At 64.6% G+C, this 57,671-nt stretch carries 48 protein-coding genes and 3 pseudogenes (2 of these 51 running past the window's edge); 18 read left to right on the top strand and 33 right to left on the bottom strand.

Annotated elements, in window-relative coordinates; genetic code table 11:
* From E4K64_RS14625 to E4K64_RS14610, 4 genes are all read left to right on the top strand, one after another.
* A protein-coding gene (locus E4K64_RS14625; RefSeq protein ID WP_235884672.1) for a sensor histidine kinase family protein crosses the window boundary here: on the top strand, positions 1–750 show its 3' portion. It extends 63 nt beyond the left edge of the window; only the last 750 of its 813 coding nucleotides appear in the window; its start codon lies off the left edge, out of view; its stop codon occupies positions 748–750.
* Between the two features lie 28 nt (positions 751–778).
* Positions 779–1,258 (top strand): hypothetical protein, encoded by a 480-nt coding sequence (locus E4K64_RS14620; protein WP_135164149.1) that lies wholly within the window; start codon positions 779–781, stop codon positions 1,256–1,258.
* A 417-nt stretch (positions 1,259–1,675) separates the two neighbouring features.
* Positions 1,676–2,122, top strand: coding sequence for an ATP-binding protein (locus E4K64_RS14615; protein WP_135164148.1), 447 nt, complete (start codon positions 1,676–1,678; stop codon positions 2,120–2,122).
* 16 nt (positions 2,123–2,138) lie between these two features.
* Entirely contained in the window at positions 2,139–2,480 is a 342-nt protein-coding gene (locus E4K64_RS14610) for an aminotransferase class I/II-fold pyridoxal phosphate-dependent enzyme (protein ID WP_135164147.1), read from the top strand.
* A gap of 160 nt (positions 2,481–2,640) precedes the next feature.
* Here E4K64_RS14610 and E4K64_RS14605 read toward each other — a convergent pair whose 3' ends face one another.
* Positions 2,641–3,546: a helix-turn-helix domain-containing protein gene (locus E4K64_RS14605; RefSeq protein ID WP_135164146.1), complete on the bottom strand. Its 906-nt coding sequence runs from the start codon at positions 3,544–3,546 to the stop codon at positions 2,641–2,643.
* Positions 3,547–3,730: 184 nt separating this feature from the next.
* Between E4K64_RS14605 and E4K64_RS14600 the strand changes: the two genes are divergently transcribed.
* The gene (locus tag E4K64_RS14600) at positions 3,731–4,249 is read left to right on the top strand and encodes a hypothetical protein (RefSeq protein ID WP_135164145.1); all 519 of its coding nucleotides are present in this window, start codon (positions 3,731–3,733) and stop codon (positions 4,247–4,249) included.
* Positions 4,250–4,370: 121 nt separating this feature from the next.
* Here E4K64_RS14600 and E4K64_RS14595 read toward each other — a convergent pair whose 3' ends face one another.
* The 3 genes and pseudogenes from E4K64_RS14595 to E4K64_RS14585 form a co-directional block, all read right to left on the bottom strand.
* A complete protein-coding gene (locus E4K64_RS14595) occupies positions 4,371–5,852 on the bottom strand; it encodes an NCS1 family nucleobase:cation symporter-1 (RefSeq protein WP_135164144.1) in 1,482 nt (493 codons plus the stop codon).
* Between the two features lie 329 nt (positions 5,853–6,181).
* Positions 6,182–6,916 (bottom strand): TetR/AcrR family transcriptional regulator, encoded by a 735-nt coding sequence (locus E4K64_RS14590; RefSeq protein ID WP_135164143.1) that lies wholly within the window; start codon positions 6,914–6,916, stop codon positions 6,182–6,184.
* Between the two features lie 158 nt (positions 6,917–7,074).
* Positions 7,075–7,494, bottom strand: a pseudogene (locus E4K64_RS14585) (AMP-binding enzyme); the annotation flags it as partial.
* Positions 7,495–7,684: 190 nt separating this feature from the next.
* Between E4K64_RS14585 and E4K64_RS41110 the strand changes: the two are divergent.
* Complete coding sequence (locus E4K64_RS41110) at positions 7,685–8,008, top strand: hypothetical protein (protein WP_235884671.1); 324 nt, start codon at positions 7,685–7,687, stop codon at positions 8,006–8,008.
* Here the strand turns inward: E4K64_RS41110 and E4K64_RS41890 are convergent.
* Positions 8,009–8,107, bottom strand: a pseudogene (locus tag E4K64_RS41890) (hypothetical protein); the annotation flags it as partial.
* Positions 8,108–8,483: 376 nt separating this feature from the next.
* On the opposite strand from E4K64_RS41890, the gene E4K64_RS14575 reads away from it, so the two are divergent.
* Both E4K64_RS14575 and E4K64_RS14570 read left to right on the top strand, forming a co-directional pair.
* Positions 8,484–9,944 carry a sensor histidine kinase gene (locus tag E4K64_RS14575; protein WP_135164142.1) on the top strand — a complete coding sequence of 487 codons (1,461 nt, stop codon included), beginning with the start codon at positions 8,484–8,486 and terminating at the stop codon, positions 9,942–9,944.
* Complete coding sequence (locus E4K64_RS14570; RefSeq protein WP_135164141.1) at positions 9,941–12,925, top strand: bifunctional [glutamine synthetase] adenylyltransferase/[glutamine synthetase]-adenylyl-L-tyrosine phosphorylase; 2,985 nt, start codon at positions 9,941–9,943, stop codon at positions 12,923–12,925. Before E4K64_RS14575 ends, E4K64_RS14570 begins: the two co-directional genes overlap by 4 nt.
* Here the strand turns inward: E4K64_RS14570 and E4K64_RS14565 are convergent.
* The 5 genes from E4K64_RS14565 to E4K64_RS14545 are packed head-to-tail and all read right to left on the bottom strand — an operon-like array spanning position 12,885 to position 18,862.
* On the bottom strand, positions 12,885–13,115 hold the full coding sequence (locus E4K64_RS14565) for a formate dehydrogenase subunit delta (RefSeq protein WP_164718440.1): 231 nt from the start codon (positions 13,113–13,115) through the stop codon (positions 12,885–12,887). The genes E4K64_RS14570 and E4K64_RS14565 overlap by 41 nt on opposite strands.
* Positions 13,105–13,932, bottom strand: coding sequence for a formate dehydrogenase accessory sulfurtransferase FdhD (fdhD, locus tag E4K64_RS14560; RefSeq protein WP_135164140.1), 828 nt, complete (start codon positions 13,930–13,932; stop codon positions 13,105–13,107). The genes E4K64_RS14565 and fdhD overlap by 11 nt, the downstream gene beginning before the upstream one ends.
* A 4-nt stretch (positions 13,933–13,936) precedes the next feature.
* Positions 13,937–16,822 (bottom strand): formate dehydrogenase subunit alpha, encoded by a 2,886-nt coding sequence (fdhF, locus tag E4K64_RS14555; RefSeq protein ID WP_135164139.1) that lies wholly within the window; start codon positions 16,820–16,822, stop codon positions 13,937–13,939.
* Positions 16,823–16,832: 10 nt separating this feature from the next.
* Entirely contained in the window at positions 16,833–18,389 is a 1,557-nt protein-coding gene (locus E4K64_RS14550; protein WP_135164138.1) for a formate dehydrogenase beta subunit, read from the bottom strand.
* Positions 18,386–18,862 carry a formate dehydrogenase subunit gamma gene (locus E4K64_RS14545; RefSeq protein WP_135164137.1) on the bottom strand — a complete coding sequence of 159 codons (477 nt, stop codon included), beginning with the start codon at positions 18,860–18,862 and terminating at the stop codon, positions 18,386–18,388. Before E4K64_RS14545 ends, E4K64_RS14550 begins: the two co-directional genes overlap by 4 nt.
* 225 nt (positions 18,863–19,087) lie before the next feature.
* Here E4K64_RS14545 and E4K64_RS14540 point away from each other — a divergent pair, with 225 nt between their 5' ends.
* Positions 19,088–19,981, top strand: a complete 894-nt coding sequence (locus tag E4K64_RS14540) for a LysR family transcriptional regulator (RefSeq protein ID WP_135164136.1) — start codon at positions 19,088–19,090, stop codon at positions 19,979–19,981.
* A gap of 171 nt (positions 19,982–20,152) precedes the next feature.
* Here the strand turns inward: E4K64_RS14540 and E4K64_RS14535 are convergent, their stop codons facing one another.
* The 17 genes and pseudogenes from E4K64_RS14535 to E4K64_RS40305 form a co-directional block, all read right to left on the bottom strand.
* A complete protein-coding gene (locus E4K64_RS14535; protein WP_135164135.1) occupies positions 20,153–22,483 on the bottom strand; it encodes a PAS domain-containing sensor histidine kinase in 2,331 nt (776 codons plus the stop codon).
* Positions 22,484–22,709: 226 nt separating this feature from the next.
* Positions 22,710–24,083, bottom strand: a complete 1,374-nt coding sequence (locus tag E4K64_RS14530) for a cation-efflux pump (protein WP_135164134.1) — start codon at positions 24,081–24,083, stop codon at positions 22,710–22,712.
* A gap of 344 nt (positions 24,084–24,427) precedes the next feature.
* Positions 24,428–24,535, bottom strand: a pseudogene (locus E4K64_RS14525) (zinc-binding dehydrogenase); the annotation flags it as partial.
* A 119-nt stretch (positions 24,536–24,654) separates the two neighbouring features.
* Positions 24,655–25,623 (bottom strand): zinc-binding dehydrogenase, encoded by a 969-nt coding sequence (locus E4K64_RS14520; RefSeq protein ID WP_135164133.1) that lies wholly within the window; start codon positions 25,621–25,623, stop codon positions 24,655–24,657.
* Between the two features lie 25 nt (positions 25,624–25,648).
* Positions 25,649–26,644 carry an NAD(P)H-dependent flavin oxidoreductase gene (locus tag E4K64_RS14515; protein ID WP_135164132.1) on the bottom strand — a complete coding sequence of 332 codons (996 nt, stop codon included), beginning with the start codon at positions 26,642–26,644 and terminating at the stop codon, positions 25,649–25,651.
* A 305-nt stretch (positions 26,645–26,949) separates the two neighbouring features.
* Entirely contained in the window at positions 26,950–27,600 is a 651-nt protein-coding gene (locus E4K64_RS14510; protein ID WP_135164131.1) for a hypothetical protein, read from the bottom strand.
* A 58-nt stretch (positions 27,601–27,658) separates the two neighbouring features.
* Entirely contained in the window at positions 27,659–27,856 is a 198-nt protein-coding gene (locus tag E4K64_RS14505; protein WP_430642498.1) for a hypothetical protein, read from the bottom strand.
* 189 nt (positions 27,857–28,045) lie between these two features.
* Positions 28,046–29,452 (bottom strand): hypothetical protein, encoded by a 1,407-nt coding sequence (locus E4K64_RS14500; RefSeq protein WP_167772006.1) that lies wholly within the window; start codon positions 29,450–29,452, stop codon positions 28,046–28,048.
* Between the two features lie 481 nt (positions 29,453–29,933).
* Complete coding sequence (locus E4K64_RS14495) at positions 29,934–30,707, bottom strand: fumarylacetoacetate hydrolase family protein (RefSeq protein WP_135164128.1); 774 nt, start codon at positions 30,705–30,707, stop codon at positions 29,934–29,936.
* Positions 30,707–31,726, bottom strand: coding sequence for a 2-dehydropantoate 2-reductase (locus E4K64_RS14490; RefSeq protein WP_135164127.1), 1,020 nt, complete (start codon positions 31,724–31,726; stop codon positions 30,707–30,709). Before E4K64_RS14490 ends, E4K64_RS14495 begins: the two co-directional genes overlap by 1 nt.
* A 105-nt stretch (positions 31,727–31,831) precedes the next feature.
* Positions 31,832–32,260, bottom strand: coding sequence for a CBS domain-containing protein (locus E4K64_RS14485; RefSeq protein ID WP_126256080.1), 429 nt, complete (start codon positions 32,258–32,260; stop codon positions 31,832–31,834).
* A 175-nt stretch (positions 32,261–32,435) separates the two neighbouring features.
* Positions 32,436–33,758, bottom strand: coding sequence for an oxalate/formate MFS antiporter (oxlT, locus tag E4K64_RS14480; RefSeq protein WP_135164126.1), 1,323 nt, complete (start codon positions 33,756–33,758; stop codon positions 32,436–32,438).
* Between the two features lie 251 nt (positions 33,759–34,009).
* Positions 34,010–35,299, bottom strand: a complete 1,290-nt coding sequence (gene oxlT / locus E4K64_RS14475; RefSeq protein ID WP_135164125.1) for an oxalate/formate MFS antiporter — start codon at positions 35,297–35,299, stop codon at positions 34,010–34,012.
* Positions 35,300–35,702: 403 nt separating this feature from the next.
* A complete protein-coding gene (locus E4K64_RS14470) occupies positions 35,703–37,202 on the bottom strand; it encodes a tripartite tricarboxylate transporter permease (protein ID WP_135164124.1) in 1,500 nt (499 codons plus the stop codon).
* A gap of 43 nt (positions 37,203–37,245) precedes the next feature.
* Positions 37,246–37,743 carry a tripartite tricarboxylate transporter TctB family protein gene (locus E4K64_RS14465; protein ID WP_135164123.1) on the bottom strand — a complete coding sequence of 166 codons (498 nt, stop codon included), beginning with the start codon at positions 37,741–37,743 and terminating at the stop codon, positions 37,246–37,248.
* Between the two features lie 85 nt (positions 37,744–37,828).
* Positions 37,829–38,791, bottom strand: coding sequence for a Bug family tripartite tricarboxylate transporter substrate binding protein (locus E4K64_RS14460; protein WP_430642503.1), 963 nt, complete (start codon positions 38,789–38,791; stop codon positions 37,829–37,831).
* A 485-nt stretch (positions 38,792–39,276) separates the two neighbouring features.
* Positions 39,277–39,414 carry a hypothetical protein gene (locus E4K64_RS40305; RefSeq protein ID WP_167772005.1) on the bottom strand — a complete coding sequence of 46 codons (138 nt, stop codon included), beginning with the start codon at positions 39,412–39,414 and terminating at the stop codon, positions 39,277–39,279.
* Positions 39,415–39,770: 356 nt separating this feature from the next.
* On the opposite strand from E4K64_RS40305, the gene E4K64_RS14455 reads away from it, so the two are divergent.
* Positions 39,771–41,096, top strand: a complete 1,326-nt coding sequence (locus tag E4K64_RS14455; RefSeq protein WP_135164121.1) for an Hsp70 family protein — start codon at positions 39,771–39,773, stop codon at positions 41,094–41,096.
* Positions 41,097–41,137: 41 nt separating this feature from the next.
* Here the strand turns inward: E4K64_RS14455 and E4K64_RS14450 are convergent, their stop codons facing one another.
* From E4K64_RS14450 to E4K64_RS14440, 3 genes are all read right to left on the bottom strand, one after another.
* A complete protein-coding gene (locus tag E4K64_RS14450) occupies positions 41,138–41,791 on the bottom strand; it encodes a c-type cytochrome (protein WP_235884670.1) in 654 nt (217 codons plus the stop codon).
* 76 nt (positions 41,792–41,867) lie between these two features.
* Positions 41,868–42,311, bottom strand: coding sequence for an SRPBCC family protein (locus E4K64_RS14445; RefSeq protein WP_135164120.1), 444 nt, complete (start codon positions 42,309–42,311; stop codon positions 41,868–41,870).
* A gap of 129 nt (positions 42,312–42,440) precedes the next feature.
* Complete coding sequence (locus E4K64_RS14440) at positions 42,441–43,130, bottom strand: hypothetical protein (RefSeq protein ID WP_135164119.1); 690 nt, start codon at positions 43,128–43,130, stop codon at positions 42,441–42,443.
* Positions 43,131–43,480: 350 nt separating this feature from the next.
* On the opposite strand from E4K64_RS14440, the gene E4K64_RS14435 reads away from it, so the two are divergent.
* Positions 43,481–44,449, top strand: a complete 969-nt coding sequence (locus tag E4K64_RS14435) for an alpha/beta hydrolase family protein (protein WP_235884669.1) — start codon at positions 43,481–43,483, stop codon at positions 44,447–44,449.
* 257 nt (positions 44,450–44,706) lie between these two features.
* Here the strand turns inward: E4K64_RS14435 and frc are convergent, their stop codons facing one another.
* The 3 genes from frc to E4K64_RS14420 form a co-directional block, all read right to left on the bottom strand.
* Positions 44,707–45,984, bottom strand: a complete 1,278-nt coding sequence (gene frc / locus E4K64_RS14430) for a formyl-CoA transferase (protein ID WP_135164118.1) — start codon at positions 45,982–45,984, stop codon at positions 44,707–44,709.
* 155 nt (positions 45,985–46,139) lie between these two features.
* On the bottom strand, positions 46,140–47,873 hold the full coding sequence (gene oxc / locus E4K64_RS14425; protein ID WP_135164117.1) for an oxalyl-CoA decarboxylase: 1,734 nt from the start codon (positions 47,871–47,873) through the stop codon (positions 46,140–46,142).
* A 65-nt stretch (positions 47,874–47,938) separates the two neighbouring features.
* Positions 47,939–48,631: a GntR family transcriptional regulator gene (locus tag E4K64_RS14420; RefSeq protein ID WP_167772017.1), complete on the bottom strand. Its 693-nt coding sequence runs from the start codon at positions 48,629–48,631 to the stop codon at positions 47,939–47,941.
* A gap of 351 nt (positions 48,632–48,982) precedes the next feature.
* On the opposite strand from E4K64_RS14420, the gene E4K64_RS14415 reads away from it, so the two are divergent.
* From E4K64_RS14415 to E4K64_RS14385, 7 genes are all read left to right on the top strand, one after another.
* Positions 48,983–51,112: an acetate--CoA ligase family protein gene (locus E4K64_RS14415; RefSeq protein WP_135164115.1), complete on the top strand. Its 2,130-nt coding sequence runs from the start codon at positions 48,983–48,985 to the stop codon at positions 51,110–51,112.
* 163 nt (positions 51,113–51,275) lie between these two features.
* Positions 51,276–52,118 carry an IclR family transcriptional regulator gene (locus E4K64_RS14410; RefSeq protein ID WP_167772016.1) on the top strand — a complete coding sequence of 281 codons (843 nt, stop codon included), beginning with the start codon at positions 51,276–51,278 and terminating at the stop codon, positions 52,116–52,118.
* Between the two features lie 108 nt (positions 52,119–52,226).
* Positions 52,227–53,192 (top strand): Bug family tripartite tricarboxylate transporter substrate binding protein, encoded by a 966-nt coding sequence (locus tag E4K64_RS14405; RefSeq protein WP_135164113.1) that lies wholly within the window; start codon positions 52,227–52,229, stop codon positions 53,190–53,192.
* On the top strand, positions 53,189–53,674 hold the full coding sequence (locus E4K64_RS14400) for a tripartite tricarboxylate transporter TctB family protein (RefSeq protein WP_135164112.1): 486 nt from the start codon (positions 53,189–53,191) through the stop codon (positions 53,672–53,674). Before E4K64_RS14405 ends, E4K64_RS14400 begins: the two co-directional genes overlap by 4 nt.
* A complete protein-coding gene (locus E4K64_RS14395) occupies positions 53,674–55,173 on the top strand; it encodes a tripartite tricarboxylate transporter permease (protein ID WP_135164111.1) in 1,500 nt (499 codons plus the stop codon). The genes E4K64_RS14400 and E4K64_RS14395 overlap by 1 nt, the downstream gene beginning before the upstream one ends.
* Positions 55,174–55,326: 153 nt before the next feature.
* A complete protein-coding gene (locus tag E4K64_RS14390; RefSeq protein ID WP_135164110.1) occupies positions 55,327–56,130 on the top strand; it encodes an NYN domain-containing protein in 804 nt (267 codons plus the stop codon).
* A gap of 83 nt (positions 56,131–56,213) precedes the next feature.
* Positions 56,214–57,671: the 5' portion of an adenine deaminase C-terminal domain-containing protein gene (locus E4K64_RS14385; protein WP_135164109.1), read on the top strand. It continues 345 nt past the right edge of the window; only the first 1,458 of its 1,803 coding nucleotides appear in the window; it begins with the start codon at positions 56,214–56,216; its stop codon lies off the right edge, out of view.

Here is a 57,671-nt window from a genome sequence, read left to right as displayed (position 1 = left end):
GTTGGGAACGGGCTTACCGCCGCCATCAATATCGTCTCGGCCGCGGCCGTGCGCGCCGAAGCGGCGGAGACGAAAGCCGCCTTGAGCGACGTCGTCGAGCTGCTGCATGGGCAAGCCGACGTCCATCGCGCCTTGATCGTGCCTGAGAGCCAAACCCTCATCGATGCTGCAGTTTACATCCGCAAGATGGGCGCTGCGCTTCGCCGATCCATGCTGGATCAGATGAACATTCGCCTGGGATTCGCCACCGAGTCGATCCCTCTGGAAGCGGAACGCTGCTGGCGGGCAGGACTGATCGTGCACGATCTCATTGGAAGCGCGGCAAGGAATGCATGCTTCGACGGACGCGCTGGGGAGATCAAGGTCAAACTGTCCCGTATCGGGGCACTGGTGAATTGCGTCGTTTTGGACAACGGGTCGAGTTCGACACGCGTTGCGGCCGGGCGCGAGCTGCGCATCAGCAACGATCTGGCCATGGGGCTCTTGGGCCGGGTCGAAATCGGTATCGGAACGGAGTTCACATCGGTCGTGCTGTCGTTTCGGATGACGGAGCGGGAGCAACAGGCGAACTGGAAAATGGCGGTGCGTCGCATGAGGTCTCCACGGCGGTCCAGAAGGAGCCCTTCCGTCGTGGTCTCTCGCGGGGGAACGACGGCCTCGGCTCACGTCGATTGTGCTGCCGCAAGCAGGCCCACTCCAGATCCCACCCAAGCGCAGCCGGCCAAGGACCCGCCGGTGTCGCCCCACTAGATTCAACCGGAACGCAAAGGAGTACACCATGTCTCGCAACACACTCGTCATGCTCTCATTCGGTGCGGTGCTGGTGTCGATCGCGCTGGCGCCGACTGCATCGCTCGCGCAATTTCCGCCGCCTCCGCCCATGGCGGCTATGGGCCCGCCTCCCGTTCCAGCCGGAGGCGCTCCCGGGCTTGGTGGACCTCCTCCGATCGGGGCGGGCGGTGGCATGCGTGCCGGCGCCCCTGGGCCGGGTCCCCGCCTCGGCGCGGCCGCTGGCCCGCGCGGCAATTTCGCGGCCGTTGGAGCCAGCCGGCGCGCACTGGTAACCGGGCGCGTGTCGTCGGGCGGCTATGGCCGTTGGGGTGGCAGATCGTATCACGGCTATCGGGCAGCGTACGTTGCCGGAGCTTACGCCGCCGGAGCCTATGCGGGACATGGCTATGGCCGCTCTCGCTACGGCTATTCCGACGACTGCTATTACGTCTACGGGCGCCACAGGCGAGTCCTGGTCTGCGATTAGCCGTTGCATGATCGGGGCGTCCCGAGCACTTGCGGCGAGACGGATCGATCGTCCTGCTGCTTCAGCAAACTTCCGAGCGCTCGACCGCTGGCCGCGCTCATTCGACCCATGGGCAAGCGATCATGTGGCGAGCGCAGCGAAGCGCTCGCCTGCGTGCCGCCCGTCGCGCACTTTCGGAACGGTGTGAAAGCACACGTCATGGCATTGGCAACACGCCGCTACCACCATCGCTGCACCCGTGGCATTTGCTTGAGCTGAATGCGCCTAAGCCAAGGTTTAGCAGCGCATACCGGGGACGAGTGTATTCTTGGGTCACCGCGGCAGATGATGCAGTGACTGCTGCCGAAGGACGATTTCTGCCGCAGTAGCGATCAAGAAACACGCGCGATGCGTGCCTGACGCGAGGCTTGGTACGAAATGACGCCAAACAGCCACGACCTGATCGATGCGGCCAAACGCCTGCGCAAACTCGGTGTCCCAGTCGAACTCTCGGGATTGGGCAGAGTCAAGGTGCGCGTGTTCCTTGCCAGCGGCTGCCTTCTGATGCAGTCCGATCGTTGTTCGCGATTGGAGCTCATTGTCAGCGAGCTCGTGTCGAATGCGGCTCGCTACGCCCGGTTCGATGAACAAGCCAATATAGAGATCGAGCTGATGCACGAGGCGGATTTCCTTCACTGCACGGTCTCGGACAACGGTGCCGAACCGGCGAGGCCCATTCGGGGCCTCGAGATCGCCCATCGCCTTGCAAAAGATCTCTGCGGCCGGATCAGCCACTGGTTTGACGATGAACGGACGTCATTGGTGCTGAGCATTCCGCTCACCGAGCGCGAACTGCAGGCGAACACATCCCCCGCCGGCGGTTAGCTTCGGACATGGAGCCTTGCCGAGCCGCTGCAAAGGAAGGCGTCGCTTTTCCGACATCGGCATTTCGGCACTCAATGCGACGCCAGGTTTTCGCTGCTCCGAACCGGAATACGCCTTTTACGTCTTCGTCAACGTCGCTGGCTTACTTGGTTGTCGGACGCCGGCGGGTAAGCTTATCGAGAACGACCTCGATGTCGCCACCTATCTTCTCAACGAAGCGGGTGTCGGCGTCGTTCACGGGGCCGCATTCGGTATGTCGCCATACGTGCGCATTGCCTACGCAGTTGACACAGATGTTTTGCGTGCCGCTTGTGACCGCATCCGCAAAACGTGTGAAACACTCGTGAGACCGAGCTGAGGCTCGCCGAACACTCGACCCATCAACGGGCGTAGCCCGCGCCGCTTGCCCAACGATGCCAATGAAGAAGACGACCGCGTTGCTCGATCGCCTGACACACCATAAGAGATCGCGTGCGCTCAATGAAGTTATATGCTGAGTTGATGAGTATGGACCCTAGCTAGTCCTTCCGGATCAGTCGCCAGCGACCCGGTGTGGTGCCAACAGCCGCCGAGAATACTCTGGTGAAGTGACTTTGATCGGAGAAGCCGCATTTGATCGCAATTTCCGTCAGCGACGATGTTGAGTTTATCAGCAGAGCCTTGCTTTGCTCGATACGTTGACTCATCAACCACCGATGGGGCGGCGTACCCGTGCTTACTCTGAAAGCGCGAGCGAAGTGGGCGGCTGACACGCCACATTCGCTGGCGATCCGTGCCAATGCAATTTCCCCATTGAGATTCTGACGCATCAATGCCTTTGCCGTCCGAAGCTGCCATGGCGCCAACCCACTGCGGTAAGAGCGATTGCGAGGTTGGCTGACTGCGTATTTCCTGAGGAAATGAATATTTAGCGCCATCGCGACGTGGCCCACGAACAGCTCATTGGCCTCATGTGGTCTTTCGAGCATCGGCAGAAGGCAACCGCCCAAATGAGCCAGGATGGGATCGAGGGAGTTCGTACCCCCGACGACGTCATATTCAACGCGACCAACACCAAGTTCGTTTGCCAGCTCGCTTAGGGCGTTGTGCGGCAGGTACAGATAGAGAAAATCGAACGGCTCATAGAAGTGAACGATCGTTTCACATCGCAGATCGTAGATGCTCGTCTCGTCCTTCAAGGCGCCCTTTGGCACGTGACGACCGTCCAGCCACGTCTCGGCTCTCTGATTCCGCAGCCGAAGGCAAAGCGCGAAAGCCTCGTCTGGAGGTGACGGCAACGTTGGATCTCCGACCGGTCCGGAATACGCCATTCGCGCTGCGGCGAACGTTCCTTTCTGTAGCGACTTGACGACGCCGGAGCTCGGCTCCTGGATCATTGGAAATAGCTTCGCAAGCCGATCGCCGAAAAGGCCGTCACCGGCCATGATTTGCTCCCCATGAGCGGCCGAAAGCGATCGGCCCGGTCTGCGTTCGGTTTTGATGCCCCGCGCGATTTCCTTGCAGGCTCGTTTTGATCAATCGTGGCTGAGAATGTTCAAGCGCCACCGCTTGAGTGACCCTAGATTTTGGCAACACTTCAATTTTCACGTCGGTTCTCCGGAGCATTTGATGTATTTCACGACGATCAAACCGCAGGTCATGTCGGAGTCGGCGCAGGCCAATCTTGCTTTACTGGAAGATCTCGTCCGCGCCGCCCGCTCTCGCTTCGCTGCGCTTGTGGAAAAACTCACCGAATTGCGAGCGGCCCCCTCGCCCAGGGCGTCGAGCGAGCAGCGTTCCCACGGAGACGGTCCGGGAAGCTCTGCACGCGGTCTTGCTGGCGCGATCGAGGATCTGATCGCGATCGCCGCCGTGATGGATCGCATGGCTGGCGAGCTCTTGCTGGAATGGAAGCAATTGTGGGCGTCCGTCGGATTTGTCTCCGGTAACGTCCACAAGATCACCTTTGGCCGGTGGCGATTGCTCGGCAGCCGGAAGCGGAATGATTTGTTCGCCGTCGCGGTCGACGAGAGGCTCAGGCGGATGCCGCGCCTGGTGATCTCGCTGCTGGAGGTTGCCACCATTCTGGAGGAAGCGATCGTAGACCTACACCCAAGCAAGAGCGGGGAGGGGGCTGGTAACCGGTAGCGACATCTCCAACGATCACTGTGACGTCGCATCGAGCTTGCATGCGCATTCGACCGAACGCGCATGCCCAGAATGTTGCGGGCGTGCTGCCAATATGGCGGTCGACCCGCAACTCCGGATGTCATTCGCCCGCTCCGACAATGACGGAGACTGGCCTTTTCTCCTTTGAGAGGGCCCGGTAGATCAATCCGCCGACGCTGGCGCCGATGAGCCATCCCCAGTCGCCGACATTGAAGATAAGTCCATAGGCGCCGAGCAGGGACAATCCGATGGACAGCGTGCCCGATAGTCCCAGAGCGATCAGCGCTCTATGATTCCAGCCCCCTTCGTAGTTGAACGCGCCGGTTGATGACATCGTGTAGAGGTCCTCGACCGTCACGATCTGCTTTTTGACGAGATAGTAGTCGGCGATCATGATGCCGAACATCGGTCCGAGCGTCGAGCCGAAGATGCTGACGAACAGCGTGATAGCCGAGGGGCTCGCGACGAATAGCCAGGGGCAGACCAGCACCGACAGGATCGACGTGATAAGGCCGCCCATCCTGAAATCTATACGCTCGGGATTTAGGTTTGAGATGTCGTAGGCCGGCGAGACGAAGTTGGCGACGATGTTGATGCCCATGGTTGCCACGATGAACGTGATTGAGCCGACGATGACGATAATCGGGCTGCCGATCTTCTCGACGATCAGGACGGGATCCATGATCGCCTCCCCGAACACCTTCAGCGTGCCGGCCGTCACGATCACCGTGATAATCGAAAATACCAGGAAATTGACGGGCAGGCCGAGCAGATTCCCCATCCTCATGGCGTCCTCGTCCTTGGCGAACCGGGCGAAGTCGCCGAAGTTGAGCAGGAGCGCCGAGAAGTAGGCGACGATCAGCATCGCGGCATTGGCCATCACTCCGATCGTTGCCGCGTTGGAAGCCGGCGGCGAGCTGAGCTGAAGCGACAGGCTCGAAAAGCCGGTTTGCCACAGCATCCAAATCGCGAGGGCGAACATAACGACGTAAACCACCGGCCCGCAGAAGTCGATAAAGCGGCGGATGCGCTCCATGCCACTCAGGAAGATGACGAGCTGGAACAGCCACATGAAGAGAAAGCTGAACCAGGCGAGCGTGGACAGGCCAATTATGCTGTTGTGTGTGAGATCGGCGGCGGAGGGCACCAAGGTGACGATCAGGACCTGAACCGCCTTAGAGGCGAAGTAGGTCTGGACACCGTACCAGACGATGCCGACCACGCCGCGCACCGTGGCGGCAAGATTGGCTCCCATCACCCCGAACGACACGCGCGCCATGACCGGGAAGGGGATGCCGTAGCGCTGGGATGGGCGACCGATGAGGTTCATCAGGAAATAGACTGCCGTGATGCCCACCGTCATCGAGATGAGAACTTGCCATCCGGTCAAGCCGAGAAAAAACAGGCTTGCTGCGAATGTGTAGCCGCCGACTGAGTGGACGTCCGACATCCACATCGCAAACAGGCTAAATATACCCCAGGTCCGTCCCTCCCGTGCTGTCGGCGCAAGGTCATGGTTATAGAGCTTCGGATGGGCACCGGTGATGATCAGCGTGGGAACGTCGCCGCTCTTGGATGACATGTCCTCTACCTCGAATGTTGTTGGCGCAGGAGCAAGGCGTGCGTTGGAAACCGCGGCCCCGCCGTTGATGTCCCGCCCCACGCGGGACGATCGGATCGAAGCAAGCGACATGCCATCGTTATAACGATCGATAAAATAATTTTACGATCGATAAAATTCTTTTACAAACACGAATTTGCGATTTGACGAGTGATGATGTTACTGGTGAGACTTTTGTGCCACAACCAAGGGCTGAACAAGGAATAAGCCGATCGCCCGTGCCAGATATGAAGCAGGCCCAGGCCAGATGAAGCCGTTTCGCGCCCAAAAATGGGCGTCCAAACAAGGGGCTAAGTGCCGCGCTTGGTGTTCGACCGCTTTGCGGGGGGCGCCTGGTCCGCCGACCTGTCGTAACCCTGAAGGCCGAGTCCGCTGAGGACGAGCTGGACGATTGTTGCCTTCGCCGCGTCGTAGTCAGCTTCCTCGAGCTGTCTCTTGCGCTTCATGATGATCATCTGGCTCGAAAAATCAGCATAGGCCTGGGTCATCGCCCAGATGCAGAAGAAAAGATCAACGGCGCTGATCGGGCGGATGGCCCCAGTCGCGGCCCAATGGTCCAGCGTCTTGACTTTGTCGAGCAGCAACGGGGTCGAGACCTTCTCGATAAAGCTGCCGATGAATTGCGCGCCGCTGATGATCTCGTTGGCATAGATGCGCGACAAATGAGGGTGGTCTCGCGAGAAATCGATTTTTCTGTGAATGTAGCGAACTAGGATGGTCTCGACGTCGGAAGTCATGTCGAGACTGTCGATGTCTCGTGCCCACATGTTCATCGCGCGTTCGAGCACCGCGCGATACAGATCTTCCTTATCTTCGAAATAGTAGTAGATGTGCGGCTTTGCGATCGAGGCCTTCTTGGCAATCAGTGCCGTCGTGGCTCCCCGGAAGCCAAAATGCCCAAAGACGAATTCCGCCGCGTCGAGGATTTTTCCTTCGATGTCGGGGCCAGGCGCCGCCTTGCGCCCGCCTTTGGGCGCGCGGCGGATGCGAAAAAGCTTGAGCTTGTCGGCGGGCGTCGCAGCCATAGTGTCCCGGTGGGAAGCTTGCCTTCACGCGGGAAGGCTGAGCGGGATGGTCCGCCGGGTTGATATCGGCGATTCCGACCGGAAAGTGCCCTGCTTGACCGGCTTTATCAAGCAATTTGGACGGGTAAAAGCTCTCCAATGCGTAGGGAGCAATCAGCTCAGGCCGCGATCGCCTTCGCCGATCCGACCTCGTTGCGGAGCAGGAATTTCTGGATTTTGCCGGTCGAGGTCTTCGGGATCGGTCCGAACACGACGGCCTTGGGCGTCTTGAAGCCGCTCATATGTGTACGGTAGAAGGCGATGATCTCGGCCTCGGTCGCGCTTGCGCCGTCCTTCAACTCGACGAAGGCGCAAGGGACTTCGCCCCATTTCGGATCGGGTTTTGCGACCACCGCGGCGAACAGCACGCCGGGATGCTTGTAGAGGATGTCCTCGACCTCGACGGAGGAGATGTTCTCGCCGCCGGAAATGATGATGTCCTTGGAGCGGTCCTTGATGATGACGTAGCCGTGCTCGTCGAGCACGCCGAGATCACCGGTGTGAAACCAGCCGCCTTCGAACGCTTCCTTGGTCGCCTTTAGATAAAAGCACTGGCGCTATAGAGCGCCTAAGCCCTTGTCTGCACATCCAAGATTTGGCGCTCTCCGTATCTTCGCTGGCGCCAGGTTCGACCCAAGGCAATGGCGAGCTTGGGCAATTGCGTCTGCGTCTTGGCGAGCGCTTGTCGGCTTTACATATCGGCGTCTTCTCCAAATTTGGATGCGGGCCATGCGAGAGATCGACGACGAGTTCGAGGTGAATCTTGGACGGATCGGCAACCGCAGAGCCAGGAAAGCGACCAGCTATCTTCGACGTGTCCGGCAAGAGGTAGCCAAGACCGGCGCCGGTGCGCGGACGGCCTCCTTGTTCAGCGGCGGGCGCATCGGCCGCGGCCACGCGCAAGGTGCGGTGTCGGCCGGGCGCGGACGAAGCTCTGGCCAGCGCCGTGTCGTGGTCAAGGCCCGGATCGTGCGGGTCAAGTCCGGCGACCTCGATGCCCTCGCGCTTCAATGCAACCTTGTATTCGCGTGCCTTCTCGCGCGCGCTGCTTAGGGTCAGAACGTCACCCCCTGCGCTGTCGCGGTCGCCAACCCCGGCGAACTCCATCTGCGCCCGTTTGCCCTCGGGGGCGGTGAAACGGAAGGCCCACACCCGATCACCGCTCCTGCGCACGACCAGATAGAGCCCCCAGTGTCCGCATGAACGCCAGCTTGCAGGGATTTAACTTGGTTCGAATTGAGCGCCACTTTAACGTTCCCCTTTCGCTTACCACTTACCGGCACGGATGCTTTGCCCGCCATGGTCAGTCGTTCCACGAGGAACCAGTCAGATGTGACCGTCACGGATACTTTCAAAGGGGCGGATGTGCCGCCTTACCACTTCTTTACCAAGACCGGCCGGTGTTCGGCGATTTTAGGCGAAGACAGACGATAGGTTATGAACCCAAGGTACTGTAAATAAAGCAGAATACGAAGGGTGACGATGCTCGGTGATAGCAGACGCGGCTCTGAAATTGGATACATGATCCGTGACGGCATTCGGTAAACTCGTCCGCACCACGGCATTCCGGCTCACGCTGGTCTATCTGCTGCTGTTCGCGATGTTCGCAGCCTCGCTGCTGGCCTATTTCGCCTGGAATACGCGGCGGCTGATCACCGAGGAGATCACGCAGACGGTCAATGCCGAGACCTCGGAGATCTCCGAGCTCTACGGCCGCAGGGGCCTGCGCGGCCTCGTGCTGGCGATCGAATACCGGGCGCTGCGGCCGGGCGCCAACCTCTATCTCGTGACCACGCCGACCGGGCAGGCGATCGCCGGCAATGTCGGCTCGCTGGCGCCCGGCGTGATGGCGACGCGCGGCTGGTCGGAGACCGCCTACCGGCGCCTCGAGGACGCCGACGACCGCGACCATCGCGCGCTAGTGCGCGTCACCGAACTGGAGAACGGCTTTCGCCTCCTGATCGGCCGCGACCTCGCCGAGCGGCGGCGGCTGTTCGGCATCGTCGCCAAGGCCGCGCAATGGTCGATCCTGATCGTCGTCGTGCTCGGTCTCGGCGGCGGCGTCTTCGTTGCGCGCCGCGTGCTCCGACGCATCGACGCCATGACGGGGACCGCGCAGCGCATCATGTCGGGCGATCTCAGCGAGCGCCTGCCGGTCGGACGCAGCGGCGACGAGCTCGATCGTCTTGCCGAGAATCTTAACGCCATGCTGGAACGGATCGAGGCGCTGATGGCGGGGCTGAAGGAGGTCTCCGACAACATCGCCCATGATCTCAAGACGCCGCTGACGCGGCTGCGCAACCGCGCCGAGGAGGCGCTGGCCAAATCCGGCTGCGAAGCCGATTACCGGGCGGCGCTGGAGCGGACCATCGAGGAATCCGACGGCCTGATCCGCACCTTCAACGCGCTGTTGATGATCGCGCGCGCCGAGTCCGGGCAGGCGCGCGGCAACATGGATGATTTCGACGCGGCCGAGGTCGCGGGCGGCATCCACGAGCTCTACGAGCCGCTCGCCGAGGACGACGGCATGACCTTGAAGGTCAAGGCCGAGCCAACGCCGATTCACGCCAACCGCGAATTGGTCAGCCAGGCGCTCGCCAATCTGGTCGAGAACGCGATCAAATACGGCAAGCCGGTGGCGCAGACCGGCGGAACCGTGGTCAGCATGGAGGCCCGGCCGATTCTGATCGAGGCCAGGCGCGACGGCGACCAGGTGCTGCTCAGCGTCACCGATCGCGGTCCCGGCATCCCCGAGGCCGACCGCAAGCATGCCGTCGAACGATTCGTGCGCCTGGAAGCGAGCCGCACGCTGCCGGGCTCCGGCCTCGGCCTCAGCCTCGCTTCCGCGGTTGCCACATTGCACGGCGGTGAGTTGAGGTTGGGCGACGCCCAGCCCGGCCTCGTCGCCACGCTGATGCTCCCCGCGCGCGCGGGCGCCGGCGACAGGGTTGCTCCGCCAATACCGGATGTGCCACAGAAGGTGGCATGAACCATTCCGCGCCGGGAAACGCGGACAAGCATGGTGAGAGGCTGGCCGCGCGCTTCGCGGAAGCTCCCCATATTGCCGCTTCCACAACCGACGAGCGTCGTCTTGAAAGCTGGCTGAGCGAGCTTGAGCCGGCCCAATCGGCCCGTCTCGAAGCGCTGCTGGCGCATCCCTTCGCGAAGGACATCCTGGCCGGTATCGCGGAATTCTCGCCCTATCTGTTCGATCTGGTGCGCGCCGACGCCTTGCGCCTGATCCGGCTGCTCGAATGCGATCCGGATTCGCATCTGGCGGAACTCATCGCGGAGGCGAGGGCTGCGGTGCTCGCGGCGGCGGACGAGGCCGAGGTGATGCGGCTGCTTCGCCGCATGAAAGCAGAGACCGCGCTGCTGACCGCCTTGTGCGACATCGGCGGGGTCTGGCCGGTGATGCGGGTGACGGCGGCGCTGACCGATGTCGCGGTGTCCTCGGTGCAGGCGGCGCTGCAATACCTGCTGCGGCAGGAAGCCGCACGCGGCAAGCTCGCGCCGCCCAATCCAGAGGCACCCGAAGAGGGCTGCGGGCTGATCGTGCTCGCCATGGGCAAGATGGGCGCGGACGAGCTGAACTATTCCAGCGACATCGATCTCATCGTGTTCTTCGATCCCGATGCGACGACGCTGGCGGCGGACATCGAGCCGCAGCCGTTCTTCGTCCGGCTCACGCAGGGCATGGCGCGCATCCTCCAGCAGCGCACCTATGACGGCTACGTCTTCCGCGTCGATCTGCGCCTGCGGCCCGATCCGTCCTCGACGCAGGTGGCGATCTCGCGCGACGCTGCGCTGAGCTATTACGAGCGCGAAGGGCGCACCTGGGAGCGCGCCGCGATGATCAAGGCGCGTGCCTGCGCCGGCGACGCCCGGGCAGGCGAGACGCTGTTGGCCGAGATCGCGCCGTTCGTCTGGCGCAAGCATCTCGACTTCGCCGCGCTCGCCGACGTCCACGACATGAAGCGGCAGATGCAGACCTATCGCGGCCAGAGCGAGGTCGCGGTGGAGGGGCACAACGTCAAGGTCGGCCGCGGCGGCATCCGCGAGATCGAGTTTTTTGCGCAGACCCAGCAATTGATCGCCGGCGGCCGCCATCCGGAATTGCGGGTGCGGCCGACGCTCAAGGCGCTCGACATTCTCGCCTCCAGCAACTGGATCACACCAGCCGCGCGCGACGAGCTGACCATTGCGTACGAATTCCTGCGCCGGGTCGAGCATCGCCTCCAGATGATCGCCGACGAGCAGACCCACGCGCTGCCCGAAGACAAGGAAGCGGTCGAGCGTTTTGCGCGCTTCTTCGGCTATCCGGACCGCGAAGCCTTTGCGGGCGACCTTTTGCGGCAGCTCAAGATCGTGCAGGGGCACTACGAAAAGCTGTTCGAGGGCGACGATCCGACCGGCACGGCCAGGCTGCCGGCGCTCGATTACAGTGCGGGCCCTGACGATCCGCGCCTGCTCCAGCACCTCGTGACGCTGGGCTTCAAGAAGCCTGCCGCCGTGGCGCAGACCGTGCGCGACTGGGTCACCGGCGACTATCGCGTGTTCCGCAATGAGGCGACGCGGAACGCCTTCGTCGAATTCGTACCCGCCCTGATCGACGGACTTGCCCATGCCGAGGAGCCGGACCGCGCCGTCGTCGCGTTCGATCAATTCCTGGGGGCCTTGCAGCGCGGCGGCCGGCTGTTCACGCTGCTCGGCCAGAACCGCGAGCTCGTCGCGCTCGTCGCGCTGGTGCTGGGCGCGGCGCCCCGGCTCGGCGAGATGCTGGCGCGGCAGCCGCAGCTGATGGACGGCCTGATCGATCCGCGCTTCTTCGGCGCCATGCCGGACCGGCAGGAATTGTCGGGACGGCTAGCGGCGACCGTGCAGGATGCCGGCTCGTACGAAGAGTTCCTGGATCGCCTGCGCCTGTTCGGGCAGGAGAGCCTGTTCCTGATCGGCACGCGGATCCTGTCCGGCACCGTCTCGGCGCAGCAGGCCAGCACGGCCTTCGCCGACGTCGCCGAAGGCATCGTCCACACCGTGCATGGCCTCGTCGCCGACCGCTTCGCCGCCCAGCACGGCCGGATCAAGGGGCAGGAGACCGCGATCATCGCGATGGGACGGCTCGGCAGCCGCGAGATGACGGCCTCGTCCGATCTCGACCTTATCCTGCTCTACGATTTCGACAGCGACCATCCGGACTCCGACGGGCCGAAATCGCTTCAGGGCGCGCATTATTTTGCCCGCCTGACCCAGCGCCTGATCAGCGCGTTCACGACGCGCACCAATTACGGCGTGCTCTACGAGATCGACATGCGGCTGCGTCCCTCGGGGCGTGCCGGCCCGGTGGCCTCGAGCCTCGTCTCGTTCGCGGATTACCAGGCCAACGAGGCCTGGACCTGGGAGCATATGGCGCTGACGCGCGCCCGCGTGGTGTCGGCTTCGCCCGAATTCCGGCGACGGATCGAGCGCGTCATCCGCGACGTCCTGACCCGCCGCCGCGATCCCGCCATCACCGCCAACGACGTCGCCGACATGCGGCGCGCCATCGCCCAGGAGAAGGGCGAGGCCGATTGCTGGGATCTCAAGCATGCCGCCGGCGGCATGGTCGACATCGACTTCATCGCGCAATATCTCCAGCTCGTGCATGCGCACGACAAGCCGGAGATCCTGGACGTCGGCACCTTGCAGGTGCTGGAAAACGCGTGCAGGCTCGGCGTCCTGCCGCAATCGGAGACCGAGATATTGCGCGCAGCCGCGCGGCTCTACCACGATCTGACTCAGATCCTGCGGCTGTGCGTCAGCGACCGCTTCAAGCCCGAAACCGCCGGCAACGATCTGCAGCGTGTGATGGCGCGCGCCGGCGATGCGCCGGATTTCTCGTCGCTCGAGGCGCGCGTAAAGGAGACGCAGGGCGAGGTGCGGCGCGTGTTCAGGGCGCTGCTGGAAGGGACGCAGCCTGCAACGAGGTGAGCGCCTCGCGGACGTCAGGCTCGAGGCCCGCGCCGCCGGCGTCAAGATGGGCGAAGATCGCGCGCTTCATCCTGGGATCCCAGAATTTCTTGATGTGCTCGGCAATCCCCGGCACAGCCTTGCCGTGGCCCTGGCTGCGGAAGAACGTGCCGATCTGGTTGGCCATGTAGATCAGGCGGTCAGGCGACATCGGCAACCTCCGTGGCATGGCGAGCGGCGATCCGGCTGCCATGCGTGAATATCTCGAATCCGTCCTGCCGGGCGATCGCGATCAGCGTGATGCCGGCGGCTTCCGCCGAGCGCACCGCGAGGGCGGTCGGTGCGGAGACCGCGATCAGCACCGGTGCGCCGATCGCGGCGGCCTTCTGCACCATCTCGACCGAGACCCGGCTCGTGAGCAGCACCAGGCCGCCGCGAGGATCGGTGCGGCTGCGCGCCAGGGCGCCGGCGAGCTTGTCCAGCGCGTTGTGGCGGCCGACATCCTCGCGCAGCGCGACGATGTTGCCGGCAGGGGACCAGAACGCGGCGGCGTGAACGGCGCGGGTCTGCAGGTTGATCGACTGCAAGGGCGCGATGGCCTGCATCGCCGCCATGATCTGTTCCGGCGTGAAGCTCGGCCCCCGCGACACCACTGCCGGGGGCCGTATGGCTTCGGCGATGGACTCGATCCCGCAGATGCCGCAGCCGGTGGGCCCGGCGACATGGCGCCGGCGCTCGCTGATGCGTGCGGCATCATCCGGCGCCAGCCACATCCTGAGCTCGATGCCGTCGTCAAGGCGAACGATGTCGAGCGACTTGATGTCGTCAACCGACTTGATGATGCCTTCGCTCACACTGAAGCCGACCGCAAAATCTTCCAGGTTCTGCGGCGTTCCCATCATGACGGCGTAGGTGCCGCCATTATAGGTCAGCGCCAACGGCGTCTCCTCCGGAATGAAACGCGTTCCTTCGGACGCCACGCCGTTGCGCCAGATTCCGCGATCGATCGCCTGAACCGCGACGTGCATGCCGTTACTCCGCGGCTTCGGCCGGCACGATGCGGCGGGATTGCCGCGCCTGCGCGTCATAGGCCTTCTGCCAGTCCGAGGGGCCGTTCGAGGGCGAGACCTGCACCGCCGTGACCTTGTATTCGGGACAATTGGTCGCCCAGTCCGAATAGTCCGTGGTGATGACGTTGGCCTGCGTGTCCGGATGGTGGAACGTGGTGTAGACGACGCCGGGCGCCACGCGATCGGTGATCTCCGCGCGCAGCGTGGTCTCGCCGGCGCGGCTCTTCAGCCGCACCCAGTCGCCGTCGCGCACGCCGCGCTGTTCGGCATCGTGCGGATGGATCTCGAGGCGATCCTCGGCATGCCAGACCACGTTGTCGGTGCGCCGCGTCTGCGCGCCGACATTGTACTGGCTGAGGATGCGGCCGGTCGTGAGCAGCAGGGGATAGCGCGGGCCGGTGCGCTCGTCGGTCGCGACATATTCGGTCACGACGAACTTGCCCTTGCCGCGGACGAAGCCGTCGATATGCATCACCGGCGTGCCCTCGGGCGCCTTCTCGTTGCAGGGCCACTGCACCGAGCCGAGCTCATCCAACTTGGCGTAGGAGACGCCGGCAAAGGTCGGCGTCAGCGCCGCGATCTCGTCCATGATTTCGGACGGGTGGCCGTACTTCATCTCGAAGCCCATCGCCTTGGCAAGGCCGATCGTGACCTCCCAGTCGGCCATGCCGTTCTTCGGCGTCATCACCTTACGCACGCGCTGGATGCGGCGCTCGGCGTTGGTGAAGGTGCCGTCCTTCTCGAGGAAGCTCGAGCCGGGCAGGAAGACATGGGCGTAGTTCGCGGTCTCGTTCAGGAAGAGGTCGTGAACGATGACGCATTCCATCGCCGACAGCGCCGCCACCACGTGGCTGGTGTTGGGATCGGACTGCAGGATGTCCTCGCCCTGCACGTAGATGCCCATGAAGGTGCCTTCGACCGCGGCGTCGAACATGTTGGGAATGCGCAAGCCCGGCTCGGGGTTGAGCTTGACGTTCCACAGCGCCTCGAACTGGTCGCGCACGGCATCGCCGGAGATGTGACGGTACCCGGGCAGCTCGTGCGGGAACGAGCCCATGTCGCAGGAGCCCTGCACGTTGTTCTGCCCGCGCAACGGGTTCACCCCGACGCCGGGGCGGCCGATATTTCCTGTGGCCATCGCGAGGTTGGCGATCGCGATCACCGTGGTCGAGCCCTGGCTGTGCTCGGTGACGCCGAGCCCGTAATAGATCGCGCCATTGCCGCCGGTGGCGTAGGTGCGGGCGGCCTCGCGCAAATCCTTCGGATCGACGCCGGTGAGGATGGCGGTGGCTTCCGGGCTGTTCTTGGGCTGCGCGACGAAGGCCGCCCATTCCTCAAACTCGCTCCAGTCGCAACGCTCGCGCACGAAGGCCTCGTTGACGAGGCCTTCGGTGACGATGACATGCGCCAGCGCGGTCATGACCGCGACGTTGGTGCCGGGCATCAGGGGCAAATGCAGCGCCTTCACATGCGGCGATTCCACCATCTCGGTGCGGCGCGGATCGATCACGATCAGCCTGGCGCCCTGGCGCAGCCGCTTCTTCAGCCGCGAGGCGAACACCGGGTGGGCGGAGGCGGGGTTGGCGCCGATGACCAGGACGACGTCGGTGTGCTCGACCGAGTCGAAATCCTGCGTGCCGGCGGAGGTGCCGAAGGTGGTGGCAAGGCCGTAGCCGGTCGGGGAGTGGCAGACGCGGGCGCAGGTGTCGACGTTGTTGTTGCCGAAGCCGGCGCGGATCAGCTTCTGCACCAGATAGGTCTCTTCATTGGTGCAGCGGGACGAGGTGATGCCGCCGATGGCGTCGCGGCCGTACTTTTTCTGGATGCCGCGCATCCTGGCGGCGGCGAACGAGAATGCCTCGTCCCAGGACACTTCGCGCCAGGGATCCTCGATCCGCTCGCGGATCATCGGCTTGAGGATGCGTTCCTTGTGGTTGGTGTAGCCCCAGGCGAAGCGGCCCTTGACGCAGGAATGGCCGCGATTGGCCTTGCCGTCCTTGTACGGCACCATGCGCACGACTTCCTCGCCGCGCATCTCGGTCTTGAAGGCGCAGCCGACGCCGCAATAGGCGCAGGTGGTGACGACCGAGTGCTCGGGCTGGCCGATCTCGATCACGGACTTCTCGGTCAGCGTCGCGGTCGGGCAGGCCTGCACGCAGGCGCCGCACGACACGCATTCCGAGCCCAGGAAGCTCTCGCTCATGCCCGGCGAGACGCGGCTGTCGAAGCCGCGGCCGGAGATGGTCAGCGCGAAGGTGCCTTGCACCTCCTCGCAGGCGCGGACGCAGCGCGAGCAGACGATGCACTTGGAGGGATCGTAAGTGAAGTACGGGTTGGACTCGTCCTTCGGCATCCAATTGTCGTTGCTGCAGCCGTCCGTCTTGCCAGGACTCTTGGCGAAAACATGATTCTCGCCCTCATAGCCGTAGCGCACGTCGCGCAGGCCCACGGCGCCGGCCATGTCCTGCAATTCGCAATCGCCATTGGCGCCGCAGGTGAGGCAGTCGAGCGGATGGTCGGAGATGTAGAGCTCCATCACGCCCTTGCGCAGTTTCTTCAGCCGCTCGGTCTGGGTGTGCACGACGAGGCCGTTCATCACAGGCGTGGTGCAGGACGCCGGCGTTCCGGCGCGGCCCTCGATCTCGACGAGGCAGAGCCGGCAGGAGCCGAACGCATCGACCATGTCGGTGGCGCAGAGCTTCGGGATCTGGTGGCCCGCGTCCATCGCGGCGCGCATGATCGAGGTGCCCTCGGGCACCGTGACCTCATTGCCGTCGATGGTCAGCGTCACCATCGTTTCCGATTTGGAAGCCGGCGTGCCGTAGTCGATTTCTTCGATCAAAGACATCGTCGCTCTCCTATTCCGCGGCTTGAAGCGTGGTCGGGGCGGGGGCGAAATCCTCCCGGAAATGCTTCAATGCACTGAGCACGGGGTAGGGCGTGAAGCCGCCGAGTGCGCAGAGCGAGCCGAATTTCATGGTGTTGCAGAGGTCTTCCACGAGCGCGATGTTTTCGCTGACGCGCTCGCCGTTGATGATCTTCTCGATGGTCTCGACGCCGCGTGTCGAACCGATCCGGCACGGCGTGCACTTGCCGCAGGATTCGATCGCGCAGAACTCCATGGCGAAGCGGGCCTGCCTGCGCATATCGACGCTGTCGTCGAACACGACGATGCCGCCATGGCCGATCAGGCCGTCACGCGCGGCAAAGGCCTCGTAGTCGAACGGCGTGTCGAACAGGGCACGGGGGAAATAGGCGCCGAGGGGCCCGCCGACCTGCACGGCGCGAACCGGGCGGCCGGTCAACGTGCCGCCGCCGATATCGTCGACGAGCTCGCCGAGCGTCACGCCGAACGCCGTCTCGAACAGCCCGCCGTGACGGATATTGCCGGCGAGCTGGATCGGCATCGTGCCGCGCGAACGGCCCATGCCGAAATCCGCATAGGCCTTGGCGCCTTCGGCGAGCACGAAGGGGACGGCCGCGAACGACAGCACGTTGTTGATGACGGTCGGCTTGCCGAACAGGCCGTAATGCGCCGGCAGCGGCGGCTTGGCACGCACGATGCCGCGCCGGCCTTCGAGGCTTTCCAGCAGCGAGGTCTCTTCGCCGCAGACATAGGCGCCGGCACCGACGCGGACTTCGAGATCGAAGCTGTGGGTGGAACCGCCGATCCTGTCGCCGAGATAGCCGCCGCGCTTGGCGGTGACGATGGCAGCATTCATCGCCTCGACCGCGTGCGGATATTCGCTGCGGATGTAGATGTAGCCCTTGGTCGCGCCGACGGTGAGGCCGGCGATGGTCATGCCCTCGATGACCAGGAAGGGATCTCCCTCCATGATCATGCGGTCGGCGAATGTGCCGCTGTCGCCCTCGTCGGCGTTGCAGACGATGAACTTGCGGTCGGCCTTGGCCTGCGCCACCGTCTTCCACTTGATGCCGGTCGGGAAGCCCGCGCCGCCGCGCCCGCGCAGGCCCGACGCCGTGACTTCGTTCAGGATCGCATCGGGTCCGAGCGAGAGCGCGCGCTCGAGACCCTTGTAGCCGCCATGGGCGCGGTAGTCGTCGAGCGAGCGCGGGTCGATCACGCCGCAGCGGGCGAAGGTGAGGCGGGTCTGGCGCTTCAGCCAGGGAATTTCGTCGGTTGCCCCCAGCCGCAACAGGTGCGGCGTGTTGCCGGCGAGTGCATCGAGCAGCGATGGCACATCGGCTTCGGTGACCGGGCCGAAGGCGATGCGGCCCTGTGGCGTCGCCACCTCGACCAGCGGCTCCAGCCAGTACATCCCGCGCGAGCCGGTCCTGACGATCTCGATCGTCAGGCCGCGCTTGCTTGCTGCCTGCTCCAGTGCCAGCGCAACCTCGTCGGCGCCGACGGCGATTGCACCGGCGTCACGTGCAACGAACAGACGCAGGTTCATCGCTGCGCCTCCGCAACCAGCGCATCGAGCCGCCTCTGATCGAGCCGGCCGATCAGGCGGCCGTCGAGCATTGCGGACGGTGCGGTGGCGCACAGGCCGAGGCAGTAGATCGACTCCAGCGTGACGCGATCGTCGGGCGTGGTGTTGCCGAGCGACACGCCGAGCTTTGCTTCTGCGCGCGCGGCCAGCGCATCGCCGCCCGCGGCCTGGCAGGCCTCCGCGCGGCACAGCTTGAGCACATGGCGGCCGGCCGGCTCGTGGCGGAAGTCATGATAGAACGTGAACACGCCATGCACTTCGGCGCGCGACAGATTCAGAGCCTGCGCCACCATGGGGATGGCGGCCTGCGGCACATGGCCGAACGCCTCCTGCAGCGCATGCAGGATGACCAGCGTCGCGCCCTCCTGGTTGGCATGTTCGGCGATGATTTCGCCGCCGCGCGTCTCGTTCCAGGGCTCAAAAACCGCTGTCATTCTTCGTTCTCAACCTGAGCGTTTCCTTTGCCGCAAACTAGTTGGAATCATTCGAAGATCAATAAAGCTGTCCCGTGCTGCGATTGCGGATTCGGATCGATTTGCAATCGCTATCGCTTGATCCGAAACGGCAATGAAAGTTGGGCCGGCTGCCGGTTTTTGCGTGTTGGTGCAGGCCCGGCGTGCTAGCTTGCATGCCACGACAGAATTCGAGGGGACGACCGTTTGATCGACAAGCTTGAACTATTGCTGGCGCTGGCGAAGGAGCGGCATTTCGGACGCGCGGCGGAAGTCTGCGGCGTCACGCAACCGACGATGTCGACCGGGCTCAAGCAGCTCGAGGAGATTCTCGGCGTGATGCTGGTGCAGCGCGGATCGCGCTTCCAGGGCTTTACGCCCGAAGGCGAGCGCGCGCTCGACTGGGCGCGGCGGATCGTGGGCGATGCCCGCGCGATGCGCGACGAGATCAACGGGCTGAAGCATCAGCTCTCCGGCGAGATCCGTATCGCGGCGATCCCGACCGTGCTCGGCATGGTCGCCTCGCTGACGACGCCGTTCCGCGCCCGCCATCCCGAGGTGCGCTTTAGCATCCGCTCGACGACCTCGTCCGAGGTGCTGGGCCTGCTCGAAAATCTCGAGGTCGATGCGGGGCTGACCTATATCGAGAACGAGCCTATCGGCAAGGTGCGTACCATTCCGCTCTACAACGAGAGCTATCGTCTCCTGACCGCGCCGGATGCGATGTTCGGTGACCGTGAGACGGTGACCTGGACCGAGGTCGGCCAGGTGCCGCTGTGCCTGCTGACGCCCGACATGCAGAACCGCCGCATCATCGACCGCGCGCTGCGCTCGGTCGGCGCGGAGGCGACGCCGACGCTGACCTCGAACTCGCTGCTGGTGCTGTTCACGCATGTCAAGACGGGACGCTGGGCGAGCGTGATGCCGGCCAAGCTTGCCGAGACGCTCGGCCTTTCCGACACGGTGCGCTCGATCCCGATCGTCGAGCCCGACGTCAATTACAGCATCGGCATGGTCATCCCGCAGCGCGATCCGATGACGCCGCTGATCGCGGCGCTGGTCAATGTCGCGCGCGAAGTCGCGCCGACGCTGCAAGTGTAGATTCGAGCAAGCGCCTCGTCCTTCGAGACGACTGCTTCGCAGTCTCCTCAGGATGAGGCTCGGCGCCGGGGGATCCTTCGAAATTGCTGCCGCGCACGCCGACCTCATCCTGAGGGCCCGCCGCAGGCGGGCGTCTCGAAGGATGGCCTCGGGCGAGCGTCCCGCCGTGCGCTAAGCCGCGGCCGATATCCCGGACGCCGCCTTGATCGCGTCGCGCGGCAGGGTCACGCGGACGACGGTGCCGACCTCGAGCTTGGAGCGCAGCCGCATCGAGCCGCCGTGGAGCTGCGCCAGCGAGCGGGCGATGGCGAGCCCGAGGCCCGAGCCGTGATAGGTCTTGGTGAGCTGGCTCTCCACCTGCTCGAACGGGCGGCCGAGCCGTGCCAGCGAATGCGGCGCGATGCCGATGCCGGTGTCGGCGATCATCAGCACGATCCGGTCCTCGAGCTGCCGGCTGCGCACCACGACGCGCCCGCCGTCGGGCGTGAACTTCACCGCATTGGAGAGCAGGTTGACGATGATCTGCTTGGTGGCGCGGCGGTCGGCAACGACAGAGATGGATTTCGCGATGTCGGCGTCGAGCGTGATGTGCTTGTCCTGGGCCCGGCCGGTGACGACCCGCAAGGATTCCGCCAGCGTCCGCGACAGGTCGAGCTGCTCCATGTCGAGCTTCATGCGGCCGGCTTCGATCTTGGACATGTCGAGGATGTCGTTGATGACCTCGAGCAGATAATGGCCGCTGGTCAGGATGTCCTGGCAATATTCCTGGTACTTCTCGCTGCCGAGCTCGCCGAACATGCCCGAGCCCATGATCTCGGAGAAGCCGATGATGGCGTTGAGCGGCGTGCGCAGCTCGTGGCTCATATTGGCGAGGAATTTCGACTTGGTCTGGTTGGCCTCCTCGGCGCGGGTCTTCTCGCGCTGGTACTTCTCGGCGAGATCGGCGAGCTCGACCGCCTGACGCTCCAGCGCGGCCTGCGAACGCTTCAGGTCGATGACGGTGGCGCGCAGGCGCAGATCGTTGTCGACCAGCTTCTGCTCGTGCTCCTTGATGCGGGTGATGTCGGTGCCGACCGAGACGTAGCCGCCGTCCTTGGTGCGGCGCTCGCTGATGTGCAGCCAGCTGCCGTCGTCGAGCTGCGCCTCGAAGGTGCGCGCGCCCGGGCCTTGGGCCGCGGTCTCGTTGTGGCGGGTGCGCACCTCCGGCATGCGGCCGACCTCGAGCACGGTCTCGTAGGAGGTGCCGGGGATGACGGCGCTCTCGGGCAGCTTGTGCAGGCGCTGGAAGTGCGAGTTGCAGAGCACGAGGCGGTCGCTCGCATCCCACAGCACGAAGGCTTCGGGAATCGTCTCGATGGCGTCGCGCAGGCGAAGGTCGGCTTCCACCGTCCTCTCGGCGAGGCTCTTCTGCTCGGTGATGTCGACGGCGATCCCGATCAGGTGCACGCTGGAATCAGTGGCGCCGCGGGTCTTCTCGCAGCGGACGCGGAGCCAGATCCAGTGGCCGTCGACATGCTGCATGCGGAAGGTCTGGTCGATGTGGTCGATCTTCTCCGAGATGAGCTGGTCGGCGATCGCGAACAGGTCGATGTCGTCGGACTTCACCAGCGCGTTGACCTCGCCGAAAGTGAGGAGCTCGTGGCGGCCGTCGAGGCCGAGCATCGAGAACATCGACTGCGACCAGAAGATCCGGCCGCGCGACAGGTCCCAGTCCCACAGGCCGCAGCGCCCGCGATTGAGCGCGGTGTCGATGCGGCCGCGCACGGCGTCGTTGATGAGATCGCCCTCGCGGGCGCGGGTGGACTGCCAGTGGAAGGCGAAGCCGAGGATCAGGACGACGAATCCCGTGGTCGCCGACAGCGTCACCGAGAGCGCGGCGTCCGAGCCCCAGATCGGCTCGTTGCGCTCCTGGATCACGGTGACGAAGCCGGGCAGCGACTTGATCTGCCGCGAGGTCGCCATCGCGGCGTTGCCGGTGGGCAGCGTCATGTCGGAGATGTTGCCGTCGCGGGTCGGCGCCGCGAGCAGCTGTGCCGTCGTGATGGCATCGAGCAGACGGTCGTTGCCGGAAGGATCGCTGTCGACCGGGACGCGGGCGAGGACACGGCGGTCGATACCGGCCGAGGTGACGATGACGTGGCGGCCCGAGGCCGTGCCCCAGGACGGGATCAGGTCCGGCAGCAGCGTCGGCAGGCCCTCGATGTTCTTGAGACGCTCCTGCCGCACCGAGGTGAGGCGGTCGATGCGGTCGGCCAGCACATCGGCGAGCGCCGAGATGTCGTGGCGGATCACCAGCCGCTTCTGACGGGTCTGGTCGACCACCTGGACGAACGCGCCGAGGCAGATCGTGATCAGGAAGGCGATGATGAGCGTCGGCACGGCGCGACGAAGCGCCGGCTCCGCGATCAAGAGCCGATGATAGGCAGGTTTCGCGATCGATTGCGCCAATCCCTTGATCGAATCGGATTGGACGCACGCGTTCGCGGCGTCTGCACGCGACATGCCTTCGGCCCCCTGAAAACCAGCTTGCAACTGAAGTCCGGAAGCAGCCCCACATCGCTTCCGAATCAAAGCGATTTGAATCCAGTTTTCGCGGGCTGTCGAGAGTCAACGAATCGTTAACGCGAAATTATTCTTATCCAACGCGCAGTTTGTGCGCCGCGCGTCCGCAAAGTCACGGGCCGAAGGAGTCCGAAACGGGAACGTTTGACTCCTCGCGCATTCCTCGTCACGCGCGCGGCGGTTCGGCGTGACTGATCACGCGCTTCACGCTCGGGAACGCGCGCCGCAGCGCGCGCTCGATCGCGTCGACATGCTCGTGCACCTTGACTACGCTCATCGACGGCGTCGCGCGGCAGTGGAAGTTGACGATCTCGCCGGCATCGGTGTTGCGGACGCGGACATTGTGGATGTCGTGGATCTCGCCGCCGGCGGCGTACTGCGTCAGCGCGGCGGCGATCGTCCGTACCCTCTCAGGCGCGGCATCGACCCCGAACGGAACTTCCGGTTCCAGCGGCTCGATATGGACGTCGACCTCGACGTCCTCGCCGAACTCCTCCTGGATGTTGCGTTCCAGGGTGTTGGCGATGTCGTGGGCGGCCTCTAATTGCATTCCGCCATCGACCTCGAGGTCGATGCTGACGATCAGCTTGGCGCCGAGATCGTGCACCGTGACGTGGTGGATGGCGAGGCCGGAATTACGCGCGATCACCATGATGCGGTCGCGCACGGTCTCGTTGTCGCGCGCGACGGGCACCGCAGCGAAAGTGAGGTCGGCATCACCGAACGCCCTGCTGACGGCGGTCTGCGCGTTGCGCTTGATGTCCTCGACACGGTCGATCGGATAGGTCCGCGGCACCTTTGCGATGGTGTCGATGAAGGTGGTCGCCCCGACCATGCGCACCCGCAGGCGTTCGACGTCGATCACCCCTGGCACGCTGCGGATCGCGGCCGTGGCCTTCTCCTGCGCGCCCTCGGGAGCGCGATCAACCAGCGTCTGCACGGTCGAGCCGGCCATGCGCAGGCCGAGCGCTGCGATCATCACGGCGACCGCGGCAGCCGCCGCGGCATCGCCCCACCAGTAGCCGAGGCCGGCGAGGATCAGGCCCACGATCACGGCGAGCGAGCCCATCACGTCGGAGGCGAAATGCAGCGCATCGGCCGCCAGCGCCTGGCTCCGCGTCTCGCGCGCGGCGCGGTGCAGGGCGCGGGCGCGCCAGAGATTGACGATGATGTCGATCACCAGCACGACGAAGGGCACGGCCGAAATGGTCGGCGGCGGGGTTCCCTCGCGGAGCCGGCTATATGACTCGACCAGGATGCCGCCGGCGAGCACGTAGAGCAGGGCGGTGACGCCCAGCGCCGAGACGCTCTCCAGCTTGCCGTGGCCGTAATGGTGCTCCTCGTCCGCCGGCTTGTCCGACACCCGCACCACCGCCCAGGTGATGATGGTGGCGACCAGGTCGATCGAGGAGTGCAGGGCCTCGGAGATCAGTGCGAGCGAGCCGATCGCGATCCCGACCGCGAACTTGGCCGCCGCCATGCCGCCGCTGGCGAAGATCGAGATCGCGGCGACCGAGGTCTTGTCATGCTGGGAGGTCATGGCCGGGGATTTAGCAGCCCATGGCCGAACATCAAGCGGCGATCCACAGGAGTAGTCGCGAGTGAGTTGCAGGAGCGGGACCACAACGCCGTCATGCCCGGGCTTGTCCCGCCTGCGCGGCCGAAGCCGCTTCGGCGAGGCGAAGGCCCGGGCATCCACGTTCTTCGTGCCGAGCGGCAAGCTCGTGGATGGCCGGGACAAGCCCGGCCATGACGAGCCGAGTTTCGTAGGGTGGGCAAAGGCGCGAAGCGCCGTGCCCACGTTCTTTCACGATTGCTGACGGATCGTGGGCACGCTTCGCTTTGCCCACCCTACGGGACCGCCGCTTTGGCCGAGTCTGCCCCTCACACCGTCACCACGATCTTCCCCAGGTGCTTGTTCGCCTCCATGTGCTCGAACGCCCCGTCGATGTCGGCGAACGCAAACACCCTGTCGATCGGCAGCTGTAGTTTCGTAGGGTGGGCAAAGGCGCGAAGCGCCGTGCCCACGTTCTTTCACGATTGCTGACGGATCGTGGGCACGCTTCGCTTTGCCCACCCTACGGGACCGCCGCTTTGGCCGAGTCTGCCCCTCACACCGTCACCACGATCTTCCCCAGGTGCTTGTTCGCCTCCATGTGCTCGAACGCCCTGTCGATGTCGTTGAACGCAAACACCTTGTCGATCGGCAGCTGCAGCTTTCGGGACTCCACCGCGCCCCAGATGTCCTTGCGGACCTCCTCGAAGATCTCGCGGACCTCCTCGATGGTGCGGGTGCGGAAGGTGACGCCGACATAGTCGATGCGGCGCGCCGCATGCAGGTCGAAGTTGAAATCGGCATGGGTGCCGCCGAGCCGGCCGACATTGACGATGCGGCCCTTAACCTTGGTCGCGGCGAGGTTCTGATTGGCGACCTTGCCCGAGACCTGGTCGACGATGAGATCGACGCCTTCGCCGTTGGTCGCCTTCAGGACCTCGTCGACCCATTTCGGATCGGAGCTGTCGACCGCGAGATCGGCGCCGTAGTCCTTCAGCCGGCCGCGGCGAGTGGCATCGGTGGAGGAGCCGATCACGAGCCTGGCGCCCTTGAGCCTGGCGATCTGCATTGCCATCAGGCCGACGCCGGAGCTTGCGCCCTGGATCAGCACGCTCTGTCCGGGCTGCATGCCGCCGACGGTGACGACGGCGTTGTGCATGGTCGCGAGCGCGACGGGCAGGGTGGCGGCCTCCTCGAAATTCATGTTGGAGGGCGCGTGGAACAGCCGGCCGTGATCGGCCAGCGTGTATTCGGCGAAGGCCGCGCCGCCCGAGCCCATGATGCGGTCGCCGATCTTGACGCCCTTCGCATCGGGTCCGAGCTCGGCGACCTCGCCGGCCCATTCCATCCCGAGCACGGTGCCGACGCCGCCGGCCGCTCCATGGACGTGGCCCTTGCGCATGCCGGTGTCGGCGCGGTTGAGCCCGCAGGCGCGGACGCGGACCAGCACCTGCGTGCCCTCTGGTTTTGGTTGAGCGACGTCGGAAATCCGAGCGCCGTCAGGGCCGTAGACATAAGCCTTCATGAAATGCTCTCGCCTCTTGCTGTGACTATTCGGCCGCTTCGCGTTGCGGCTGAACGATCATGCCCTCCAGCCGGTTGCGAATGATCGCTTCGGCTTCGCGCACGATGCGGGAGACGAGCTCGGCGCAGCTCGGGATGTCCTGGATCAGGCCCTGGACCTGGCCGGCCGACCAGATGCCTTCGTCGGAATTGCCGGTGGCGTAGACCATCTTGCCGCGGGCGCCCGCGACGAGCTCGCGGATGTCCTCGAACTTGGCGCCTTCCTTCTCCATCGCGACGACCTTGGTCGAGATCGCGTTCCTGGCGACGCGCGAGGTGTTGCGCATGGTGCGGAAGATCAGCTCGGTCTCGCGTTCGTCGTTGGCGACGATCTTTTCCTTGATGAGCTGGTGGATCGGGCTCTCCTTGGTCGCCATGAAGCGGGTGCCCATGTTGATGCCGTCGGCGCCGAGCGCCAGCGCCGCGACGAGGCCGCGGGCATCGGCAAAGCCGCCCGAGGCGATCATCGGGATCTTGACCTTGTTGGCGGCGGCCGGGATCAGGATCAGGCCGGGCGTGTCGTCCTCGCCGGGATGGCCGGCGCATTCGAAGCCGTCGATCGAGATGGCGTCGACGCCCATCCGTTCAGCCGAGAGCGCGTGGCGCACGCTGGTGCATTTGTGCACGACCTTGACGCCGTGCCTCTTGAACTCGTCGACATGCTCCTGCGGCTTGTTGCCGGCGGTCTCGACCACCTTGATGCCGGCCTCGATGATGGCGGCGCGGTATTCGGCATAGGGCGGCGGCTTGATCGCGGGCAGGATGGTGAGGTTGACGCCGAACGGCTTGTCGGTGAGGTCGCGGCAGCGCGCGATCTCCTTGGCGAGATCCTCCGGTGTCGGCTGGGTCAGCGCCGTGATGAAGCCGAGCGCGCCGGCATTGGCAACGGCGGCGACCAGCTCGGCTCGGCCGACCCATTGCATACCGCCCTGGACGATCGGGTGCTCGACGCCAACGAGTTTGGTGAACCGTGTCTGCAGCATGATGTTTCCCCCGCCCCTCGCGGCGCTGTGTTATCGATTGATGCCTGGAGGATGCCGCTGGGGGTGGCAAAAGTCTATTGCGCCGCCGTACGGGCGATCATGCGGAGATGTAGGTGATTCCGCAGGGCGGATAATTGGAATGCGCTGCTGCCTGATGGCGCAAGCGCTTTCCTCAACGCCGTCGTCATGCCCCGGCTTGACCGGGGCATCCGGTACGCCGCGGCGTCTCGGCTCCAGCCTCGCAGTCTCTGGAATGCTGGATTGCCCGCTTTCGCGGGCAATGACACCGAGTATGGAGCGAAGAGCTATTCCGCCGACAGCCGCACCATCCGGCGGCCGCCGTTCATTTCCTTGAGGCGGTTGACGAAGTTTTCCGGGCGTTGCCAGCGGTTGGGGACCTCGAGCCCCATGAACTCGGCGATGTCGCCGATGAAGCCGGTGCAGTTGGCGGTCTCGGCGTTCCAGACCGGCGAGTTCGCCTGCAATTTCTTGATATAGGCGAACACGCGCTTGGCGTCGGCCTCGTTCAGATAGACGCGATAGCTCGCAGTCAGATATTCGGGGTCGAGATCGCCGTAGCTCGCGCCGGTCTCGGACGGTACGAAGGTGATGTGGCCGAGCACGTAGGCGAGCGTGTCGCCGGCGGGCGTGAGGCCAGCGACCTCGACCGCCTTCTCGCTGGTCTTGCCGTACCAGACGAAGGCGTGGCCCCAGCTCGCGGCCGTCCGCGCGCGGAAGTCGACGTAATAGGGACCTTTCTCCACGCGCGCGACGGCGCGCCGCGCCGATTGCGGCGCCGGCCGCGACGTGGAGTCGGTCGTGGCAAGCGCATTGGCATCGGCAACGCGCTTGTTCGCTTCGTGCGCCGAAGCCGAGGGCATCAGGCACGCGATCATCGCCGCGAGGGCGAGCCCGGCAAGAATGCAGGATCCCGATCGATCAGGTTTGTTCGTCACGCTGTGCCCCTCGACTGTCGGCCGCTTACGCTGGTCTTGCGCGCATTGCGCTAGCGCGTCAGTAGCGCGCCGCGACCGGGCCGGGCGCCTTGCCGATCGGAGCCTTTCCAACCGGGCTCTTGCCAATCGGCATCTTGCCGATCGGTGCCTGCTCGGCCGGATAGACCGGCACCGGCTGGCGGCGCGGCAGGTCCGCAGCGTTCGCGGCCGTCACCAGAGCAAGCGTGGCACCCAGAGCAATTGCAATCTTCTTCACAGCGATACCCCTAGAAGGTTTGGTCCAAACACGGCAGTGCCGTGCCCCCAGACACGCTCACAGAAGGGCGGCCGAATGCGTCCAAGTTGCGGCGCACACGGGACATGTTGGCGGCATATGTCTGACGCGCGCAGATGTGATTTGTCCGGATGTTTCGAATGGCGCGATGCGGGTTTCTTACGCGACGCCTCACCCGATCCGGTTCAGACTGTTCCTGATCGTCGCGAAGATGCCGCCGATGTCCTTGCGCAGCGCGTCGAGCGCGTTGAAATTGTCGAAGACGCGCGCGAGACGGTCTTCGACCTCGCGCTTGCTCTTGGCGAGCGCGTCGAGGCGCGAAGCGAGGGTGACGCTGCCGTTCGCCTCGATCTCCCCGACGGTCCTGGCGAGGAGATCGCGGGTGGCCTCGACCTCCGCGATCATGGCCTCGATGCCGAATACCGGTGCCTTGAGCGGGACGAGGTCGGCCTGCGACTTCGACAGCTCGGCCTTGAAGGCGTTCAGCGTCGCCAGCGTCTCCTGCAAGGCGCCGAGGCGCTGGCGGGACTGGAGGACGAACTCGTTCAGCGCATTCTGGCGGTCTGCGAGGGACGTGCCGTCGGCGTCCGTCTCGACGTCGGCGAGCGCGCGCTCGATCTGGGCCCGGCGTTGGCCGAGGTCCTCGAAGTCGAGCCGGATGCTTTTGAGAATGTTGAAGCTGTCGTCGATGCGGGCGAGGCGCTGCTCGATCTCGATCTTGTGCTTCGACAGCGTCTCGACACGCGTGGTAAGCGGCGTCTCGCCGCCGGTCTCGAGTTCGTCGATGGTCTTGGCGAGACGATCATGGCTGAGACTGAGCTCGCCGATCAGGGCGTTGATGCCGGCGTCCGAGGACCGCAACGGCGCCAGCTCGGCGTGGGATTTCGCCAGATCCTCCCGGTATTGATTCAGGGTCGCAAAGGTTTCCTGGACCGCGTTCACCCGGCCCAGCAGCGCCGACACGTCGCGCGCGATGTCCCTCTGCCGGTCGGCGAGGTTGTTCCTGCGGTCGTCGGTTTCGAGGTCGTGCAGCGAGCGTTCGAGCTGGTTCTGGCGGTCGCGGATCTCGGTGAAGACGGGCTCGACCGCGCGGCGCTGCTCGGCGACTTTGCCGACCATCTCGCGCAGGTGCTGCTGGCGACGGCGGATCTCGGCGAGCTGGTCGTGCATGTCGGCGGATTCGTTGCGGCCCTGCTGGAGCAGCGCGCGCTGCTCGGTCTCGCCGAGCTTGTCGTGGAGGGCGGAGACCGCCTCCCGGGGATCGCTCTCGATCAGGTGCTGGACGGTGGCGTCGAGGTGGTTCTGCAGGGCGTGGGCGACGACGACGTCCTCGCGCGTCTTCCTGAGGCGTTCGCGCAGGGTGTCGAGGCGCCGGTCCTGGCGCGACAGCCGCCAGACGGAAGCGCCGATCAGCGCCAGCGCCAGGGCGAAGATCGCGCCGGTTGCGACCCGCTGCGGCGTCGGCAGGCCGGCGAACCAGGCGGGCAGGTGACTGACGTCGTATCCGAACGCCTGCTGGGCGAAGACCGCGGCGACGGCCAGCAGGCCGAACCAGGCAACCAGGAAAAACAGCCACATCGTGAATTCCTCACGCCGGCACACATTTCCGCCATGATTGCCAAGCGCGGAACCGGGCGCAAGGGGCCGGCAGGGTGCCGGATGCGCGTTGGGGCGCAAATCCCCAACTGGCCGCATCAGCCGATGGGCTGGAGGCAATGAAAGGCTGCCGGGACTTCCTGAACCGGGAAATCCCTAGATCGGACGCAGCTGTCGCGGCAGTCGCCGACCCGAATCGGCGCGCCTCACTTCCCGAAGAAGTTCGAGCGCATCTTGTCGGCGAACCAGACGACGAAGATCGCAGCGAACGCGAGGGCAAAGTACAGAGCCGTCCACAGAAGTGCATTACCGGCATTCGTCATGGCGTCCTCCCTTGCATCAGAACTCGGTCTGTTGCCGGCAAGGATAGTGGCGGTCGCGACGGCGCAATTTGCGCAGGATCAAATCTGCCGCGCTGCAGCAAAGACAGCGCGATGACGATTCATCCTGATCGCATCGCGCTTTAGAGCCGAAACTCGTTGGTGAGCTCGCCGATGCCGTCGATCGCGACGGTCACCGTGTTCACCTGCTCCTTCATCACGCCGACGCCGACCGAGGTGCCGACGGCGATGAGATCGCCGGGAAGCAGGGTCATGTCGTGCGAGATCTTGCTGACCAGCTCCTGCGCCGAGAAGATCATGTCGGAGATCGGGTAGTTCTGCCGCTCCGCGCCGTTGAGGATGGTGCGGACGGTGAGCTTGGCCGGATCGAGGCCGGTCGCTATGACGGGACCGAACGGGCCGTAATCGTCGATGCCCTTGGCGCGGGCCCATTGCGGGAAAGTGGGATCGCTGGTCAGGATGTCGTTGGCGGTGATGTCGTTGACGCAGGTGTAGCCGAAGATGAAGCTGTCGGCTTCGTCAGGCGAGACGCGCGCGCATGTCCTGCCGATGACGATGCCGAGCTCGCCCTCATAGGTGGTCTTGCCGTCGTAATAAGAGGGCCGGCGGATCACCGCGCCCGGCGTTGTGATGCTGGTGGTGGCCTTGAGCAGATAGAGCGGCTCCGGCGGCTCGGGCTGATTGAGCTTGGCGGCGAGTGCGTGAAAATTGTTCCAGAGCGCGACGATCTTGCTGGGGGCGCAGGGCGCGAGCAGCTCGACCTCCGACAGCGCCAGCGTCTTGCCGGTGGCGGTGTTGCGGCCGAACATCTCGCCCTCATGCACGCTGATGCCTGATGAGGTCAGCGTGCCGAAACCGGTCGTGCCAGCGTGGCGGAAGCGCAGCCACTTGTTCATCACGCCACCGCCAATGCGCGCGGATCCGCCGGCGTCGAGACGCCGTCATAGAGGCCGGCGATGCGGGCGCGCTGGGTCACCATCGCCAGCACCGAGTCGAGGGCGGGCGTCGGGATGCCGGTGAGGCGGCCCATCTCCTGCACGACGGTGACGAGCGGGTCGATCTCCATCGGACGACCCCGCTCCAGATCCTGGAGCATCGAGGTCTTGTGCGCGCCAACCTTGCGGGCGCCCTCGATGCGGCGCTCGACGTCGACGCGGAATTTGATCCCGAAGGTCTCGGCAACCGCTTGCGTCTCCACCATGATCGCGCGTGACAGCGCACGCGTGGACGGATCGGTGCAGATCACGTCGAGCGTTGCGTGCGTGAGCGCGCTGATCGGGTTGAAGCAGACATTGCCCCAGAGCTTCAGCCAGATCTCGTCGCGGATGCGGTCGAGCACCTGGGCCTTCAGTCCGGCGGCGACGAACAGGTCGGCGAGGCGCGCTACGTCCGACGTGATCTCGCCGGAGGGTTCGCCGAGCGGAAAATTGTTGCCGTAGACGTGGCGGATCACGCCGGGCGCCTCGATCTCGGTGGCGGGATAGACGATGCAGCCGATGGCGCGCTCGGCCCCCAGCTCGCGCCACTGCCGCCCGCCGGGGTCGATGCTCTCCAGCGTCGAGTTCTCGTATTGGCCGCCGTGCTTGTAGAAGTACCAATAGGGGATACCGTTGACGGCGGTGACGATGCGGGTGTGGGGCCCGAGCAGCGGCTGCATCGTCTCGATCACGCCGGTGATCGAATGCGCCTTCAGCGTGATGATGATGTAGTCCTGCACGCCGAGCTCGGTGGGATCGTCGGTGCAGCGTGGATGCACAATGTGCTTCTCCTCGCCTGTGAGCAGCGTCAACCCGCGCTCGCGCATTGCGGCAAGGTGCGCGCCGCGTGCGATGAGGCTGACATCGGCCCCTGCGCGCGCGAGCTGAACCCCGAGATATCCGCCGATCGCGCCGGCGCCGTAGATGCAGATCTTCATGAATTCCTCGCGGGGAGCAGAAGCCGGGATTTTGGGACGAAAGATCCGGTCCGGCTCGGAAGGATCCGAGCCGGGGCCGGCAGTCGCAGGGGAAGTGTGGGTCGTTCAGGCGGCCGCTTGCGGCGTGCCGTTGAGGGCCTCGTCAACGGCAGCTGCGATGTCGCGCATGCTGATGACGGAGACGAGGCTGTAATCGTCGATCACCGGCAGGTGGCGGATGTGGTGCCGGTTCATCAGATGCCGGACGTGCTCGACCGTGTCGCTCGAGGTGCAGGACACCAGCTGCTGCACCGAGACGAGCTGCGAGACCTTGACGTTGACGGCATTCGCGCCGTGCTCGGCGACCGCGCGCACCACGTCGCGCTCGGTGAACATGCCGACCGCGGTGTTTCCTTCCGAGCGGACCACGTCCTTGACCACCAGCGCGCTGATGTTGTTGGCGCGCATCAGCTTGGCGGCGATACCCACGGTTTCGTTCATTCGCACCGTGACAACGCGCGGCGTCTTCTTGCGCAGAATGTCTCCGACCAGCATTGCAACCTCCCTGGTGAATGTTGGGGAGAAGTGTGGTATACATAATGCCAATCGTCAAGCACTGGATTTGGCCGATCCGAAAAATCTTGCGTCAGCGATCCTGACATTGTCGTCGCGACAAAAAGAAAGGGGCGCAGCGCTGCGCCCCTTCTGGTCGTGTAAACCCAGGTGGCGGTTATGCCGTCTCGGTCTTGGCGCGGCCGGTCGCCGCCTCGGTGCTCTCGGCGTCCTTGCCGAGGATGAAGGAGCGGCGCAGCGGCTTGATCACGAACAGCGCCATCAGCGCCGCCGTCGCGTTCAGGGCCACCGCGACCACGAACACGGCCTTCCAGCCGGAGGCCGCCGAGATCACGCTTGCGAGCGGAACGAGCAGGGAGGCGGTGCCCTTCGCGGTGTAGAGCATGCCGTTGTTGGTGGTCGCGAATTTCGAGCCGAAGGTGTCGCCGCAGGTGGCGGGGAACAGCGAGTAGATCTCGCCGAACACGCCGAAGTAAATCGCGGTCGCCAGCACGAAAACGAGCGGGATGTGACCGTAGGCCGACAGCGTCAAGAGCATCAGGGCGGCGGTGCCGAAAGCGATGAACATGGTGGGCTCGCGGCCGATCGTGTCGGAAACGAAGCCGAAGAACGGGCGGCCGAAACCGTCCAGGATGCGGTCGAGCGAGATCGCGAAGGTCAGTGCCGCCATCTGGAAGCCGGCGAGCGTGACCGGCGTGTCGGCGATCTTGAAGTCGTGCGCGATCGGGGCGATCTGCGCCGCGGTCATCAGGCCGCCCGAGGCGACCATGACGAAGACGAGATACATCACCCAGAAAACAGGGGTGCGCAGCACCTGCGGCGGGGTGAAGTCGATCCTCGTCTGCGGCAGATTGAGCTGCTTCCTCTTCGGCGGGATCGAGAGCCGCGGCGGCTGGATGAAGAAGGCGAGCACGAACACGATGACGCCCTGGCCGATGCCGAAGGTAAGGAAGGCGTGCTGGTAGCCGCTCAATGCGATCATGCTCGCGATCGGCACGATGGTGAGCGCGGCACCGGCGCCGAAGCCGGCAGCGGTGGCGCCGGCGGCAAGGCCACGGCGGTCCGGAAACCATTTCAGCGCGTTGCCGACGCAGGTGCCGTACACCGCACCCGCGCCCATGCCGCCGATGATCGCGGCTGCGTAGAGCAGGGTGAGAGAGTCGGCATAGGAGTTGAGAATCCAGGAGAGCGCGATCATCGCGCCGCCGAACATGACGACGATGCGCGGGCCGTATTTGTCGACGAACCAGGCCTCGACCGGCACCAGCCAGGTCTCGGTGACGACGAAGATGGTGAAAGCGAGCTGGATCGCGGCGCGCCCCCAATGATGGGCTGCATCGATCGGATCGACGAACAGCGTCCAGCCATATTGCAGATTGGCGATCATCGCCATGCAGACGATGCCCATGCCGAGCTGGAGCCAGCGGAAACCGGTGCGAAGAGGCGCGGCCGTGACGGCGCCGTTCGTGCTGGAAATCATCAAGAACCTCCCAACGCGCCTGATTGATTGCGATGCAGGGTGGCAAGGTGACCTGATGTCGCAAATATTGTGGCTTATCGTCGCAGGCGCGGGGCGGAGATTGGTATACGATATTCCAGATTGCAAGCCCTAACTTGTCCCGACTTCGACATCAGCGAGAGTTCCAGCGCGATCCCCTGACTTCGCAGCAAACGAAAACGCCCGGCCATGAGGCCGGGCGTCTGCTCGATGAGGAGCTGTGGCGGAGCGGGTCAGACGGTCGATTTTGCGACCACGACCTTGCGCCAGGGCTTGAGCACCGCGATCGCCAGCAGCGAGGCCAGGATGTTGGCGCCGGCTGCGATGATGAACACGCTGTCCCAGGTGCCCGACGATTGCTGCATGTAGTTGGCGATCGGCACCAGCAGCGCGGCGGTGCCCTTGGCGGTGTAGAGCAGGCCGGCATTGGTGGTCGCGAACTTGGCGCCGAACGTATCGGTGCAGGTCGAGGGGAACAGCGAGTAGATCTCACCCCAGGCAAAGAACACGAAGCCGGAGAGCAGCACGAACCAGATCGGATCGTGGCCCCAGAGGTAGAGCATCCAGATGCCGAAGCCTTCCATGCCGAAGGCGATGAACATCGTGTTCTCGCGGCCGATCATGTCGGAGATCCAGCCGAAGAACGGACGCGTCAGGCCGTTGAGCACGCGGTCGATCGTGGCCGCGAACGTCACTGCGGTCATCGTCACCGCCATCAGCGTGACCGGCACGTTGTCGACCTTCCAGTCGGCCGCGATCGGCTTAAGATTGGCCGTCACCATCAGGCCGCCGGCACCGACGATCACGAACATGAAGTACATCAGCCAGAAGATCGGCTGACGCAAAACCTCGGTCGGCTGGTAGTTGCGCCGGGTCTGGAGCAGATTGGCGTTTGCCACCACGTTCGGCACCTGGCCCGCTTTCGGCGACAGCAGGAAGAAGGCGAGGATGCAGATGATGATGCCCTGGCCGAGACCGAAATAGAGGAAGGTGGCCTGGAAACCGCTGTCCTTGATCATGGCCTGGATCGGCGCGACCGTGAGCGCGGAGCCTGCGCCGAAGCCCGCGGCGGTGATGCCCGCGGCGAGACCGCGCTTGTCCGGAAACCATTTCAGCGCATTGCCGACGCAGGTGCCGTAGACGCCGCCGGCGCCGATGCCCGCGATGATCATGCCGAGATAATAGCCGTTGAGGGTGGTGGCCTGCGCGTTGATCGCCCAGCCGATGGCGCAGAGCACGCCGCCGACCAGCACGACGATTCGCGGACCGTATTTGTCGACGAACCATCCTTCGATCGGCACCAGCCAGGTCTCGAACAGCACGAACAGAGTAAAGGCCCATTGGATCGACGCGCGATCCCAGCCGAACGTCTTCTGGATGTCGGGGACGAAGAACGTCCAGCCGTATTGATAATTGGCGATCATCACCATCGCGCCTACGCCGATGGCCAATTGCGCCCAGCGATAAGCATCGCTCACACGGGTGACACTAGGGGCCGCTGCCGACTGCACCATGTCCGTCATTCAAAACCCTCCCAACGCGCCGATCATTTTTATGCATGCGCTGGCGGGCATCCTGGTATGCATTATGCCAAGATTCAAGCTGGGAGGGCGAGGTGCGGCGAAATAACGCGGCCCTGTTCACATGCGGCATGAGCATCGAATTGTAAAGCCCCGAATTGCCTACGGCCTGCGGCGAGAGCGCGGTCGTTTACACATAAGCCATTGATATTGATCATATATCACCTGCGGCGCCGAAACCGCAGACGCGCTGTCGAACGCCTGGTCCGGTTGGGATTTTCCACGCGGGCGCCGCTTGCGCCGCCGACGCACCTGTCGTCGAAGGCGGCTCAACGCCCTGGAATTCTATATTCCAGAAGTCCGGCCTGCGGCAATCTGGCAGGCGAAGCGGCGCGGCGCCGGCGCCTCACGCCATCGACGTGCGCAGCCGGCTGTAGCCTTCCTGGATCGCGGACCAGAACAGGGCGACCAGACCGAGCGCCATGATCGTGCTGACGAGGCCGTTGGAGAAGAAGATGCCGAGCGAGCCTTGCGATCCCAGCAGCGATTGCCGGAAGGCTTCCTCCGCCTTGTCGCCGAGCACGATGGCGAGCACCAGCGGTGCGAGCGGATAGTTGCACTTCTTCAGGAGATAGCCGAGCACGCCGAACACCAGCATCAGCATCACGTCGAAGGTGCTGTTGTGCACCGAATAGGCGCCGATCGCACACAGCACCAGGATGAGCGGCGCGATGATGCCGAAGGGCACGCGGAGGATCGCGGCGAAGATGGGCACGCAGGTGAGCACGACGATGAGGCCGGCGAGGTTGCCGAGATACATCGACGCGATCAGGCCCCAGACGAACTCCTTCTGCTCGACGAACAGCATGGGGCCGGGCTGCAGGCCCCAGATCAGCAAGCCGCCGAGCAGGACGGCGGCGGTCGGGGAGCCCGGCACGCCGAGCGACAGCATCGGCAGCAGCGCCGAAGTGCCCGCCGCATGTGCGGCCGTCTCAGGCGCGATCACGCCTTCGATCTCGCCCTTGCCGAAATTGTTGCCGCGTCGCGACAGGCGCTTGGCGATGCCGTAGCTCATGAAGGAGGCCGGCGTTGCGCCGGCGGGCGTGACGCCCATCCAGCAGCCGATCAGGCAGGAGCGCAGCGAGGTCATCCAATAGGCGGGCAATTCCCGCCAGGTCTGCAGCACCACCCGAAGGTTGATGCTGGCATTGCCGCCGCGGAAAGCCAGCCCTTCCTCCATGGTCAGCAGGATCTCGCCGATGCCGAACAGGCCGATCACGGCGATCAGGAAGTCGAATCCGTTGAGCAGCTCGGTGACGCCGAAGGTCAGTCGCAATTGTCCGGTGATGGAATCGAGCCCGACCGCCGCGAGCGCAAAGCCCATCATCATCGCCGCGATGGTCTTGAACGGCGGCTCCTTGCTGAGGCCGACGAAGCTGCAGAAGGCGAGGAAGTACACCGCGAACTTCTCCGCCGGCCCGAATCTCAGCGCGAAGCCTGCGACGAGCGGCGCAACCAGCGTGATCATGATGACGGCGAACAGCGCGCCCACGAAGGAGGAGGTGAAGGCGGCGGTCAGGGCTTCGCCGGGCTTGCCCTGCTGCGCCATCGGATAGCCGTCGAAGGTGGTCGCCACCGACCAGGGCTCGCCGGGGATGTTGAACAGGATCGAGGTGATGGCGCCGCCGAACAGCGCGCCCCAATAGATGCAGGACAGCATGATGATCGCCGATGTCGGCGGCATGCTGAAGGTCAAGGGAAGCAGGATCGCAACACCGTTGGCGCCGCCGAGCCCCGGCAGCACGCCGATGATGACCCCGAGCGTGATGCCGATGATCATCAGCATGATGTTGTAGGGCTGCAGGGCGACCGCGAAGCCGTGAAACAGATTGGCCAACTCTTCCATATCGATATCCTGCAGCAGCAGTCAGTGAACAGATGCGCGGCCCTTACAGACCGAGCCATTCCTCGAGCGGACCCTTGGGGAGCGGGACCAGGAACCAGCGCTCGAAGATCAGATAGGTCAGGACCGGCATGCCGACCGCCACGGCAACGACCGTCAGCCAGCGATAGCCGCCGAGCCAGCGCATGAACCAGGCAATGAAGACCATGGAGGCGATGTAGAGGCCGATGAACGGCATCGACCCGACATAGATCGCGGTCGGCACGACGACGCTCATGACCTGGCGCAGCTGTCCCCATTCGGCGAACAGCCGGCCGTCGTCGTCGCGTTGCGCATGCCAGAGGTTGATGGCGCTCGCCACGACGATGGCGGCGCCGATATAGAAGGGGAAGAAGCCGGCACGCGGGCCCTCCGCGCCCCAGTTGATGCCGGCCTTCAGGCTGCCGAAGATCACGACGAGGCCGAAGACGCCGATCAGCAGCGCCATGCCGATTTCCAGCGTCTTGTGGGCGGGGCCAGATGCGGATCCGGATCGTTCAGTCATGGGACCTCCAGGCGGGAACGCAATTTTCGCGGTCGCGGCAGGCGTGAGGACGACAAGCGTCCTCAGCCCTCGCCGATGTCGCGGCTCAATTCGATGCGAGGAAGCCGGCTTCCTTCATCAGGCCTTCGTGGCGCTTCTCCTCCGCCTCGACCCACTTGGCGTAGTCGGCGCCGGTCAGGAAGGTCGTGTTGAAGGCGCCGCTCTTCATGAAGTCCTGCCATTCGGGCGTGGCGCGGACCTTCTTGAACAGCTCGACATAATATTCGGTCTGATCCTTCGTGACCTTTGGCGGCATGAACACGCCGCGCAGCATCAGATATTCCATCGCGAGGCCCTGCGACTTGCAGGTCGGAATATCCTTCCAGGCCTTGCCGTCGGCGATCGGCTCGTCATAGGCCATCGGCTGGGCGTCGAACACGCAGAGCGGACGAAGCTTGCCGCCGCGCCATTGCGCGACCGCCTCGATCGGATTGTTGACGGTCGAATCGACGTGGTTGCCGACGAGCTGCACCGCGACTTCGCCGCCGCCCTTGTAGGGGATGTAGGTGAACTTCGCATCGATCGCCTTCTCGATGCCGACCGTGATGATCTGGTCCTCCTGCTTCGAGCCGGTGCCGCCCATCTTGAATGAGCCGGAGGGTGCCTTCTTCGCCGCGTCGACGTAGTCCTTGACGGTGGCGTACGGCTTCTCGGCATTGACCCAGAGCACGAACTCGTCGAGGGCCAGCATCGCCACCGGCGTCAAATCCTTCCAGTTGAAAGGAATCCCCGTTGCCAGCGGCGTCGTGAACAGGTTCGACAGCGTGATGATGATCTTGTGAGGATTGCCCGACGACGTTTTCACATCCAGGAAGCCTTCGCCGCCCGCGCCGCCGGCCTTGTTGATGACGACCAGCGGCTGCTTCATCAGATTGTGCTTGGTGACGATGCCCTGGATGGTGCGCGCCATCTGATCGGCGCCGCCGCCGGTGCCCGCGGGCACGATAAACTCGACCGGGCGGACCGGCTCCCAGGCTGCACGGCTTGCGGTGCTGCTGATGCATGACATGGCGATTGCCGCCACGGCGACATTCAGAACGAGTGGCTTCATCTGTTTCTCTCCCTGTCGAACCCTCAGCGCAGCCGCTCTTTGTCGGCTTGCGTCAGCCCATTTCGATTCCAGATACCCGGTGTCACCCTTGCGGTCGATCTCCCATGGTAGTCCGATAGAAACTCTATGATCAGGGATAAGGCGCGGCATCCGCTCCTTTTGGCTAAGGCTACCAAGGGCGCCGCGCTCGTGCCCTTCGGCTCTTCCCGTCGCGTGCTACGTTTCCCCGCCTCACACCTTGGATTGTGCGATCGTTCTTTGCTGGTCGAATGGTATGCGAGATGCCAGCAAACAAACAATCGGATCGGGAGGGGCCCGGTCGGACACATTGTCGCAGCTGCTAAGCGAATGCAAAAGCAAATGGCCCCGAGGTGGGGGCCATTTGATCAAGTAGAGTGGGGCGGGATCTGCCGGCCCGTCGCTCGGCGGCAGATAAGCCCTTCTTACAAGCCGAAACGCGGCAGTTCGCCGTTGCGGTTGGAAATCTCGGCGCTCGCCATCAGGAAGCTGTCGATCGCGGCCATCACGCGGGCGAACAGCGAGGCGGAGGGGGCGAGGGCAACGGAAGCGGTCTTGGACATTGGAATTCCCTTTCTCGAGACGGTCAGTCCTAATGACGGTCAGTCTTGGCGTCTCTTGGCGAAGGGAATTTATGTATACCAGATGCCAACGTCTACGGTCTTGTTTGCATAGCAGCATTCGATGCGCCGCATTGCAGCATAACGCGGGGTTAATGCGGCCGGTACGGGCCTAAAAGGTACGGCGGCTGAGATTGCCGGGTTCATTTATGGCCAAGAGAGGCCGAATCGTTCGCTGCGAGACGGGATCCCGAGGCGATGGAAGCCAAGTTCCGGCCGCACTGCAGCGGACGGACTTGGCAGGACAAGTCAAAGCCGCTAGTGATCTGCCCCCTTCCAATCATCTGTCAGAGTGGTTCATGTCGAGCGCCTCGCCCGCCGTCTCGATCGGTATCGATTTTGGAACCAGCAATACGGTCGTCGCACTTGCGGCGGACGATCGCCGGGTCGAGGCCATCCGCTTCGACCACGGCGGCCAGCGCCACAGCGTCTACGTGTCGGCGCTGTGCTTCTGGGAGGACCGGCCGGGCGCCGGCGCCCAGGCCGAGGGCGGCCCGTGGGCGATCGAGCAATTCCTCGAAGGCCGTCACGTCTACCGCTTCCTGCAGTCGTTCAAGACCTTTGCGGCGAGCAGCAGCTTCAACACCACGCAGGTGTTCCGGCAGCGCTTCAAGTTCGAGGACATCCTGGCGGCGTTCCTGCGGACGCTGGCGCGCCATGGTGGCGAGAAGTTCGGCTTCGAGACGTCGACCATCACGGTTGGCCGCCCGGTGCGCTTTGCCGGCGGCAATCCCGACGAGGCGCTGGCGATGCAGCGCTACCGCGCCGCGTTCGAGCGCCTGGGCGCCGGCCATGCCCGCTATGTCTACGAGCCCGTGGGCGCGGCGTTCTCGTTTGCCCGAAGGCTGGAGCGCGATGCCACCGTGCTGGTTGCGGATTTCGGCGGCGGCACCAGCGATTTCTCCGTGATGCGCTTCTCGCGCAAAGGCGGTGCCCTTCGCGCCGAGCCGCTCGGCCATGCCGGCATCGGGATTGCCGGCGACACGTTCGATTATCGTATCGTCGATCACGTGGTCTCGCCGCGGCTCGGTAAGGGCTCCAGCTTCCGCTCCTTCGACAAGGTGCTGCCGATCCCCAGCGGCCATTACACCAATCTCGCGCGCTGGCATCAGCTGGCGATGATGAAGAGCAACGGCGATCTGCGCGAGCTGCGGGAGCTTGCGCGCACCGCGCTGAAGCCGGCTCTGCTCGAGGACTTCATCACCATCGTCGATCTCGATCTCGGCTTTGCGCTGTACCGCGCGGTGTCCGACGCCAAGGTCGCGCTGTCGGCGCAGGACGAGGTCGACTTCCGTTTCAAGGGCGGCGGCGTCGACATCGGCGCGGCCATCACGCGGAAGAATTTCGAATCCTGGATTGCCGACGACATCGCCCGGCTCGGCGCCACCGTCGACAAGGTGCTGGCCGAAGCCGGCATCGCCGCGCGCGAGATCGAGAAGGTCTTCCTGACCGGCGGCAGCTCGTTCGTGCCGGCCGTGCGAAAGCTGTTCGCCGAGCGGTTCGGCAACGAGCGCCTGATGTCGGGCGACCAGTTCGAGTCGATCGCCTACGGGCTTGCGCTGATCGGGCACAGCCCGGATCCGGATCGTTGGACCGCAGGCGGCGGGCTGACCGCGCAGGCATAGCGAGCGGCGAACAGCGTCCCTGCGGGACGTTGTTTCGGTCGCTATTTCTGCTGAATTCGGTTCAGGTAATCGATCACCGCGAGAATGCGAGTCCGCACCACGACCTCCGGGTTTTGCTGCGGCCCGGCCTTCTGCCAATAATAGGGATCGACGGCGTGAGGCAGGTTGACGATGGGGTTGAACCGCTCGCCCCAGACGGGCATCTCACGGGTGCCGTGAGCTGTGACTGATTTCGACCCATAGATGGTTTCGTAGACGGCGTTGGTGGGAAATACCCCGTTGTTGTTCTTGGCCAACATGGTCAGGTCGGAAGGCGGGGTCTTGAGCTGGCCGCTGACCGGTCCGTTGCCCTTTGCCTCCGCGCCATGACAACTCGCGCACGAGGACTGGAATTCGGCCTTGCCAATGTCGACTTCTTCGGCCTTCGCAGCGGTCGCGACACCGGCGGCCAGACCGGCAATGATCAACCATTCGAGAGCAGATCTCATCATCTCGCCTCCGACGCCCGCAGGGAAGACTTCTGCTCCTAGCCGCTTTGTCCCACCGACAGCTTGACGCACATCAAGACCGCGCATCAGCGCCGTCGTCAGGGCAAAGGCGCGCAGCGCCGTACCCGCCATCTTGGCAAGTGCCGTAGGGTGGGCAAAGCGACTTGTCCGCCGAAGCTCGCAGAGCGAAGGCGGAAGCGTGCCCACGCGTCTGTCGCCGTATCGGAAAGGTCGTGGGCACGGCGCTTTGCGCCTTTGCCCACCTACGATGCTGGTGTCGTCGCTACTGATTGATCTCCGGCTCGACCAGCTTCGCCAGATTGCGCAGCGATTCCTGCCAGCCGAGATAGCAAGCCTCCGGCGGAATGACGTCGGGAATGCCGGCCTGCGTGATCTCGATCTCGGTGCCGACCGAGACCTTCTTCAGGCTCACGGTCACCTGAATTTCGCCGGGCAGGTTGGGATCGTCGAACTTGTCGGTGTAGCGCAGGCGTTCGCCAGGGACGAGCTCGAGATATTCGCCGCCGAATGAATGGCTGTTGCCCGTGGTGAAATTCCGGAACGACATCTTGAACGTGCCCCCGACCTTGGGCTCGAAATGATGCACGGTGCAGGTGAAGCCGTTCGGCGGAAGCCATTTTGCCATCGCATCCGCCTCCAGGAAGGCGCGATAGACCTTCTGGGGGCTGGTGGCGAGAACGCGGTGCAGGTGGACAGTGCTGGGCATGGTTGTTATCCTCAATGTTTGATGGGCTCGAGATTGGCGTCTATGGTCCGTTCATGTCACGAGGACGACCGGGATAGTGCCGATCCGACAGGCGCGGCGGATTTTTTTGGAGGGTGTTCCGCTGGTCTCCTAGCCGGCTGCGACATCCTGCGGTGTCATCGTGAATGCCAGCCGATAGCTGCCGATCGTCGGATTGTTCTGCGCGCCCAGGGCGCCAAGCGACCCTGGCGAAAGCGGGGTTGCGATCGCAGCCTCAACTACATCGGCATCGTAGCCTGAGAGCAGGACGATCCAGTCGGCGGCGCCGTCCTTGCCGCGGATCTGTTGTTCGGTGGTGGGCGCGCTCGTCCGCGGCGTGTCGGTGCGGAGCAGGTGAGCGCCGGTCAGCCCCGGTTTCTGCGCCAATGTGCCGAGCGTGTTCGCGAGGTGCGCCTGCAAGTCCGCCTCACGTCCGGCCTGCGGTGACAACCTGATCGTCGCAAGCGAAGTGGCAACGCCACCACCAAAGCTTTCGATCAGGCGGCACTGGCTGCGGATCATGCCGAGATGATGCGGCATCATTCTCGTCGACCACGGCGTCGGCGCATTGAGCCGGTCGAGATATCCCTTCGAGGTGAGCACCTCATACTCCGCGAGCTCGTAGAGCACGAAGAAACCCTCCGCGTCCGTCGTGCTGGTCCAGCGCGATCCGCGCCGGAAGCCGGGAATGCCCATCCGCTCCGGGAAGTGCTCATGCGAATGCCAGTCGCCGAACTCGGAGCGCTGCTCGGGGCGAACGCTCCACCACATCGCGACGGCGGCCTTGCCCAGCAGTGACATGGTGAGCTCCTTGTTTTGTGCAGGGCTATCGCATTTGAGAGCTTTTCCTTGCGGCCATCCTTCGAGACGCCCGCTTCAGGCGGGCTCCTCAGGATGAGGACCGAGTGCGCGGCAGCAGTTTCAACGAGCCCTGACGTCGATTAGCCTCATCCTGAGGAGGCGCGTGAGCGCCATCTCGAAGGACGAGGCGTGCGCGCAGGCCGCCAACAGTCATATGCGATAGCCCCGACTTCTTGCGGACACTTTGCCTCAACACCGACAGCGGCGGCAAGGTGTGTCCGCTTGGAAGGCGAAGCCACAATTCCGCTATCGTCCCTCGTTCAACTGCTACGGGAATCCGGGGGCTTCCGTTGCGCTACACGCTTTGGGCTTTCTCCATCATGCTCTGCTGCCTCGGCTCGCCTCTGCAGGCAGCTGGCATTCAGTTGCTCGACGCCGATCCGGCGCTGTCAGGCGCGATCTGGTATCCGTGCGCGGCGGAGCCGACGCATGTGGCGCTGGGCCGTCTGGCGGTCGGCGCCGATTTCGACCTGAAGGGCGTGAAGGATTGCCCTGTCACGGGCGCGAATCTGCCGCTGGTCATCTACTCGCACGGCCGGGGCGGGTTTTTCGGCCAGCAGCACGATACGGCGGAGGCGCTGGCCGATGCTGGGTTCATCGTCGCCGCCATCAATCATCCCGGCGATACGGTCAGCGACTCCTCAAAGCGCGATAGCCTGTCGGTCTGGGGATCGCGTCCTACGGACATTGTGCGGCTGCTCGACTTTCTGTTGGACGACTGGAAGGACGGGGCGGTCATCGATCCCGCCAAGGTTGGCTTCGTCGGCTTCTCGCTCGGAGGGGCGACCGGCCTCGCGCTGATGGGAGCCAAGCCGGATTTCGCCAGGGTCGCCAGCCTCTGCAAGGAGACGACCGGCGTTTGCGCACAGCTTCACAATGGCGAGGCGCCACCTGTTCCAGTGCAGGACGCGCGGATCCGCGCCGCCGTCATCGTTGATCCTGCGCCGGCCGCCCTCACGCGGGAGAACCTAGCCGCCGTCAAAGTGCCTTTCCAGTTCTGGCGCTCGCAATTCGGTGGGCCTGGAGTCGGCGACGGCTCCGGCAACGCACGCGTTGCCGAAGGCTTGCCGGGCAAGCCTGACATCCACATCGTGCCGGCTGGCCACTATGCGTTCCTAGCCCCATGCTCGGCGGAACTCGCGGCGGCCGTTCCCCGCATCTGCACCGACATGTCGGCGGGATTCGACCGGGCAGGGTTTCATCGCGAGTTCAACGCGGCGGTGGTGCAGTATTTTCGTGAGCAGCTCGGAGAGCACTGAGCATCGTGATCGAGTGATCGCCAGAAACTTCAGGATCGAGCTGCGCCGCTTTCTTGGATGCTGCATCTAATTCTGTTTTGCCCGACGCCTCGGATTATTTTTTGGTGCATCAGAAATTGTATTTGAAGCCAAGGACTTGGCTACTGTGCATGGGGTTGTTTTTCGGTTTTCGAGTTTAGGCCCTGCACCCGTCGACCTCCTCACGAAAAAGGGCCGCCCCTTCGGGCGGCCCTTTGTCTTGGTCGAGGCGGTGCCGCTTACTCCGCGGCCTGCTTCTGCGGCGGGTCGAGCGCGCCGGACTTGTGGATGTCGGCGACCTGGTGATCGCTGAAGCCGAGCACCGAGCGCAGGATCTCGTCGGTGTGCTCGCCGAGCAGCGGGGAGCGCTGCACGTCGCTCGGACTATCCGACAGCTTGATCGGGTTGCCGACCGAGACGTACTTGCCGCGGGTGGGGTGGTCGACCTCGACCACGGTGCCGGTCGCGCGCAGCGACTGGTCCTCGGCGATCTCCTTCATCGACAGGATCGGGCCGCAGGGGATGTCGTCCTTGTTGAGGATCTCCATCGCCTCGAACTTGGTCTTGGACATCGTCCACTGCTCGATGCGGGCGAAGATCTCGTTGAGACGCGGCAGGCGGGCGGCCGGCTTGGCGTAGTTCGGATCGGTCTTCCAGGTGGGCTCGCCGATCACGTCGCAGATCTTCTCCCAGACCGGGGCCTGGGTGATGAAGTAGATGTAGGCGTTAGGATCGGTCTCCCAGCCCTTGCACTTCAGGATGCGGCCGGGCTGGCCGCCGCCGGAATCGTTGCCGGCGCGCGGCACGGCGTCGCCGAACGGCACGCCTTCGCCGAACTGGCTGTATTCCCTAAGCGGGCCGTGGGCGAGGCGCTGCTGGTCGCGCAGCTTGACGCGGCAGAGGTTGAGCACGCCGTCCTGCATCGCCGCGGTGACGCGCTGGCCCTTGCCGGTGTGGGTGCGCTGATAGAGCGCGGTGACGATGCCGAGCGCCAGGTGCAGGCCGGTGCCGCTATCGCCGATCTGTGCGCCGGTCACGAGCGGCAGACCGTCGCGGAAGCCGGTGGTCGAGGCGGCGCCGCCGGTGCACTGCGCGACGTTCTCGTAGACCTTGCAGTCTTCGTACGGTCCGGGGCCGAAGCCCTTGATCGAGGCGACGATCATCTTCGGGTTGATCGCTTGAATCTTCTCCCAGGGGAAGCCCATGCGGTCGAGCACGCCGGGGCCGAAATTCTCCACCAGCACGTCGCACTTCTTGATCAGCTCGGTGAGGACTTCCTTGCCCTTGGGGTTCTTGGTGTCGAGCGTGATCGAGCGCTTGTTGTGGTTGAGCATGGTGAAATACAGGCTGTCCACGTTCGGGATGTCCTGCAGCTGGCCGCGGGTGATGTCACCCACGCCCGGACGTTCCACCTTGATCACGTCGGCGCCGAACCAGGCCAGCAGCTGCGTGCAGGTCGGTCCGGACTGGACGTGGGTGAAGTCGAGAATGCGAACGCCCTCGAGCGCTTTGGTCATCGTGTTGCTCCTGTTACCACTTTGTTTCCGTCATGCCCGCGAAGGCGGGCATCCAGTATTCGCTGTCGTTTCAGTTGGCCGCAGTGCTCGCCATCCAGGATGGTCCGGCGATTACTGGATTCCCCGCCTGCGCGGGGAATGACCCGGCGGGGGACTTACTTCTTCTTCTGCAGAACGCTCTGCGGATTGAGGTTGCCGATGCGGCCGCTCTCCGAGCCCGCGGCCGGATCGATCACCGCGTTGATGAGCGTCGGCTTGCCGGACTTCATGGCTTCGTTGACCGCGCGCTTGAGCTCGTCGGGCGAGGTCGCATTGACGCCGACGCCGCCGAAGGCCTCCATCATCTTGTCGTAGCGCGCGCCCTTGACGAACACCGTGGTCGCCGGATCGGAATTCGCGCCGTTGACGTCGGTGCCGCGATAGATGCCGTCATTGTTGAAGATGACGACGCAGATCGGAAGGTTGTAGCGGCAGATGGTCTCGACCTCCATGCCGGAGAAGCCGAACGCCGAGTCGCCTTCCACCGCCAGCACGGGGTGGCCGGTCTCGAGCGCGGCCGCGATCGCCTGGCCCATGCCGATGCCCATCACGCCCCAGGTGCCGACGTCGAGACGCTTGCGCGGGCGGTACATGTCGATGACGCCGCGGGCGAGGTCGAGCGTATTGGCGCCTTCGTTGACGAGGATCGCCTCGGGGTGCTCCTTGATGACGTTCTTCAGCACGCCGAGCGCGCCGTGATAGTCCATCGGCGACTTGTTGTTCATCAGCTTCGGCGCCATCTTGGCGACGTTCTCTTCGCGCTTGGACGAGATTGCCTTGGTCCAGTCGGCGGGCGGGGCGGTCCAGCCCGTTCCCATCGCCTGGTTGAAGGCGGAGACGACCGAGCCGATGTCACCGACCACGGGCGCGACGATCTCGACGTTGGAGTCCATCTCCCTCGGCTCGATGTCGACCTGGATGAACTTCTTCGGCGCTTCGCCCCAGCTCTTGCCCTTGCCGTGGGACAGCAGCCAGTTCAGCCGGGCGCCGATCAGCATGACGACGTCGGAGTCCTTCAGCACGGTCGAGCGGGCTGCGCCTGCGCATTGCGGATGGGTGTCGGGGAGCAGGCCCTTGGCCATGCTCATCGGCAGGAAGGGAACGCCGCTCTTCTCGACGAAAGCCTTGATCTCCTCGTCGGCCTGGGCGTAGGCCGCGCCCTTGCCGAGGATGATGAGCGGACGCTTTGCGCTCTTGAGCACGTCGAGCGCACGCTTGACCGAAGCGGGCGAGGGGATCTGCGCGGGCGCCGCGTCGATCACCTTGACCAGCGACTTCTGGCCGGCGTCGGCGTTCATGACCTGGCCGAACAGTTTTGCCGGCAGGTCGAGATAGACGCCGCCCGGACGGCCCGAGACCGCGGCGCGGATGGCGCGGGCGAAACCGATGCCGATGTCCTGGGCGTGCAGCACCCGATAGGCCGCCTTGCACAGCGGCTTCGCGATCGCGAGCTGGTCCATCTCCTCGTAGTCGCCCTGCTGGAGGTCGACGATCTCGCGCTCGGAGGAGCCCGAGACCAGAATCATCGGGTAGCAGTTGGTGGTGGCGTGCGCGAGCGCGGTGAGACCGTTGAGGAAGCCGGGCGCCGAGACCGTGAGGCAGACGCCGGGCTTCTTGGTGAGATAGCCGGCGATGCCCGCGGCGTAGCCGGCGTTCTGCTCGTGGCGGAAGGAGATCACGCGAATACCGGCGGCTTGCGCCATGCGGCCCAAATCCGTGATCGGGATGCCCGGCACATTGTAGATGGTGTTGATGCCGTTCAGCTTGAGCGCGTCGATGACGAGATGGAAGCCATCCGTCAGTTCCTGCTCGGTGCCCGGTGCCTCGGACTTGGTCGCGGTGTTCAGCATGGGCCTTGTCTCCCTGGTCTCAGATAGTGGGGCGAGTTGTTCGCCCTTCTGGTGAATGGTGCTAGTTAAAAGAGTTCCTGGCCGTGCGCTTCGACGTAGGCGGCAAGGCCAAGTGTGTGGTCGCGGGCGCGCTTCTCGGCGAGCTCGGTGTCGCGGGCTTCCAGCGCTTCGATCATCGCGAGATGCTCGGGCAGCGAGGTCGCGGTGCGGTCCTTGCGTCCGATCGTCAGCTGGCGATAGCCGCGCACGTGCAGCAGGAGGTCGTTGGTGAGATCGACCAGCACCGGCGATTCCGACAGCGAGATCAGCGCCTGGTGGAAGGCGATGTTGGCGCGGGAATATTCCTCGACGTGATCCTCGGGCAGGCGGTCCTTGCCGAAATCCTTGAAGAAGTCGCGCAGCGCGGTGATGTCCTTCTTGCGCGCGGTGGTGGTGATGAGGCGCGCCGCCATGCTCTCCAGCGCCGCCCAGGCGCGGATCATGTCGACGATCTCGCTCTTGGTCCGGCGCACCACCATGATGCCGCGGCGCGGCACCGTCTTCACGAAACCGTCCTGCTCGAGCATGGCGATGGCTTCGCGGATCGGCGTGCGGCTGACGCCCAGGCGTTCGGACAGCGCGCGCTCGTCCAGCATCACCGGCTCGGGCGTCGAATAGATGTCCATCTTGAGGATGGCTTCCTTCAAGGCGTCATACGCCTTGTTCTTGAAGCTGCTCTCCGGGGCAATACGAACGATTGCGATGTCTGCCTCGGCCATGTTCGGCAACGCCTTGGTTGGTTTCCGTAGTGACACGACGAATCTCCTCCAGTGGGGAGTCGTCTTTTACAGGAATATTCACGGGAAAGTTTTTGGCATACCACATGCCAGAATGTCAAGGCGGGGATTTTTTGCGGCGTTCTAAGCCATGCAGCAGCTTGACAAGTTGGCTTCTGGCATACCAAATGCCATCGCCAGCCATTTTTGATCCATGGCGGGGGAGTAATCTCAGGCTTTATGCCGCTCCGGCCCGCGACATGGAACAGAGCGCGGCGAATGGCAAGCATCACGGGCAGCCGCAAACACGCGCGCGCTTTGAAAAGAACGAACTGAGGTCAAGGGAGAAGCCACATGTCCAATTCCAAAGATGCCGTCCGCAAGGTGCTTGACCAGGTCAAGGCGGACAACCGCACCAGCCTGACGGCCCCGGAAGGCAAGCTGGTCTGCGACGCCTACGGCATTCCGGTGCCGAAGGAGGGCGTGGCCAAGTCGGCGGGCGAGGCCGGCAAGATGGCTTCGTCCATGGGCTTCCCGGTCGTGATGAAGATCGTCTCGCCGGACATTCTCCACAAGACCGAAGCCGGCGGCGTCATCGTCGGTCTCAAGACCACTGAAGAGGCTGAGAAGGCCTACGAGACCATTCTTTCCAACGCCAAGAAATACAAGTCCGATGCCAAGATCGAGGGCGTCCAGGTGCAGCAGATGCTGGCCGGCGGCACCGAGGTGATCGTCGGCTCGATCACCGACGGCTCGTTCGGCAAGCTCGTCGCCTTCGGCCTCGGCGGCGTGCTGGTCGAGGTGCTCAAGGACATCACCTTCCGCCTCGCGCCGGCGACCAAGGAGGACGCGCTGTCGATGCTCGACGGCATCCAGGCGCATGAGATCCTGAAGGGCGTGCGCGGCAGCGAGCCGGTGAACCGCTCGGCGCTCGCCGACGTCATCGTCAAGGTCTCGCAGCTCGTCACCGATTTCCCTGAAATCGTCGAGCTCGACCTCAATCCGGTGTTCGCGACGCCGAAGGGCGCGACCGCCGCCGACGTCCGCATCGTCGTCGACTTCGCCTATGTGCCGAAGCCGAAGCCCCGCCCGACCGAAGAGATCGTAGCTGCCATGAACCGAATCATGCAGCCCAAGGCGGTCGCCGTGGTCGGCGCCTCCGCCGAGGACGGCAAGATCGGCAATTCCGTGATGAAGAACCTCATCAACGGCGGCTACAAGGGCGACATCTATCCGATCCATCCCAAGGCCGCCGAGATCCTCGGCTACAAGGCCTATAAGAGCGTCAAGGACGTGCCCGGCGTGATCGACGTCGCGGTGTTCGCGATCCCCGCCAAGTTCGTCGCGGCGGCGCTGACCGAATGCGGCGAGAAGAAAATCCCCGGCGCGGTTCTGATTCCGTCGGGCTTTGCCGAAGCCGGCGCGCCGGAGCTGCAGGCCGAGATCGTCGAGGTCGGCAAGAAGTATGACATCCGCCTGATGGGGCCGAACATCTATGGCTTCTATTATACGCCGGCCAATCTCTGCGCGACCTTCTGCACGGCCTACGACGTCAAGGGACATGCCGCGCTGTCGTCGCAGTCGGGCGGCATCGGCATGGCCATCATCGGCTTCTCGCGTTCGGCGAAAATGGGCGTTTCGGCCATCGTCGGCCTCGGCAACAAATCCGATATCGACGAGGACGATCTGCTCGCCTTCTTCGAGCAGGATCCGAACACGAACCTGATCGCGCAGCACTGCGAAGACCTCAAGGACGGCCGCGCCTTTGCGGAGGCGGCAAAACGCGTCTCCAAGAAGAAGCCGGTCGTCGTGCTCAAGGCCGGCCGTACCTCGGCCGGTGCCAAGGCTGCGTCCTCGCACACCGGCGCGCTCGCCGGCAACGACCGCATCTACGAGGACGTGTTCAAGCAGTCCGGCGTGATCCGGGCCCGCTCGCTGCGCCAGCTGCTCGAATTCGCCCGTGGCGTGCCGGTGCTGCCGACGCCGAAGGGCGAGAACGTCCTGATCATTACCGGTGCCGGCGGCTCGGGCGTGCTGCTGTCGGATTCCTGCGTCGACAACGGCCTGTCGTTGATGTCGATGCCGCCGGATCTCGATGCGGCCTTCCGCAAGTTCATTCCGCCGTTCGGCGCGGCCGGAAATCCTGTGGATATCACCGGCGGCGAGCCGCCGATCACCTACGTCAACACCGTAAAGCTCGGCCTGTCGGACGAGCGCATCCACGCGCTGATCCTCGGCTACTGGCACACCATCGTCACCCCGCCGATGGTGTTCGCCCGCAACATGGTCGAGGTGAAGAAGGAGATGGAGGCCAAGGGCTTCGTGAAGCCGATGGTCGCCTCGCTCGCCGGCGACGTCGAGGTCGAGGAAGCCGCCGAATATCTCTACCAGAACGGCATCCCGGCCTACGCCTATTCGACCGAGCTGCCGGTCGAGGTGTTGGGTGCCAAGTACAGGTGGGCGCGCGGGGCAGGGCTGCTCTGAGCCTAACTCTCCTGTCATCCCGGGGCGATGCGGAGCATCGAACTATGGTGCGCAATTGCGCACCTGGGGATCTCGAGATTCCGGGACTGGTACGCCAGGCCCGCGCTGCGCGCAGTCCCGGCGGACCATCCCGGAATGACGGATGCACAAGCGGCAGGTCGCGATGAACAAGAACGTGATCCGGCGCAAATCGATCGAGCCCAAATCGGCTGCGGAGGCCGATCATGAGACCCGCGACGGCGGCGTGCAGTCCGTCGACCGTGCGCTCTCCATCCTGGAAACGCTGGCCGAGGACGACGAGGGCTACCGCCTCAGCGATCTGGCGATCCGAACGGGATTGTCGACCTCGACCGTGCATCGCCTGCTCGCGACGCTGGAGAGCCGTCGCTTCGTGCAGTTCGACCGCGCCGAATCCAAATGGCACGTCGGCTCGCGCGCCTTCACGGTCGGCGCGAGCTTTGCGCGGCGGCGTAATTTCTCCGCCCAGGCCATTCCATACTTGCGCAAGCTGCGCGATCTCACCCGCGAGACCGCCAATCTCGCCGTCGTCGACGACGAATTCATCATCGTTCTGACCCGGATGGAGAGCCGCGAGATCATGCGTTCGCTGACCCAGGTCGGCGGCCGTGTCCCTATGGTGACGTCAGGCGTCGGCAAGGCGGTGCTCGCGACCTATTCGGACGAGGACGTCGGCGCCGTCATCCGCCATCACGGCATGCCGCGTCTGACCGGGAAGTCGATCGTGCGGCCGAGCGATCTGTTTAAGGAACTCGAAAAGATCCGCCAGCAGGGTTTTGCGCTGGACGATGAAGAGGCCTGCATGGGCCTGCGCTGCATTGCTGCCGTGGTATACAACGACTGCGCCGAGCCGCTCGCGGCGATTTCCGTCTCCGGCATGACCAGCCGCCTGACCGACGACAGATTGCCGGACGTGGGCCAAATCGTGCGCGACGTCGCCGGTGAGCTGACCGTCGCGCTGGGTGGGGTGATGCCGACGCCCCGCTAAAACGGAGGAATCTGGGCGCTGTCGCTGGACAGCATCGGCCGTTTTGGCTGATATGCGACCAAACGACACAATGCGGCAAACGTCCGCATGAGCCTGGAGAGCGTCCTCATGTTCCAATTTTCCGCGCGCCTTGCCGGCGCAGCCATCGCGCTGACCCTTGCGGCAGCGCCATCCCTTGCCCAGCAGCTCGAGCTCAAGCTGATGGCGCCGGCGGCCCCGGGCGGCGGATGGGACCAGACCGCGCGCTCGATGCAGCAGGCACTGGTGGCCTCCGGTGTGGCGCGCAGCGTGCAGGTCACCAACGTTCCCGGGGCCGGCGGCAGCGTCGGCATCGCCCAGTTCGTCAATGGCGCCAAGGGCGACGGCAACCAGATGATGGTCAACGGCTTCGTCATGGTGGGTGCCCTCGCCATGAACAAGTCGCCGGTGACGCTGGAACAGGTGACGCCGATCGCGCGCCTCACCGAAGAAATTCAGGTGATGGTGGTGCCCGCGAACTCGCCGATCAAGACGGCGCAGGATCTCGCCGCCGCGGTGAAGGCCGACATCGCCAAGGTGACCTTTGCCGGCGGCTCGGCCGGCGGCGTCGACCATGTGATGGCGGCGTTGTTTGCCGGTGCCGTCGGCGCGGATGCGAAGAAGATCAACTATATCCCGTTCTCCGGCGGCGGCGAGTCGCTCGCCGCGATCCTCGGCGGCAAGGTCACCGCGGGTATTTCGGGTCTCAGCGAATATGAAGGGCAGATCAAGTCCGGCAAGCTGCGCGCGATCGGCGTGACCTCGGAGAAGCGCATCGCCGGCAGCGATATCCCGACCTTCAAGGAGCAGGGCATCGACCTCGTGATCGCCAATTGGCGTTCGGTCGTCGCGCCTCCCGGCATCACGCCGGAGCAGCGCAAGACCCTGACCGATGCGGTCGAGAAGATGGTCAAGTCGGATGCCTGGAAGGAGATCCTCAAGCAGAAGGGCTGGGAGGATGCCTATCTCGGGGGCGATGCCTTCGCCGACTTCCTGAAGAAGGAAACCGTGCGTGTCACCGACGTGCTGAAGTCGGTCGGCCTGGTCAAGTCATGACCTCGGGTGATCCCGCCCAGTGGCCGCGGCGCGTCGATCGCGCCGGCGTCGTCATCGCTGCGCTGCTCGCAGGTCTCGCCGCCGTACTGGTCTTTGACGCGCGCGGCCTGTCATCCACCGCGATGTACGGCATGGGGCCGGAGGCGATGCCGGTCGTGATCGCCTGCGGCCTTGGGCTGCTCGCGATCGGCAATTTGATCGACGCGCTGCGCGGGAATCTGCCCGCGCGCGAGAGCGCCGACCCCGTTCCGGTGGTTCTGATCCTGGTCGGCCTGGCCCTGCTGATCGCGATCATCGGCTTTGGTGGCGGCTTCATCCTGGCAACCTCGGCGCTGTTCGTGACGACGTCAGCGGCTTTCGGGCGCCGCGCCATCCTCGTCGACAGCATCATCGCGCTGGTGATGTCGACCCTCATCTATCTCGCGTTCGACCGGCTGTTGACGCTGAGCCTTCCGACCGGACCGCTGGAGCGACTGCTGTGATGGACACTTTTGCGGCGCTGGCCCACGGCATGGCGGTTGCCGTCCAGCCGATGAACCTGCTCTATGCGCTGATCGGCGTGTTCCTTGGTACCGCCGTCGGCGTGCTGCCCGGCATCGGCCCGGCGCTGACGGTCGCGCTGCTGCTGCCTGTCACCTACAAGCTCGACCCCGGCGGCTCGCTGATCATGTTCGCCGGCATCTATTACGGCGGCATGTATGGCGGCTCGACCACCGCGATCCTGATCAACACCCCCGGCGAGAGCGCCTCGATGGCGACCGCGCTCGAAGGCAACAAGATGGCCAAGGCCGGCCGCGGCGGGCCGGCGCTTGCGACCTCCGCGATTGGCTCTTTTGTGGCCGGAACCATCGCCACCATCGGCCTTGCCTTCCTCGCGCCCTGGCTGGTCGATTTCGCCGTACGCTTCGGCCCCGAGGACTATTTCGCGCTGATGTGCGTCGCCTTCGTCACGGTGTCGGCAACCTTCGGCGATTCCCCGATCCGCGGCCTGACCAGCCTGTTCATCGGCCTGACGCTGGGCCTCGTCGGCATCGACAAGCTGACGGGCCAGGCGCGGCTCGCGTTCGGCGTCCCTGAGCTGCTCGACGGCGTCGAGGTGACGACGCTTGCGGTCGGCCTGTTCGCGCTCGGCGAGGCGCTCTACGTCGCATCGCGCCGCCACCACGGCGAGGAGAAGCTCGAGCCGGTGCGCGGCTCGCTGTGGATGACGAAAGAAGACTGGAAGCGCTCGTGGAAGCCGTGGTTGCGCGGCACCATGTTCGGCTTCCCGATCGGCGCGCTGCCCGCGGGCGGCGCGGAGATCCCGACCTTCCTGTCCTATTCGACCGAGAAACGCTTGACGAAGCACCCCGAAGAGTTCGGCAAGGGGGCGATCGAAGGCGTCGCGGGGCCGGAAGCCGCCAACAACGCCTCCGCCGCCGGAACGCTGGTGCCGCTGCTCACGCTCGGGCTGCCGACCTCGGCAACGGCCGCGATGATGCTGGCGGGCTTCCAGCAATATGGCCTCAACCCGGGGCCGCTGCTGTTTGCCGAACGGCCGGACCTGGTATGGGGCCTGATCGCCAGCCTGTTCATCGCCAATTGCATGCTGCTGGTGCTCAATTTGCCGCTGGTCGGCCTGTGGGTGCGGCTGCTTGCGATCCCGCAGCCCTGGCTCTATGCCGGCATCCTCGTGTTCGCGACCATGGGCACCATCGCCGCAAAGCCGTCGGTGGTGGAATTGTCGATGCTGGCCGGCTTCGGCGTGCTCGGCTTTCTGATGCGCCGGTTCGATTTTCCGATCGCGCCGGTCGTGGTCGGCCTGATCCTCGGCCCGATCGCCGAAAGCCAGCTGCGCCGCGCGCTCGCGATCAGTCTCGGCGATCCCATGACGCTGCTGCAGAGCCCGATCTCGGCGACGCTGCTCGGCATCGCACTGCTTGCGCTATTGGCTCCGTTTGTGCTGAAGGGGCTGGGGCGGTTCAAGGCGAACGAGGACTAAAGCGCGATGCGATTAGGATGAATCGTCATCGCGCTCTAGGTTGTTGTTTAAGCATGATCTTTTCGGAAAACCGCTGCGCACTTTTCCGGATCATGCTTTGGCCGTCCTGACGCACTTGTCTTCTCGTGTCGCGTCCATTCGTGGGGAACTGTCATGCCTTCCGAGCTTCGCTCGCCGCGTCTGGCGGTTCTGATCGACGCCGACAATGCCTCCGCCAAGATCGCGGACGGACTGTTCGAGGAGATTGCCAAGATCGGCGAGGCCAGCGTTCGCCGTATCTATGGCGACTTCTCCAACGCACGGTCCAGGGGCTGGGCCGATATCCTGTCGAAGCACGCCATCATCCCGCAGCAGCAGTTCGCCTACACGACCGGGAAGAACGCCTCCGACATCACGCTGGTCATCGACGCGATGGACCTGCTTCACAGCGGCCGGTTCGACGGCTTTTGCCTGGTGTCGTCCGATAGCGACTTCACCCGCCTGGCCGCTCGCATCCGGGAGCAGGGCATCGACGTCTTCGGGTTCGGCGAGCAGAAGACGCCGGAAAGTTTCAGGCAGGCCTGCCGGAGGTTCGTTTACACGGAGAACCTCCTTGCCGGACCGGCGAATACGCAGGACGCCACTTCAAGGTCGGCATCGCTTCAGCCACCCGAAGCGGCCACGCCGATCATCAAGAAGGTGATCACCCAGATGGAGAGCGAGGACGGCTGGGTTACGTTGGGCGAGGTCGGTCGGCAGCTTGCCAATCTCGCGTCCGATTTCGATCCGAGGACGTTCGGCTTCCGCAAGCTGAGCGATCTCGTGCGAAAGACAAATTCCTTCGAGATCGACGAGTCGAAGGGCCGGTCGATGCGAATTCGGGTCAAGGCCACCGCAGCCGCCGCACCGCCGAGAAGGCGGAACCCGCGCAGGTCTTCGAGAGCGGGGACGGCAGGAGGTTCGGCGCCTAAAGCGTAAGCACGGGTGCCGTTTTATTTGAATTGCCGAGCCGGCCTGCGGGCGCAACCATTGCTGGGCTGTTTCCGTCACGCGAGAGCCCCATGACAAAACTCACCCGCTTTGCCGTCGCGCCGCTGCACGGCATGACGCGCCGCCTTGCCGACGTCGCTTCCGCGCGCCTTGCGCCCGATCTCGTCATCACTGGCGCTCGGGTGCTTTCGACCTATTCGGAGCGCATCCACGCGAACCGCGAGGTCTGGATCACCGGCGGCCGCATCGCCGCCGTGAAGCCGGCCGGAACAGCGAAGAAGACTTGGAACGGTGTGCCGCTCTACGACGCCGCCGGCGGCATCGTCGCGCCGGGCCTGGTCGATCCGCACATCCACATCGAATCCTCGATGGTGACGGCCTGCGCCTATGCAGAGGCCGCGCTGCTCAACGGCACCACCACGATCTTCTGCGACAGCCACGAGATCGGCAACGTCATGGATGTCGCCGGCGTCGAGGCGATGCTGGAGGACGCGCGCGAGGCGCCGCTCTCGATTTTCTTGACGGTGCCTTCGACGGTCCCTGCGACATCGGCTGAGCTCGAGACGGCTGGCGGTGATCTCACGCCCGACAAGATCGCGGGTCTGTTCGATCGCTGGCCCGAAGCCGTGGCACTCGGCGAGAAGATGGACTTTGTGCCGGTGACGATGGGCGACGAGCGCAGCCACGCCATCCTCGCGGCCGCGTTGAAGCGGGGACGGCCGGTGTCCGGCCACGTCTACGGCCGCGAATTCGTCGCGGCCTATGCTGCGTCCGGCGTCACCGACACCCACGAAGCGATCGATCGCGACATCGCCGACGATCTGCTCGACGCCGGCGTCTGGGTGTTCCTGCGCGGCGGGCCGCCGACGACGCCCTGGCATTCGCTGCCGCAGGCGATCCGCACCATCACCGAGCTTGGGGCCTCGCACAAGCGCACGGCGGTGTGCACCGATGACCGCGATGCCGACGATCTCCTGCTGTTCGGCCTCGACTGGGTGGTGCGTGAAGCCGTGAAGGCGGGGATGTCGCCGGAGCAGGCGTGGTCGATGGGTTCGCTGCATGGCGCGACGCGCTTCGGCATGGATGGCGACATCGGCGGGCTCGGCGGCGGCCGCCGCGCCGATCTCGTGCTGATGGGTGATGAACTCAAGCCGCAATGCACCTGGTATGGCGGCGAGCTCGTGGTCGAGCATGGCAGGATCACGCCACGTCTCGATCAGGCACTGTCACAGCGCTATCAATATCCGAAGGCGGCCCATGCGACGGTGAAGCTGCCGCAGACGATGAAGCTGACGCCGGAGCTGCCGGCGAAGGCCTGCACCGTCAACGCGATCAAGACCGCGCTGCCCGGCATCACACTGATCCACGAGAAGGTGAAGATCGAGCCCGCAAAGGACTGGCCGTCGCTGTTCGCGCGCTACGGCCTGTGCTTCGTCACCGTCGTCGAGCGCCATGGCAAATCGGCCGGCAATGTCGCCTACGGCCTCTTGAAGGATTTCGGCCTCAAGCGCGGCGCGGTCGCCTCCAGC

Source organism: Bradyrhizobium frederickii (assembly GCF_004570865.1).
Lineage (GTDB): Bacteria > Pseudomonadota > Alphaproteobacteria > Rhizobiales > Xanthobacteraceae > Bradyrhizobium > Bradyrhizobium frederickii.
This window is presented reverse-complemented; position numbering and strand designations above follow the sequence as displayed.

Excerpts from the sequence above, each read along its gene's own strand:
- oxc (WP_135164117.1), bottom strand. The coding sequence starts at position 47,873 with ATGCTGAACACCGCGACCAAGTCCGAGGCACCGGGCACCGAGCAGGAA.
- E4K64_RS14565 (WP_164718440.1), bottom strand. The coding sequence starts at position 13,115 with ATGTCGCCTGACCGCCTGATCTACATGGCCAACCAGATCGGCACGTTC.
- E4K64_RS41110 (WP_235884671.1), top strand. The coding sequence starts at position 7,685 with ATGCGAGAGATCGACGACGAGTTCGAGGTGAATCTTGGACGGATCGGC.
- E4K64_RS14485 (WP_126256080.1), bottom strand. The coding sequence starts at position 32,260 with ATGCTGGTCGGAGACATTCTGCGCAAGAAGACGCCGCGCGTTGTCACG.
- E4K64_RS14515 (WP_135164132.1), bottom strand. The coding sequence starts at position 26,644 with ATGCTGCAGACACGGTTCACCAAACTCGTTGGCGTCGAGCACCCGATC.
- frc (WP_135164118.1), bottom strand. The coding sequence starts at position 45,984 with ATGACCAAAGCGCTCGAGGGCGTTCGCATTCTCGACTTCACCCACGTC.
- E4K64_RS14590 (WP_135164143.1), bottom strand. The coding sequence starts at position 6,916 with ATGGCTGCGACGCCCGCCGACAAGCTCAAGCTTTTTCGCATCCGCCGC.
- E4K64_RS14535 (WP_135164135.1), bottom strand. The coding sequence starts at position 22,483 with ATGTCGCGTGCAGACGCCGCGAACGCGTGCGTCCAATCCGATTCGATC.
- E4K64_RS14495 (WP_135164128.1), bottom strand. The coding sequence starts at position 30,707 with ATGAACAAGTGGCTGCGCTTCCGCCACGCTGGCACGACCGGTTTCGGC.
- E4K64_RS14470 (WP_135164124.1), bottom strand. The coding sequence starts at position 37,202 with ATGGAAGAGTTGGCCAATCTGTTTCACGGCTTCGCGGTCGCCCTGCAG.
- E4K64_RS14595 (WP_135164144.1), bottom strand. The coding sequence starts at position 5,852 with ATGTCATCCAAGAGCGGCGACGTTCCCACGCTGATCATCACCGGTGCC.
- oxlT (WP_135164126.1), bottom strand. The coding sequence starts at position 33,758 with ATGATTTCCAGCACGAACGGCGCCGTCACGGCCGCGCCTCTTCGCACC.
- E4K64_RS14620 (WP_135164149.1), top strand. The coding sequence starts at position 779 with ATGTCTCGCAACACACTCGTCATGCTCTCATTCGGTGCGGTGCTGGTG.
- E4K64_RS14410 (WP_167772016.1), top strand. The coding sequence starts at position 51,276 with ATGAACAAGAACGTGATCCGGCGCAAATCGATCGAGCCCAAATCGGCT.
- E4K64_RS14460 (WP_430642503.1), bottom strand. The coding sequence starts at position 38,791 with ATGTCATGCATCAGCAGCACCGCAAGCCGTGCAGCCTGGGAGCCGGTC.
- E4K64_RS14415 (WP_135164115.1), top strand. The coding sequence starts at position 48,983 with ATGTCCAATTCCAAAGATGCCGTCCGCAAGGTGCTTGACCAGGTCAAG.
- E4K64_RS14395 (WP_135164111.1), top strand. The coding sequence starts at position 53,674 with ATGGACACTTTTGCGGCGCTGGCCCACGGCATGGCGGTTGCCGTCCAG.
- E4K64_RS14530 (WP_135164134.1), bottom strand. The coding sequence starts at position 24,083 with ATGACCTCCCAGCATGACAAGACCTCGGTCGCCGCGATCTCGATCTTC.
- E4K64_RS14615 (WP_135164148.1), top strand. The coding sequence starts at position 1,676 with ATGACGCCAAACAGCCACGACCTGATCGATGCGGCCAAACGCCTGCGC.
- E4K64_RS14390 (WP_135164110.1), top strand. The coding sequence starts at position 55,327 with ATGCCTTCCGAGCTTCGCTCGCCGCGTCTGGCGGTTCTGATCGACGCC.
- E4K64_RS14455 (WP_135164121.1), top strand. The coding sequence starts at position 39,771 with ATGTCGAGCGCCTCGCCCGCCGTCTCGATCGGTATCGATTTTGGAACC.
- E4K64_RS14500 (WP_167772006.1), bottom strand. The coding sequence starts at position 29,452 with ATGTGGCTGTTTTTCCTGGTTGCCTGGTTCGGCCTGCTGGCCGTCGCC.
- E4K64_RS14420 (WP_167772017.1), bottom strand. The coding sequence starts at position 48,631 with ATGGCCGAGGCAGACATCGCAATCGTTCGTATTGCCCCGGAGAGCAGC.
- oxlT (WP_135164125.1), bottom strand. The coding sequence starts at position 35,299 with ATGACGGACATGGTGCAGTCGGCAGCGGCCCCTAGTGTCACCCGTGTG.
- E4K64_RS40305 (WP_167772005.1), bottom strand. The coding sequence starts at position 39,414 with ATGTCCAAGACCGCTTCCGTTGCCCTCGCCCCCTCCGCCTCGCTGTTC.
- E4K64_RS14545 (WP_135164137.1), bottom strand. The coding sequence starts at position 18,862 with ATGACAGCGGTTTTTGAGCCCTGGAACGAGACGCGCGGCGGCGAAATC.
- E4K64_RS14550 (WP_135164138.1), bottom strand. The coding sequence starts at position 18,389 with ATGAACCTGCGTCTGTTCGTTGCACGTGACGCCGGTGCAATCGCCGTC.
- fdhD (WP_135164140.1), bottom strand. The coding sequence starts at position 13,932 with ATGCACGTCGCGGTTCAGGCGATCGATCGCGGAATCTGGCGCAACGGC.
- E4K64_RS14490 (WP_135164127.1), bottom strand. The coding sequence starts at position 31,726 with ATGAAGATCTGCATCTACGGCGCCGGCGCGATCGGCGGATATCTCGGG.
- E4K64_RS14605 (WP_135164146.1), bottom strand. The coding sequence starts at position 3,546 with ATGGCCGGTGACGGCCTTTTCGGCGATCGGCTTGCGAAGCTATTTCCA.
- E4K64_RS14445 (WP_135164120.1), bottom strand. The coding sequence starts at position 42,311 with ATGCCCAGCACTGTCCACCTGCACCGCGTTCTCGCCACCAGCCCCCAG.
- E4K64_RS14400 (WP_135164112.1), top strand. The coding sequence starts at position 53,189 with ATGACCTCGGGTGATCCCGCCCAGTGGCCGCGGCGCGTCGATCGCGCC.
- E4K64_RS14405 (WP_135164113.1), top strand. The coding sequence starts at position 52,227 with ATGTTCCAATTTTCCGCGCGCCTTGCCGGCGCAGCCATCGCGCTGACC.
- E4K64_RS14465 (WP_135164123.1), bottom strand. The coding sequence starts at position 37,743 with ATGACTGAACGATCCGGATCCGCATCTGGCCCCGCCCACAAGACGCTG.
- E4K64_RS14570 (WP_135164141.1), top strand. The coding sequence starts at position 9,941 with ATGAACCATTCCGCGCCGGGAAACGCGGACAAGCATGGTGAGAGGCTG.
- E4K64_RS14600 (WP_135164145.1), top strand. The coding sequence starts at position 3,731 with ATGTATTTCACGACGATCAAACCGCAGGTCATGTCGGAGTCGGCGCAG.
- E4K64_RS14520 (WP_135164133.1), bottom strand. The coding sequence starts at position 25,623 with ATGAAGGCTTATGTCTACGGCCCTGACGGCGCTCGGATTTCCGACGTC.
- E4K64_RS14440 (WP_135164119.1), bottom strand. The coding sequence starts at position 43,130 with ATGTCACTGCTGGGCAAGGCCGCCGTCGCGATGTGGTGGAGCGTTCGC.
- fdhF (WP_135164139.1), bottom strand. The coding sequence starts at position 16,822 with ATGTCTTTGATCGAAGAAATCGACTACGGCACGCCGGCTTCCAAATCG.